The sequence below is a fragment of the Blautia sp. HCP3S3_C4 genome, from assembly GCF_052064095.1.
Lineage (GTDB): Bacteria > Bacillota > Clostridia > Lachnospirales > Lachnospiraceae > Blautia_A.
Genome location: NZ_JBQHWF010000020.1, coordinates 1 through 51,212 on the forward strand (window position 1 = coordinate 1; position 51,212 = coordinate 51,212).

The 51,212-nt window shown below is 42.1% G+C and carries 50 protein-coding genes, 8 tRNA genes, 1 rRNA gene and 2 pseudogenes; 6 read left to right on the forward strand and 55 right to left on the reverse strand.

All coding sequences use genetic code 11. The features are described 5' to 3' along the window. From ACTNC6_RS14710 to ACTNC6_RS14725, 4 genes and pseudogenes are all read right to left on the reverse strand, one after another. Window positions 1-97, reverse strand: a pseudogene (locus tag ACTNC6_RS14710) (AAA family ATPase); the annotation flags it as partial. Window positions 98-103: 6 nt separating this feature from the next. Further along, window positions 104-1,642 (reverse strand): IS21 family transposase, encoded by a 1,539-nt coding sequence (istA, locus tag ACTNC6_RS14715; RefSeq protein WP_441044454.1) that lies wholly within the window; start codon window positions 1,640-1,642, stop codon window positions 104-106. A gap of 333 nt (window positions 1,643-1,975) precedes the next feature. Beyond that, entirely contained in the window at window positions 1,976-2,629 is a 654-nt protein-coding gene (locus tag ACTNC6_RS14720; protein ID WP_117566684.1) for a pentapeptide repeat-containing protein, read from the reverse strand. A 319-nt stretch (window positions 2,630-2,948) separates the two neighbouring features. Continuing rightward, complete coding sequence (locus ACTNC6_RS14725) at window positions 2,949-3,314, reverse strand: hypothetical protein (RefSeq protein ID WP_441044455.1); 366 nt, start codon at window positions 3,312-3,314, stop codon at window positions 2,949-2,951. 168 nt (window positions 3,315-3,482) lie between these two features. Between ACTNC6_RS14725 and ACTNC6_RS14730 the strand changes: the two genes are divergently transcribed. Continuing rightward, window positions 3,483-3,689, forward strand: coding sequence for a helix-turn-helix domain-containing protein (locus ACTNC6_RS14730; protein WP_035779437.1), 207 nt, complete (start codon window positions 3,483-3,485; stop codon window positions 3,687-3,689). Between the two features lie 52 nt (window positions 3,690-3,741). On the opposite strand, the gene ACTNC6_RS14735 is transcribed toward ACTNC6_RS14730, so the two are convergent. The 26 genes from ACTNC6_RS14735 to ACTNC6_RS14860 form a co-directional block, all read right to left on the reverse strand. Then, the gene (locus ACTNC6_RS14735) at window positions 3,742-4,071 is read right to left on the reverse strand and encodes a DUF6050 family protein (RefSeq protein ID WP_441044456.1); all 330 of its coding nucleotides are present in this window, start codon (window positions 4,069-4,071) and stop codon (window positions 3,742-3,744) included. Further along, window positions 4,052-5,125 (reverse strand): DUF6017 domain-containing protein, encoded by a 1,074-nt coding sequence (locus tag ACTNC6_RS14740; protein ID WP_441044457.1) that lies wholly within the window; start codon window positions 5,123-5,125, stop codon window positions 4,052-4,054. The genes ACTNC6_RS14735 and ACTNC6_RS14740 overlap by 20 nt, the downstream gene beginning before the upstream one ends. Before the next feature lie 15 nt (window positions 5,126-5,140). Next, a complete protein-coding gene (locus ACTNC6_RS14745) occupies window positions 5,141-6,019 on the reverse strand; it encodes a ParB/RepB/Spo0J family partition protein (RefSeq protein WP_441044458.1) in 879 nt (292 codons plus the stop codon). Next, window positions 6,012-6,794, reverse strand: a complete 783-nt coding sequence (locus ACTNC6_RS14750) for a ParA family protein (protein ID WP_441044459.1) — start codon at window positions 6,792-6,794, stop codon at window positions 6,012-6,014. The genes ACTNC6_RS14745 and ACTNC6_RS14750 overlap by 8 nt, the downstream gene beginning before the upstream one ends. Window positions 6,795-6,817: 23 nt before the next feature. Then, window positions 6,818-6,994, reverse strand: a complete 177-nt coding sequence (locus tag ACTNC6_RS14755) for a hypothetical protein (protein WP_002582201.1) — start codon at window positions 6,992-6,994, stop codon at window positions 6,818-6,820. Further along, window positions 6,994-7,467, reverse strand: coding sequence for a DUF6075 family protein (locus ACTNC6_RS14760; RefSeq protein ID WP_441044460.1), 474 nt, complete (start codon window positions 7,465-7,467; stop codon window positions 6,994-6,996). Before ACTNC6_RS14760 ends, ACTNC6_RS14755 begins: the two co-directional genes overlap by 1 nt. Window positions 7,468-7,760: 293 nt before the next feature. Next, entirely contained in the window at window positions 7,761-9,362 is a 1,602-nt protein-coding gene (gene lysS, locus ACTNC6_RS14765) for a lysine--tRNA ligase (protein ID WP_441044461.1), read from the reverse strand. A 37-nt stretch (window positions 9,363-9,399) separates the two neighbouring features. Continuing rightward, complete coding sequence (gene greA, locus ACTNC6_RS14770) at window positions 9,400-9,882, reverse strand: transcription elongation factor GreA (RefSeq protein ID WP_019160344.1); 483 nt, start codon at window positions 9,880-9,882, stop codon at window positions 9,400-9,402. 244 nt (window positions 9,883-10,126) lie between these two features. Further along, window positions 10,127-11,083: a tRNA dihydrouridine synthase DusB gene (gene dusB / locus ACTNC6_RS14775; RefSeq protein WP_173743368.1), complete on the reverse strand. Its 957-nt coding sequence runs from the start codon at window positions 11,081-11,083 to the stop codon at window positions 10,127-10,129. Between the two features lie 65 nt (window positions 11,084-11,148). Beyond that, entirely contained in the window at window positions 11,149-11,514 is a 366-nt protein-coding gene (locus tag ACTNC6_RS14780; RefSeq protein WP_441036689.1) for a DUF6145 family protein, read from the reverse strand. 104 nt (window positions 11,515-11,618) lie between these two features. After that, window positions 11,619-12,428, reverse strand: coding sequence for a biotin--[acetyl-CoA-carboxylase] ligase (locus tag ACTNC6_RS14785; RefSeq protein ID WP_441044462.1), 810 nt, complete (start codon window positions 12,426-12,428; stop codon window positions 11,619-11,621). Between the two features lie 2 nt (window positions 12,429-12,430). Beyond that, window positions 12,431-13,432, reverse strand: coding sequence for an ornithine carbamoyltransferase (gene argF / locus ACTNC6_RS14790; RefSeq protein WP_173743356.1), 1,002 nt, complete (start codon window positions 13,430-13,432; stop codon window positions 12,431-12,433). A 46-nt stretch (window positions 13,433-13,478) separates the two neighbouring features. Beyond that, window positions 13,479-14,414: an SPFH domain-containing protein gene (locus ACTNC6_RS14795; RefSeq protein WP_173743355.1), complete on the reverse strand. Its 936-nt coding sequence runs from the start codon at window positions 14,412-14,414 to the stop codon at window positions 13,479-13,481. A 23-nt stretch (window positions 14,415-14,437) separates the two neighbouring features. Beyond that, window positions 14,438-14,875: an NfeD family protein gene (locus tag ACTNC6_RS14800; protein ID WP_303242693.1), complete on the reverse strand. Its 438-nt coding sequence runs from the start codon at window positions 14,873-14,875 to the stop codon at window positions 14,438-14,440. 21 nt (window positions 14,876-14,896) lie between these two features. After that, window positions 14,897-15,676 (reverse strand): TrmH family RNA methyltransferase, encoded by a 780-nt coding sequence (locus ACTNC6_RS14805; RefSeq protein ID WP_303242694.1) that lies wholly within the window; start codon window positions 15,674-15,676, stop codon window positions 14,897-14,899. 9 nt (window positions 15,677-15,685) lie between these two features. Further along, window positions 15,686-16,339, reverse strand: coding sequence for a potassium channel family protein (locus ACTNC6_RS14810; protein WP_441036692.1), 654 nt, complete (start codon window positions 16,337-16,339; stop codon window positions 15,686-15,688). A gap of 28 nt (window positions 16,340-16,367) precedes the next feature. Beyond that, a complete protein-coding gene (locus ACTNC6_RS14815; RefSeq protein ID WP_441044475.1) occupies window positions 16,368-17,684 on the reverse strand; it encodes a TrkH family potassium uptake protein in 1,317 nt (438 codons plus the stop codon). Window positions 17,685-17,765: 81 nt separating this feature from the next. Then, window positions 17,766-18,764, reverse strand: a complete 999-nt coding sequence (gene pfkA, locus ACTNC6_RS14820; RefSeq protein WP_186995094.1) for a 6-phosphofructokinase — start codon at window positions 18,762-18,764, stop codon at window positions 17,766-17,768. 75 nt (window positions 18,765-18,839) lie between these two features. Then, entirely contained in the window at window positions 18,840-22,307 is a 3,468-nt protein-coding gene (locus ACTNC6_RS14825) for a DNA polymerase III subunit alpha (RefSeq protein ID WP_441044463.1), read from the reverse strand. An 80-nt stretch (window positions 22,308-22,387) separates the two neighbouring features. Then, entirely contained in the window at window positions 22,388-23,227 is an 840-nt protein-coding gene (locus tag ACTNC6_RS14830; RefSeq protein ID WP_441044464.1) for a CvfB family protein, read from the reverse strand. Between the two features lie 235 nt (window positions 23,228-23,462). Beyond that, entirely contained in the window at window positions 23,463-24,281 is an 819-nt protein-coding gene (locus ACTNC6_RS14835) for an alpha/beta hydrolase (RefSeq protein WP_173683338.1), read from the reverse strand. Window positions 24,282-24,394: 113 nt separating this feature from the next. Beyond that, window positions 24,395-25,087: an L-ribulose-5-phosphate 4-epimerase gene (locus tag ACTNC6_RS14840; RefSeq protein WP_279325832.1), complete on the reverse strand. Its 693-nt coding sequence runs from the start codon at window positions 25,085-25,087 to the stop codon at window positions 24,395-24,397. 157 nt (window positions 25,088-25,244) lie between these two features. Continuing rightward, window positions 25,245-25,970, reverse strand: coding sequence for an acyl-[acyl-carrier-protein] thioesterase (locus ACTNC6_RS14845; protein WP_173743348.1), 726 nt, complete (start codon window positions 25,968-25,970; stop codon window positions 25,245-25,247). Window positions 25,971-26,031: 61 nt separating this feature from the next. After that, window positions 26,032-26,925 (reverse strand): ribokinase, encoded by an 894-nt coding sequence (locus ACTNC6_RS14850; protein WP_441044465.1) that lies wholly within the window; start codon window positions 26,923-26,925, stop codon window positions 26,032-26,034. A 155-nt stretch (window positions 26,926-27,080) separates the two neighbouring features. Further along, window positions 27,081-29,756, reverse strand: a complete 2,676-nt coding sequence (locus ACTNC6_RS14855) for a sensor histidine kinase (RefSeq protein WP_441044466.1) — start codon at window positions 29,754-29,756, stop codon at window positions 27,081-27,083. Window positions 29,757-29,840: 84 nt separating this feature from the next. Next, entirely contained in the window at window positions 29,841-30,536 is a 696-nt protein-coding gene (locus ACTNC6_RS14860; RefSeq protein WP_026649482.1) for a response regulator transcription factor, read from the reverse strand. A 450-nt stretch (window positions 30,537-30,986) separates the two neighbouring features. Here ACTNC6_RS14860 and ACTNC6_RS14865 point away from each other — a divergent pair, with 450 nt between their 5' ends. From ACTNC6_RS14865 to ACTNC6_RS14875, 3 genes are all read left to right on the forward strand, one after another. Further along, window positions 30,987-32,375 carry an alanine/glycine:cation symporter family protein gene (locus tag ACTNC6_RS14865; protein WP_441044467.1) on the forward strand — a complete coding sequence of 463 codons (1,389 nt, stop codon included), beginning with the start codon at window positions 30,987-30,989 and terminating at the stop codon, window positions 32,373-32,375. Window positions 32,376-32,510: 135 nt separating this feature from the next. Continuing rightward, complete coding sequence (locus ACTNC6_RS14870) at window positions 32,511-33,470, forward strand: bile acid:sodium symporter family protein (RefSeq protein WP_441044468.1); 960 nt, start codon at window positions 32,511-32,513, stop codon at window positions 33,468-33,470. A gap of 118 nt (window positions 33,471-33,588) precedes the next feature. Next, the gene (locus ACTNC6_RS14875) at window positions 33,589-34,038 is read left to right on the forward strand and encodes a DUF5684 domain-containing protein (protein WP_441044469.1); all 450 of its coding nucleotides are present in this window, start codon (window positions 33,589-33,591) and stop codon (window positions 34,036-34,038) included. A gap of 120 nt (window positions 34,039-34,158) precedes the next feature. On the opposite strand, the gene ptsP is transcribed toward ACTNC6_RS14875, so the two are convergent. The 7 genes from ptsP to ACTNC6_RS14910 all read right to left on the reverse strand — a co-directional run bounded on the left by ptsP (window position 34,159) and on the right by ACTNC6_RS14910 (window position 40,344). After that, the gene (gene ptsP / locus ACTNC6_RS14880; protein WP_441044470.1) at window positions 34,159-35,787 is read right to left on the reverse strand and encodes a phosphoenolpyruvate--protein phosphotransferase; all 1,629 of its coding nucleotides are present in this window, start codon (window positions 35,785-35,787) and stop codon (window positions 34,159-34,161) included. Between the two features lie 57 nt (window positions 35,788-35,844). Then, window positions 35,845-36,102: an HPr family phosphocarrier protein gene (locus ACTNC6_RS14885; protein WP_019160322.1), complete on the reverse strand. Its 258-nt coding sequence runs from the start codon at window positions 36,100-36,102 to the stop codon at window positions 35,845-35,847. A 21-nt stretch (window positions 36,103-36,123) separates the two neighbouring features. Beyond that, window positions 36,124-36,666 carry a BglG family transcription antiterminator gene (locus ACTNC6_RS14890; protein WP_441044476.1) on the reverse strand — a complete coding sequence of 181 codons (543 nt, stop codon included), beginning with the start codon at window positions 36,664-36,666 and terminating at the stop codon, window positions 36,124-36,126. After that, on the reverse strand, window positions 36,600-36,923 hold the full coding sequence (locus ACTNC6_RS14895) for a CAT RNA binding domain-containing protein (RefSeq protein WP_441036702.1): 324 nt from the start codon (window positions 36,921-36,923) through the stop codon (window positions 36,600-36,602). The genes ACTNC6_RS14890 and ACTNC6_RS14895 overlap by 67 nt, the downstream gene beginning before the upstream one ends. 11 nt (window positions 36,924-36,934) lie before the next feature. Further along, window positions 36,935-39,103, reverse strand: coding sequence for a glucose PTS transporter subunit IIA (locus ACTNC6_RS14900; protein ID WP_441044471.1), 2,169 nt, complete (start codon window positions 39,101-39,103; stop codon window positions 36,935-36,937). A 246-nt stretch (window positions 39,104-39,349) separates the two neighbouring features. Next, window positions 39,350-40,144, reverse strand: a complete 795-nt coding sequence (proC, locus tag ACTNC6_RS14905; protein ID WP_173743338.1) for a pyrroline-5-carboxylate reductase — start codon at window positions 40,142-40,144, stop codon at window positions 39,350-39,352. A gap of 128 nt (window positions 40,145-40,272) precedes the next feature. Continuing rightward, window positions 40,273-40,344 (reverse strand) — tRNA-Gln (locus ACTNC6_RS14910). A 322-nt stretch (window positions 40,345-40,666) separates the two neighbouring features. Here ACTNC6_RS14910 and ACTNC6_RS14915 point away from each other — a divergent pair. Continuing rightward, window positions 40,667-42,130 (forward strand): nicotinate phosphoribosyltransferase, encoded by a 1,464-nt coding sequence (locus tag ACTNC6_RS14915; protein ID WP_441036705.1) that lies wholly within the window; start codon window positions 40,667-40,669, stop codon window positions 42,128-42,130. Window positions 42,131-42,222: 92 nt separating this feature from the next. Here ACTNC6_RS14915 and ACTNC6_RS14920 read toward each other — a convergent pair whose 3' ends face one another. The 6 genes and pseudogenes from ACTNC6_RS14920 to ACTNC6_RS14945 form a co-directional block, all read right to left on the reverse strand. Continuing rightward, window positions 42,223-43,425: a metallophosphoesterase gene (locus tag ACTNC6_RS14920; RefSeq protein WP_441044472.1), complete on the reverse strand. Its 1,203-nt coding sequence runs from the start codon at window positions 43,423-43,425 to the stop codon at window positions 42,223-42,225. A 154-nt stretch (window positions 43,426-43,579) separates the two neighbouring features. After that, complete coding sequence (gene spoVT / locus ACTNC6_RS14925; protein WP_055060116.1) at window positions 43,580-44,128, reverse strand: stage V sporulation protein T; 549 nt, start codon at window positions 44,126-44,128, stop codon at window positions 43,580-43,582. A 166-nt stretch (window positions 44,129-44,294) separates the two neighbouring features. Continuing rightward, entirely contained in the window at window positions 44,295-44,498 is a 204-nt protein-coding gene (locus tag ACTNC6_RS14930; protein ID WP_441044473.1) for a Beta-galactosidase C-terminal domain, read from the reverse strand. Between the two features lie 43 nt (window positions 44,499-44,541). After that, window positions 44,542-44,709, reverse strand: a pseudogene (locus ACTNC6_RS14935) (LacI family DNA-binding transcriptional regulator); the annotation flags it as partial. After that, on the reverse strand, window positions 44,684-44,869 hold the full coding sequence (locus ACTNC6_RS14940; protein WP_019160308.1) for a hypothetical protein: 186 nt from the start codon (window positions 44,867-44,869) through the stop codon (window positions 44,684-44,686). The gene ACTNC6_RS14940 and the pseudogene ACTNC6_RS14935, both read right to left, overlap by 26 nt. Next, window positions 44,860-45,648 carry a ParA family protein gene (locus ACTNC6_RS14945; protein ID WP_433844718.1) on the reverse strand — a complete coding sequence of 263 codons (789 nt, stop codon included), beginning with the start codon at window positions 45,646-45,648 and terminating at the stop codon, window positions 44,860-44,862. Before ACTNC6_RS14945 ends, ACTNC6_RS14940 begins: the two co-directional genes overlap by 10 nt. A 258-nt stretch (window positions 45,649-45,906) precedes the next feature. Between ACTNC6_RS14945 and trhA the strand changes: the two genes are divergently transcribed. Next, window positions 45,907-46,569 carry a PAQR family membrane homeostasis protein TrhA gene (gene trhA, locus ACTNC6_RS14950; protein WP_019160306.1) on the forward strand — a complete coding sequence of 221 codons (663 nt, stop codon included), beginning with the start codon at window positions 45,907-45,909 and terminating at the stop codon, window positions 46,567-46,569. 54 nt (window positions 46,570-46,623) lie between these two features. Here trhA and ACTNC6_RS14955 read toward each other — a convergent pair whose 3' ends face one another. The 12 genes from ACTNC6_RS14955 to ACTNC6_RS15010 form a co-directional block, all read right to left on the reverse strand. Further along, a complete protein-coding gene (locus ACTNC6_RS14955) occupies window positions 46,624-47,607 on the reverse strand; it encodes a transglutaminase domain-containing protein (RefSeq protein WP_441036709.1) in 984 nt (327 codons plus the stop codon). Window positions 47,608-47,621: 14 nt separating this feature from the next. Further along, complete coding sequence (locus tag ACTNC6_RS14960; RefSeq protein ID WP_441036710.1) at window positions 47,622-47,864, reverse strand: GIY-YIG nuclease family protein; 243 nt, start codon at window positions 47,862-47,864, stop codon at window positions 47,622-47,624. Between the two features lie 435 nt (window positions 47,865-48,299). Further along, window positions 48,300-49,133, reverse strand: coding sequence for a peptidoglycan DD-metalloendopeptidase family protein (locus ACTNC6_RS14965; RefSeq protein ID WP_441036711.1), 834 nt, complete (start codon window positions 49,131-49,133; stop codon window positions 48,300-48,302). 86 nt (window positions 49,134-49,219) lie between these two features. Beyond that, window positions 49,220-50,050: a SpoIID/LytB domain-containing protein gene (locus tag ACTNC6_RS14970; protein WP_441044474.1), complete on the reverse strand. Its 831-nt coding sequence runs from the start codon at window positions 50,048-50,050 to the stop codon at window positions 49,220-49,222. Between the two features lie 291 nt (window positions 50,051-50,341). Next, a tRNA-Lys gene (locus tag ACTNC6_RS14975) sits at window positions 50,342-50,414 on the reverse strand. A gap of 29 nt (window positions 50,415-50,443) precedes the next feature. Then, window positions 50,444-50,516: transfer RNA gene (locus ACTNC6_RS14980), tRNA-Phe, on the reverse strand. A 4-nt stretch (window positions 50,517-50,520) separates the two neighbouring features. Continuing rightward, window positions 50,521-50,594, reverse strand: a tRNA-Met gene (locus ACTNC6_RS14985). Window positions 50,595-50,611: 17 nt separating this feature from the next. Further along, window positions 50,612-50,684: transfer RNA gene (locus ACTNC6_RS14990), tRNA-Thr, on the reverse strand. Window positions 50,685-50,701: 17 nt separating this feature from the next. Further along, window positions 50,702-50,783, reverse strand: a tRNA-Tyr gene (locus ACTNC6_RS14995). Between the two features lie 7 nt (window positions 50,784-50,790). Further along, window positions 50,791-50,863 (reverse strand) — tRNA-Val (locus tag ACTNC6_RS15000). A 39-nt stretch (window positions 50,864-50,902) separates the two neighbouring features. Continuing rightward, window positions 50,903-50,976, reverse strand: a tRNA-Asp gene (locus ACTNC6_RS15005). Window positions 50,977-51,045: 69 nt separating this feature from the next. Next, window positions 51,046-51,212 (reverse strand): 23S ribosomal RNA (locus ACTNC6_RS15010); the annotation flags it as partial.

Below are 51,212 nucleotides of genomic sequence, written 5' to 3' on the forward strand. Positions count from 1 at the left end.
CCTTGAATTTTGGGTCATTGAGTTGGTTGCGGAATGCATCTGCCATTGTGGTAAGGCGCATTTCTATTAACTTATCCATTGTACTCTGATTGGTCATATGTGTTTACCTCCGATAGTAATCGGCACCTCGTGTGATGCCATGTGCTTTATGTGTGGTCTTGGTATCGATTGCTTCCGATGCCAGTTTTTCTGAACCGGTTACAAGTAGGTTTTTAATACTCTTGTAACTGGGTGATGCTGTATAGGATAATGCCTTTTTACAGGCAGCTTCCAGTAACGCATCTGAGTACTTCTCAGTAAGCTTAAGAATCCCCATACAGCTTCGGTAGGTTTGTTGTTCCACACTTTTGGAGGTCAATATTGCATTGACTGCAGTGTACGTATTTATGCCAATCCGCTCAGCCCATTTACGGAAGCGGTCACCGTTCCATTCCAGATACTTCTGGTGGTCTGCCGGCATATGTTCAGTAATGGTGCTGTACTGCCCAGGGCGTCCTTTTAGACGACGATGGGAAGCAATGCGGTTATGGTTGTAGAAAATTTCAATCGTGGTGTCTGTTACCCTTATATCAACTTTCTTTTTAATGTATTCGTACGGAACGGAGTATAGCATTCCGTCCACAGATATGTGATAATTGAACTGGACAGTGGCTGCTTTCCAGTCACTCAGTTCAAAACGGGTAGCAGGTAATGGTGCCAGCAATGGTTTTTCTTCCCCAAGAAATAAGCTTCGCCGACTACCCTCTTTCTTCTGAAAGAGCCTTTGGTTGAACAGTTCCAGCTTATCTCTGATTGCCAGATTCAATTCGGCAAGGGAGAAGAACTGTTCATTCCGAAGAGCTGCTGTGATCCAAGTAGAAATATTTCCTACTGTCCCCTCAGCATTCGGCTTATCTTTTGGAGCCCTGACACGCGCCGGGATAATAGCGGTGCCGTAGTATTCGGCCATTTCCTGATAAGTTTCATTGACCTGCTGGTCTTTAAAGCCACCATTGTGGACAACTGCTGTTTTACAGTTATCCGGTACGAGAATTCTGGCAACACCACCAAAATATTCGTACATATGAACATGGGCATTAATCCATGATTTCTGCTTCATATCCAGAAATGCTTCCACATATGCGTACTGACTATAAGTCATCACGCCGACAAATATATAGGCTTTGGTGATCTCACCGGTATCCGGATCAATGATTGTTGCAGGATCTCCTGCCCAATCGACCTCAACCTGCTCACCAGGTTTCCGGTTGATATGCATGGTAGCACGTCGTTTCTGCTCATCCTTCTGGATGTGATAGCAGAACTGGGAATACATAAGTGGTTCTTCGCCATTTGCATGACAATCCTCCATGTATTCTGTCCACAAGAGTTTCTTACTGACTCCGTTACGGAGTAATTCTTTGTGGACATAATCGTAGTCAGGCATCCGTTTATTGGATCTGACCTGCTTTGCAGAAGGAAAAAACATTTCTGCAAGAACAGCATCGGTATCGCTTTTATCAAGCGGCCAGGAAATATTTAATTCCTTTGCACGCTTCAAAACGCGATTAACCGTTTTCTTGGAGACATTGCAGCTGTCGGCAATGCTCTGCTGACTGAGTCCCAGACTTTTTAGCCTGAGAATCTCTCGATACTTGGTCATGGTCATGACCTCCTTTGAATGAATTTACACCAGCTGGTGCATGATTACATTCTAAAGGATTTATGATAAAGGTTTCCACTACCGGAATGGTGGTTTCCTAAAAAACGGATTTGCGGTTTCCTGTCACCGGACAGCAGGGACACGGGCACCGGATTATTCAATATGCTCCAATTTTAACGGACAACTGCCCTTTGCAATTTCTCTTTCCATTATTCTGTTAATATCTCTCATAGACTCCATATTTCACATCCTCCTTCCACCTTTGGACACAATATCCAAAAGTAATAAAAAGACAGTTACAAATCTTTCGACTTATAACTGCCCTAACGCTGCCTACATATTTTTCTTTGCTCTCTCTAAATAAGGAACAAAATAACTCAAACTACTAAATTCTTTATCAATTCCCTTTATTGCCATTTGTAATGCATTTATAATAACCTTTTCCTCATACACATCTAACAGTCTTTTAATTGACAACTTGTTAATTTTTCCACCACTCGAAACAATTGTTTTTGATTTTACTATATACTCATTTTTTTCACATGCTTTTATGGTTTCTTGCAAATCTCTTTCTAGTTCTATCTCGATTTTTTTTTCATTCACAATATTTATATCATCTACATTCAAACCATATACTTGTTTTATGCCTGTATTCACAAAGTATACATTCTTAAATATTGCTCCCTTAAAATGGGTTTTACTTAAAGAGCAGTTATAAAATACCACATTTTCAAACGTTGCACCCATAAATCTGCATCCACGAAAATTTACGCTTTTAAATTCAACAAACTTGAAAATACAACCATTAAATCCACAATATTTTATATGTGCTCTATGAAAATCGTTCCCCATAAATCGTGAACGTGTAAACCTTGTATTGTAGGATTCACTATACGAAAAATCCTTATAACTGAAATTTCTATCACTTCTATCTTGACCAATATAGCTAAAAAACTTATTGTATTTCTTTTTCTTCTTATTTCTCATAACACACCCCGCACAGCAGAGGGGCTACCACTTTGGAACCAAGAATTTCAGACAATATCATTACCACAAAGCTAATAACAGTTGCACCATTCCCAATTTTACTCATGACAGCAATCACCTCGCTATACTGATAGAATTTTAGCCCTCACTCCGTCCGTAGACCTCTTATCAACCCAGCCTCTCAGCTGAGCGGGGTAGGGCATGATTATTATATCATAAACCATAGTTTTTATATATATTTTTTTATAGCATAGTCTTGAACTTATTAAAAAAAGACAGTTACAAATTTTTCAATCCATAACTGCCCTGACGCTGTTTCTCAATTATCTATTCCTGCCGTTTTTGCAAATCCGGCTTTTCTATTCATAAGTTCCTCTTGCTTCTCCTTTGGCAGACACCGGAATATCTCATTATATCCCATTCCTGCCATTGGTGTTCCTTTTGCCAGAAGGAAAAGCTGCGTGTCAAGCCATTCTTCCCACAAGTTTTCAAACATGCTCTGGCTATCTGTAAAGGTTATTGCATCTTCAAAACCTTGCGGTGGTCTATAATACTGTAACTTGACAAAACCGTATCTTCCAGCATCCACAACAAGTATATTTTCAATCTCATACAGCTCTGCAAAAGCATCTGCAACTTTTCTGCATTTCTCCCTTTCATCGTCTGTAATGTATTTTTCTTTCACAATTAACCATCCTCCTGTTTCAAAACCACACTACCTGCATCTATATCCTCATTCTTCAGAAAAAATCATTATCTCCTTTACCATTTGCATATTTTATGGTGCTTACACGCACCATATTATTATACGTTCCCTGCCATTAAAATACAAGGTAGGAAAGGAGTTGCCTGTATGATTAAATACGATCCCCTTTGGCAAACGCTCAAGGCTAAAAACATCAGTCAGTACCAGCTCATTAAAGATTATGGCATTGACAAAGCACAGCTTCAGCGACTCCGGCAAAATATGGTGGTAAAGACCATTATTCTGAACAGGCTATGTCAGATACTTGACTGCCGGATTGAAGATATTATGGAATATGTTCCAGATGACAAGTAGAGGTATTGTTTATGATTGATTGACAATGCCTTTTTTGTTGCCCTTTTTTCTTTTACACCTTTGGACATTGTGTCCTGAAGTGTCCTGCTATTACTTTTATTATCTCCATAATTATAACGATAATCCTCACAAGAACAATAATACCACCAATCAGACCTCCAACGATACAATTCAGTGCCAGTATTCCCATACTTCCTGCAATTCCAAAATTCTTCGGCACAAGAAACATACACATTTTTCTGATACCGTAGGGACATCCTACCAAAATCCAATAAAGGAAATAATCAAACCCATCTGCTTTATTGCAAACCGGATAACAGGTAATCATCCACGGAACAAGAACACATACCGGAATAATTATTTTAAACAATGCCTTTTTCATGCCAGCCACCTCCGTACATATCGTGCTGCACTTCCTGCTGATAATAATGGTTTATCGTTGAGGGTGCATTATAAAGAGCAGTAACCATATATGCCTTGATATTGGTTATTTTCGTATTTGTATCATGCATACAGCCAATCACATACTCCAGATGTCCACTGTTCAGCTTCAGGAATTTAGATTTTACAAGCTCATAAGGATAATCCTCTCCTGCAATCCGGATTGTTGTACGCTTTACGCATACAACCTCACAGATAACCTCAAAAAGCTCCTCATACAAAGCCTTGTTCTGCCAGTCATCGTACTTCATGTGATGCTCATATTCGATGTTATCCTTAATCAGTTCTATGTATGCATTGACATCATCCATCAAATCAATCCTTTTTTCCGACTTACTCTCATTACCAGATTGATTGATAGGATTGGTATAACTCATATCAGTATAACTCTGGTTAGTTTGATTATAGTTAGTATAAATAGGGTCTGCTTTATGAACTTCTGCAAGTTCACTTTCTGAACCTCTTGAAGTCTGCATTGTGAACTTCTGGTGTTCTAAATCCTGAACCTCTTGAAGTTCAATTTCTGAACTTCTGGAAGTATGCATATTAGACTTCTTGAGGTTCAGTTTTTGAACTTCTGTGGTTTTATCAGCATTATCGGACTTTTCTTCTGTCTGTGCATCAGTAATTGTAGAAAAATTCTTCACATAAATTATGTCCGGCTTTCCAAGTCCACGGCGTTTCTTTTCAATCAGACCGATTCCGTTTTCGGTATCAAGCTCTTTCATAATCTTAACGCAGGTTGCCTTTGCACATCCCAAATCTTCCATAATGGCATCCACTGTGTAGATGATGTATGCTCGGTTTTCATCATCCAGCCATCCGTTTTTCATGGATAATGACATTCTGTCAAGCATCAGCCCATAGAGGAGCTTAGCATCACTGCTAAGCCCCTTAAATCTCTCGTCTTTAATCAAAAGTCGGGGAACACGATAAAAAGAGAACTGCTCTGCTTCAATTCCGTAGTAATAATCAAAGTTTATTGTATCGCCCACTTTACCGTGCCTCCTTTACTGCTTATTCTGCCATTCTTCCAATAGCTGATAGATAATATTTTCTATATCTTCACTGGAATAATCCTCCGTAAAATATCTGCTGATTTTATCAGCTTTGATTGTAACTTTTCTTTCCTTTGGCTTTTCCTCCGTCAATATCAGTCTTACCATTGGCAGAGTCAGCTCGCCGTTTTTCCCATATTCCTTTAACTTTGATGATTGGGTAGTCGAGATAGCTGCACCCGTTTCTTCAAGAATGACCTTCACCCATTCCTGTGCCTGCTCTGTCAGAAAAGATATGTCAACACCCTGTACCAGACCGATTTTTTTCTTATCAACCATATCCAGCAATTCATCTGACAGACGTGCAAGCCATATATATCGCTGAACCGTCTTTCCACTCTCTCCGGCTGCTTCTCCCACTTCATCAAGGCTGCTTCCATTTCCTTTTTTGCCTTGATGCTTCATGGCTTCATACTTCATGGAATAGGCTTTTGCCTTTTCACTTGGGAGAATATCTTCCCTCTGGATATTAGTATCTACCATAATCACCGTAGCTTCATCATCATTGTAATCTCTGATAAACATAGGCATAGTGGAAAGACCTGCAAGCTCACAGCCATGTTTTCTGCGGTGTCCGGCGATTATCTCATAACCGCCCTCTGCCCTCGGTCTTGCAATACCGGGCATAAGCACACCATAATTTTTGATACTCTCCACTGTCTCCTGCATTTTCTCATCATCCAGCACCTTAAAAGGGTGTCCTCTGAACTCATAAAGCTCTGAAAGAGGTATCTCCTGCACCTGATTGGTGCCTGCTGTCATATCAGAAGCACCGAATAAATCATCAAAACTGTTTAGCTTTACCTTTGCCGCACTTCCTGCCTTATTCATTGCCAAGCACCTCCTCCGTCAAAGATTGATAGGCACTTGCTACTTTTCCCTTTGGGTCATACTGATAGATGCTGACGCCCTCTGCCGAAATCTCGGCAGCTCTTACGGAAATCGGAATACTATTCTCAAATATCCTCACTTTGTTTCCATAATTCTCAATCAGCAATGCACTGATGTCCTTTGCATAATTTGTTCTGCTGTCAACCATGGTCAGCAAAATACCCTCAATGGACAGCTTTGGGTTAATCTGACGCTTCACCTTACCAATGGTCTTGATAAGCTGTTCCAAACCTTTCACTGGCAGATATGCCGCCTGTACCGGGATTAAGATACTATCCGCACAGGCAAATGCATTTATGGTTATCATGCCAAGTGAAGGCATACAGTCAATCAGGATATAATCATATCTGTCTTTCACCTGCTCTATGTAGGAACGCATCACAAGCTCCCTGCTCATGACATTTACCAAGGATACCTCCAGACCGGATAATTCGATATTACCGGGCATAAGGTCAATTCCTTCCTCATGCCTTAAAATACCGTAATCATCTTCCATTTCCACATCATTGATGATATTTGCCATCACAGTCGCAAGTGTTTCCTCCAGCTTGTCCGGCTCTGTAAATCCCAAACTTGCAGTCAAACTGCCCTGTGCGTCCGCATCTATCAGCAGAACTCTCTTGCCCTGCTTTGCCAGTCCTATTCCCAAGTTGCTTGTTGTGGTAGTCTTTCCGACTCCGCCTTTTTGATTTGCGATTGCTATTATTTTACACATGATACATTCTCCTTTACTCTTTGCTAACTTTCTGCTACATTAGTCTTTTTCACTTCTACATACGCTCTGTAAAACTTCTTTGTCCCTTTATTCGGGTATAAATCTGAAAACTCTGTCACTTCGATTTTGGAATTTCTCTGCAAAATCTTCCCAAACCATTTAATATCATTCTTTGTTCCCATCAATCGAACTTTTAACATCAATCTGCTCCTCCAAACAGGGCATACAGTTTCCGGTTATAGGTTGCATACTCCGGATACCGGATTTGTATCGCCTGCCAAAAATATGGTGCATAGGCACAGCAGAATAATTCCTCCACTGTGTACTGCCTGCACTCGTTAATCCGCTCCTCTTCGTCCGTGTAATCATCCACGCTTGGTGTGGCATTGCAATATAGATTAAATGCCATTCTGACTACTTTCACGCTTCCGCTGGTCTGCCAGCCTTCATGCAAACATTCTGTTTTTACACAGCCTGTCTTAAAATCATAAATGCGATTCGCATTCCTTCTGGTATCATCGTTAATGCCGAGGCAATAGCAAAGTGCCTTGTGGTACACATCCTGATACCTTACTTCTTCTAATTTCTCGTAGTAGAATTTCTCATGTGCTTCACTGATAAAAATAATGCTCTCTTTCTTTGTGTTTTCTGCTCCTAACGCTGTACTATTCATGCTTTATTCCTCCAATTCTTTATTTTTGACCATAACCACACTCGCAGCATAGCTGCTCGTTGTCGCGGCATTCGCCAAATGCTCATGCAAGCATGGCACTTGGCTCATTGCAACACGCAAAAAGGACACTTCCAAATTCTCACTTGGAAAGTGTCCTTGAAGTACAAAATATAAAATTGAATGTCGCACAAAACGTATTATTAAGTATTATTCCGTATTATGCGTAGCAAATTTGTAGTAAATTTGTAGTAAATCACAACTTGTAATCGCTGAAACCCTTGATTTTACTGGATTTATTTATCTAAAGACTTCATCGTCGGGAACAGCAGTACGTCACGGATTGCCTGGCTGTCTGTAAGCAGCATAACCAGACGGTCGATTCCGTATCCGATACCACCTGTAGGCGGCATACCGATCTCCAGTGCATTCAGGAAGTCTTCATCTGTGTGGTTTGCTTCCTCATCTCCTGCGTCAGCAAGAGCATCCTGTGCTTTGAAACGCTCTCTCTGGTCAATCGGGTCATTGAGCTCGGAATATGCGTTACACATTTCCCATGTATTAATGAACAGCTCGAAACGCTCTACTTTATTCGGATCAGAAGGTTTCTTCTTTGTCAGCGGAGAAATCTCGATTGGATGATCCATGATAAAGGTTGGCTGGATCAGTTCTTTTTCACAGTATTCCTCGAAGAACAGGTTGATGATATCACCCTTCTTATGACGTTCTTCATATTCAATATGATGCTCATCTGCAAGCTTCTTAGCTGCTTCATCATCTGCAACTTCATCAAAGTCAATTCCTGCATATTTCTTGATCGCATCATTCATGGTCAGACGTTCAAAAGGTTTGCTAAGGTCGATCTCGATACCATTGTAGGAAATCTTCGCAGAACCACAAACCTTCTCTGCCAGATAACGGAACATAGACTCAGTCAGTTCCATCATGCCTTCATAATCTGTATATGCCTGATAAAGCTCCATCAGAGTAAACTCCGGATTATGACGGGTATCTACACCTTCATTACGAAATACACGTCCGATCTCATAAACTCTCTCAAGACCACCAACGATCAGTCTCTTCAGATAAAGTTCAAGAGAAATACGAAGCTTAACATCTTCGTTCAGTGCATTATAATGAGTTTCAAACGGTCTTGCCGCAGCACCGCCTGCATTTGCAACCAGCATCGGAGTTTCCACTTCCATGAAGTCACGGTCTGCAAGGAAGTTACGGATTTCTTTCAGAATCTGGGAACGTTTGATAAATACCTTCTTGCTGTCCTGATTCATGATAAGGTCTACATATCTCTGGCGATAACGAGTGTCCGTATCTGTCAGTCCGTGGAATTTCTCCGGAAGAATCTGTAAGCTCTTGGAAAGAAGAGTCATCTTCTCTGCATGAATAGAAATTTCACCGGTTCTGGTTCTGAATGCAAAGCCTTCCAGACCAAAAATATCACCGATATCAGATTTCTTGAAATCTGCATAGGAGTCTGCCCCAATGGCATCTCTTGCTACATATACCTGAATATTTCCCTGTAAATCCTGGATATTGCAGAAAGAAGCTTTTCCCATAACACGTTTAAACATCATACGGCCAGCAATAGATACATGGATTGGGCTGGCATCCATAATGCTTCTTCTTTCTTCGTAATCTTTCTTCAGGGCTTCCTTTGCCTGCTCTTCGTCAAGATCTGCTACGTCCGGCTCTGTACGATCCTTTAACAGTTCTTTCTCATGTGCTTCATAAAGCTCTTTTACTTCCAGTGAATGATGTGTCTGGTCAAATTTTGTGATCTGAAACGGATCCTTGCCGTTGGCCTGAAGCTCTGCCAGTTTATCCCGGCGAACCTTCAGTAACTGGTTTAAATCCTGTTCCTGCTGCTTCTGCTGTGCCACCTTGGTTCCTCCTTATATATTTGTGTCTCTCAGTGTCTTATATATTTCTCTGAATCTCCAGAACTTTGTATTTCATGATTCCGGACGGCATCTCTACCTCTACTACATCACCTGTATGTGCACCCATCAGTGCTTTTCCAACAGGAGATTCATTAGAGATCTTGCCTTCCAGGCTGTTTGCCTCTGTGGAACCTACAATCTTCAGCTCAATATCTTCTTCAAATTCATAATCGTGTACTTTTACCTTGCAGCCAACGTTGATTCTGTCAAGATCAACCTCATCTTCTACTACAACTTCTGCATTTTTTAAGATTTTCTCAATCTCTTCAATACGTGCTTCAATGTCTCTCTGTTCGTCTTTTGCTGCATCATACTCAGCATTCTCAGATAAATCGCCCTGTTCTCTGGCTTCCTTAATCTTTTCTGCTACTTCTTTTCTCTTTACTACCTTTAAATCATGCAGCTCTTCTTCCAGTTTTTTAAGTCCTGCATAAGTCAGTAAGTTCTTCTTTTCTTCCATTATAACCTTACTCCCTTTCAATATCCGGATTCTCTCATGCACTTATGGCAACCGGATCATTACATGGATTTATGTGTTCCCCGATACATCATACCTAAAAAAGGGCAGACTTATTCTAGGATATTCACAATTTCTGTATTATACAAAAAAGCCCCCGGATTGTCAAGCATTCCGGGCACTTTTCGTTACTGTTCACTCCGTTCACAGTAACGTATCCAAAATCAACAATACATAAATACTGACATTATAATTTCATCAGCAATTCCTGTAGTGCTTCATAACTTTCTATTGTATTGGATGCTCTTCTCAATCCTGCGCTGTGTCTCATACCGGCTGTATACCAGGCTACATGCTTACGCATTTCCCGGATTCCTGTAAACTCTCCCTTTAACGCAATCTGCGCTCTGGCATGGCGCAGGATCATTTCCCTGATCTCCTCTGAGGAAGGTCTGGGTAAAAGCTCTCCGGTTTGGAAATAATGGTTCATCTCCCGGAAAATCCAGGGATTTCCCCTGACAGCCCTTCCAATCATTACTCCATCACAGCCAGTCTGCTTCAGCAGTGCTTCCGCTTTCAACGGTGAATCTACATCTCCATTTCCAATCACAGGAATAGAAACTGCCTCTTTGACCTGACGAATTATATCCCAGTCTGCTGTGCCGGAATAGTACTGCTGTCTGGTCCTGCCGTGAACAGCAATGGCTGCTGCCCCGGCATCCTCTGCCCGCCTGGCAATTTCCACAATGTCCACCGGTGCATTTTCGAAACCAATACGCACTTTTACAGTCACAGGCTTTTGAATGGCAGAAGACACACTTTTTATAATCTGCACAATCAACTCCGGATTCTTCAGTAATGCTGAGCCCTCTCCATTGTTTACCACCTTGGGTACCGGGCAGCCCATATTAATATCCAAAATATCAAAATCCTTATCCTCAATGGATTTCGCAACCTCTGCCATCAATTCCGGTTCACTGCCAAAAAGCTGCATGGATACCGGATGTTCACAGGGATCAATTTTCATCAAGGCAATGGTGTTTTTATTATGGAAAGAAATGGCTTTGGCACTGATCATTTCCATACAGATTAATCCCGCTCCCTGTTCCTTACACAGTGTACGGAATGGCATATCCGTCACTCCTGCCATAGGTGCCAGTACAAACGGATTCTCAATTCGTACATTGCCAATTTTCCAGCTCATATCCCTTCCCCGGATCTCCTTCTGTCTGTGGTTACACTGTGCCTTTTTTAATCCTGCTTCCATATTTATTCCTCGCTATGCGGAACTTTTTTCAGATCATCCTCTGTAATATCTCCCAGGAAAAATACTCTATAATACATTTCCAGAGATTCCAGCAATTCTTTTTTCTCAGTCTGGATCTGCTTGATTTTCAGAGCACTGCCAATCTCATCATAACGGGCGTCTGCCTCTAATGCCTCTGTTTTGAATTCCAGAGTTCCATCCTGAGCAAACTCCAATGTAAGAATTCCTCCCACATCCTCTGTAAAAAGGACGCACATAATCTGCAATTCCTTTTTCACATGATCCGGAAGGGCATTAAAATCCTGGTTAAAATAAAATTTCTGTTCATAAGCGCTTGCACCACAGAGCACAATATTATCCTGATACATAAAAATATTTCCTCCTGTATGTGTGATACTATTAACCTTCTTAATCACAATATCGCTTTCTGATTATACGAAAATCAATATATTCTGCATAATACATTTCTCAATCATACATAACTGTATAATCCCCGCACAGATACCTCCCCTGCGCTGATCTTTGTCACTGTTCCATCCGCTTTTTCTACCAGAAGCTCCCCCTTTGTATCAATTCCTCTGGAAACTCCTTCAAAACTGTCTGCACCGTTAAGAACTCTTACCGGCTGGTTAAGATTAGCCAGGATCCTGTGGTATTCTTCCAGAAGATTTTCAAAATCACAGGTCTGAATGAAGCGCTCATAATCCTCTTCAAAATGTTTCATCACAAGCCCGATGATCTGATTACGGTCGTACTCCTGTCCACTTTCCATAGCAAGAGAAGTTGCTTTATCCTGCATTTCCTCCGGAAATTCCCAAAGATTCACATTAATTCCCACTCCGATAAGTACATAACCGATCTTTGTACCGTTAGTTCCCATCTCAGTCAGAATCCCACAGATTTTCTTTCTGGAAAGCACCACATCATTGGGCCACTTAATACTTACTTTAAATCCTAACTCATCCACTGCCTGCGCAACAGCAAGTCCCATGACCAGGGTCAGCATAGATGCATACTGAGGTTCAAATTCCGGACGGAGGAGAATCGTCATCATAACAGAACTGCCCTCCGGCGCTTCCCATTTTCTGTCAAAACGTCCCCGGCCTGCAGACTGGAACTCTGCTACTGCCAGAGTTCCGTGCTCTGCCCCTTCCTTTGACAGTCTCTTGATCCAGGAATTGGTAGAATCCACCTTTTCAGCAAAATAGACGGTTTTGCCCGCCCATTTTGTCTTGATTGCCTGTAATATTGTTTTCTCATTATATTCTGCTGATTTTAACACGATTATTCCTTCTCCGGTTCTCCCAAAGTAGCAACCATCACAGCTTTGATAGTATGCATACGGTTCTCAGCTTCATCAAATACCTTGGACTGTGCAGATTCAAATACTTCGTCTGTCACTTCCATATCTGTCAGATTGAATCTTTCACCCATCTCTTTGCCGATCTTTGTCTTCAGATCGTGAAAAGCAGGAAGACAATGAAGGAAGATTGCTTTCTCACCGGCATTTTTCATAACCTGTGCTGTTACCTTATAAGGTGTAAGGTCACGGATTCTCTCTTCCCAGATTTCATCCGGCTCTCCCATAGAAACCCATACATCTGTATAGATCACATCTGCATCCTTTGTTCCTACCTCCACATCTTCTGTCAGAGTAACACTTCCGCCGGAAGCCTGGGCATATTTTTCACACAGTGCTACCAGCTCTGCATTTGGAAAATATCTCTCTGTAGTGCAGGCTACAAAATGCATGCCCAGTTTTGTGCAGGCAATCATCAGGGAATTTCCCATATTGTATCGGGCATCTCCCATATATACCAACTTACGTCCCTTCAGATCTCCAAAATGCTCACGGATCGTAAGCATATCTGCCAGCATCTGTGTAGGATGATATTCATTTGTCAGACCATTCCATACAGGAATTCCGGCATATTTTGCAAGTTCCTCTACAATATCCTGTCCATAACCGCGATATTCAATACCATCATACATTCTTCCCAGAACTCTGGCTGTATCTGCAATGCTCTCTTTCTTTCCTATCTGAGATCCTGAAGGATCCAGATAGGTACTTCCCATTCCCAGATCATGGGCAGCTACCTCAAAGGAGCAACGGGTTCTTGTACTTGTTTTTTCAAAAATAAGTGCAATATTTTTTCCTCTGTAATATTCATGAAGCTCTCCGGCTTTTTTCTTTGCCTTCAGCTCTGCGGCCAGATCAATCAGATAGGTAATTTCTTCCGGTGTAAAATCTTTTAATGTCAGAAAATTTCTTCCTTTTAAGTTCATAATAATCTTCTCCTCGATGTCAATTGCTTACTACTGTTCGTTAATATTATTTATTCTCCGGCTCAGTGATGATCTCCTTCAGAGAGCTTGCCAGACCGGCGATTCCCTGAATATCTGAAGGGATAATGATCTTGGTTGATTTTCCGTCTGCAGCCTTGGCAAAGGCTTCCAGACTCTTCAGTGTAAGCACTGCCTGGTCAGCGCCTGCCTCACGGATCATGCGGATACCTTCCGCATTGGCATTCTGTACTTTCAGTACTGCCTCTGCCTGACCTTCAGCCTCTTTGATCATACGTTCTTTCTGAGCCTCTGCCCGAAGGATAGCTGCCTGTTTTTCAGCCTCTGCATCCAGAATCGCAGACTGTTTCTTACCCTCTGCCACAAGGATTGTTGATTTCTTCTGGCCTTCTGCGATCAGAATAGCTTCTCGACGCTCACGCTCTGCTTTCATCTGCTTCTCCATAGCATCCTGAATGGCAGCCGGCGGAATAATGTTTTTCAGCTCCACACGATTTACCTTAATTCCCCATGGATCAGTAGCCTCATCCAGAGAAGCTCTCATTTTGGTATTGATAGTTTCACGGGAAGTGAGGGTCTCATCCAGTTCCATGTCACCAATAATATTTCTCAATGTTGTAGCAGACAGATTCTCAATAGCCATAATTGGATTCTCTACACCGTAAGTATAAAGCTTGGGATCTGTAATCTGGAAAAACACAACGGTATCAATCTGCATAGTTACATTATCTTTGGTAATAACCGGCTGCGGTGGAAAATCTACAACCTGCTCTTTCAGATTCACCTTTCTTGCCACGCGCTCAATAAAAGGTACCTTGAAATGAATACCTGTACTCCAGGTAGCCTGATAAGCTCCCAGTCTCTCCAGGATCACCGCATATGCCTGCGGCACAATGCGAATACAGGATGCAAGCACCCATGCTACAATCACAATAATTACAATCAGAAATATTGCTCCTCCCATAACTTTATCCTCCTTATTCTCAATTACGGTTGGTCTGTCTTTTTTACGATAAGCTTCACACCCTGGATCTCCCGGATCTCTACTATGGTATCTTTTTCAATTTTTGCTTCGTCATCCACAGACCGGGCAGTCCATTCAATGTCATTGATCCGCACCTGACCGGTTTGTGCCAGATTGTCAATCTCCTGGATCACGACTGCTTTTTTCCCTATCAGACTGTTTGCATTTGTCTGTACGGTTTCTTTATTAAAATACCTCATAGCTACCGGTCTGGTAAAAATCAGAAGTACCACAGAAACACAGAGAAAAAGTAAAATCTGTATTGTCAGATTTGCCCCGGCATAAGACGCAATCGCTGCGATCAATGCCCCTCCGGCAAACCAGATGGTGGTGAGTCCTGCGGTAATCGCTTCTATAAAAAGCAATGCCGCCAGAATACCCAGCCAGATCAAAGGTTGCATGAAACTCCCCCTTTCCAAGGCTTACTGCTGCCGTCTCTGACGCGCAGCCTCGTACATCAGAATCCCCGAAGCCATAGCAGCATTCAAAGATTCCACTTTTCCACACATAGGAATACGGATCAGACAGTCTGCACTGTTTGCTGCTTCCTCTGTCAGTCCTTTTCCTTCATTACCAATGAGAAAGGCCGTTCCTCCTGTATAAGATTCCTGGTCATAGGAATTGCGCCCTTTCAAATGTGCGGCAAAGGTACGGATATTATGTTTTTTCAGTTCCTGAGTCAATGATACCACACTTTCTACATATAGAAAAGGCATTCTGTAGACAGATCCCATGGTAGATCTTATTACTTTGGGATTTGTAATATCCACGCAGGTTCTGGTAAGAAGAACCCCGCTTACCCCGGCGCCTTCCCCTGTTCTGAGAATAGTCCCTGCATTTCCAGGATCCTGCAGATCCTCCAAAACCATAACCAAAGGATTCTTACCTCCCAGAATGTCTTCCAGAGTATAGGAAGGTCTTCTTAACACGGTAAGGATTCCCTGGGGTGTCTGGGTATCACTCATCTGCCGAAAAACAGAGTCTGCCACAATATCATAGGGAAGCTTTTCTACCTGCTCCATCAATGCCGGATCAGAAGTCAGTGTCTCTGACACGTACACCTTCTCGATCCAGTCTGCCGGAGCTTCTCCAAACATCTTTCGTCCCTCTGCAACAAAAAGCCCTTGTTCTCTCCGGGCTTTTGTCTTCTGGTTTAACTGTATAATATTTTTTACCTGTCCGTTATTTACACTGGTAATCATATTTTATCCTCAATTTCCGGAAACCTTATTCAGGTCCTCGTTTTTTCCTATTGCCATCACTGTGCAGTCTGCCGGCAGCGGTTCAGCAGGATTGGGATTAATATCTACATCATTTCCCTGCTTCAGCCCTACCAAATTGATTTTATTTTTCTCTCTGATTTTCAGGTCACGTAAAGTTTTACCAACCCAACTGTCAGGAATTTTAAATTCCGCCATACTAAACTCCGGTGACAATTCAAAGGTATCCAAAAATCCACTGGACAGAAGGTTTCTGGCAACCCGGACTCCCATGGACTGCTCCGGATATATCACCTTATCTGCACCGATCTTCTCCAGGATTCTGCCGTGAAGTGCATTCATGGCTTTCGCCATTACAAAAGGTACTCCCAGCTCCTTCACCTGCATGGCGGCTATAATACTTGCTTCCATATTCTCTGCCACTGCGATCACGGCCACATCCACATTCTGGACTCCCACAGACTGCAGGATTCCCGGCTCCTTCACATCTGCTTTCACAGCATAGGAAACCTTCTCCGCAATGTCCTGTACATTTTCCTCTCTGTCATCAATAGCTAATACATCACAGCCGGCATCCGCCAATGTAAGTGCTACCGTCATCCCGAACTGCCCCAGCCCGATCACCGCATAGGATCTACTATTCATATCCTGCCGTCCTCCTTATATTCATAACCTAACCGATCATAATATCTTCCTCAGCCAGATGTGCATTGGGAGATCTCTTCTGAGCACGTACTGTCACCGCTGTTCCCAGTGTCAGAGGACCAATCCTTCCCAGATACATGGTAATGATCACAATCCATTTACCTGCTGTACTCAACTGGGGAGTCAGTCCCCGGCTCAGACCAACGGTAGCTGCTGCAGAAGTAATTTCATAAATCACATCTGCCACAGGCGCTTCAGGCATAGCAGCACAGAGCAGGATACTCATTACAAATACTGTAAAAAGCCCCATACCTGCCACTACAATCGCAGAGCGCAAATAACTCTCCCTGATTCTCCTGTTATGGGCCTCCACATCGTTTTTCCCCCGCAGATTTGCAAGAAGACTCATTGCAAGGACTGCAATAGTAGTCGTTTTGATTCCACCGGCAGTACCCATAGGTGAGCCACCTATAATCATCAGCAGCAGACACAGTAAATAGGTTGCATTGGAAAACCGCTCCTGACTTATGGTAAAAAATCCTGCTGTCCTGGTTGTCACAGCCTGGAACATGGATGCCATAAGCTTTGTTCCTGTGGAATACCCGCCCATACTGTCCGGATTATGAAAATCAAACAGAAAGATCAGCACCGTACCACCTATAACCAGAATCGCAGTCATTGTAACAACGATTTTGCTGTGAAGCCGCAGAGAACGATATATCCTGCCAACAGAAAGCTTTCTGCGAAATACTTTTTTTATCTTATCCCAAAGATCCCACCAAACCACAAATCCAAGTCCGGACATAATGATCAGTCCCATAGTTGTAAAATTTACAACAGGGTCGGACACATAAGGTGCCAGACTCTCCTCACCCAACAGATCAATTCCTGCATTACAGAAGGCTGATACTGCTGTAAAAACAGACTGTCCAACTCCTCTTACCACACCAAGCTGCGGTACAAACCGAAAAGCATAGCATACTGTCCCGATTCCCTCTGCTCCAAGAATACAGAGCAGTACTCTCTTCACCACAACCACCATCCCGCTCATTCTGTCCAGGTTATAGGATTCCTGTATAATACGGCGGTTTCTTAATGATATTTTTTTCCGCAGACTTATAAAAATAATACTGCCCAAGGAGATCAGTCCCACACCTCCAATCTGGATCAGCAGCAGAATGATCACTCTGCCTGCCATGGACCAGTGTGATGCTGTTACCACTGTGACCAGTCCGGTCACACAGACACAGGTAGTCGCTGTGAACATTGCATCAGAAAAAGAAGTATGATTCCCGGGCACCGCACAAAACGGCAGCCACAGGAGCAATCCCCCCAAGATAATCACTCCTGCAAAACCAAAAGTAATTATCTGAGCAGTATTTAATTTATGCAGTCTGTCATTTAACTGCATTTTATTATTCATTTGTTATTTATTATTTTTATCATAATTATGAGAAAGTGACTGGCATACTTCCCACTGGTAATCAGAAATACCCTTCTGCATAGCCAGTGCTTCATTGATGTCAAAGTCTACGAACTCGCCATGACGATATCCAACAACTCGGCATGTCTTGCCTGCAATCAGAAGATCTACAGCCAGAGCTCCCATCATTGACGCATATACACGGTCTTTACATGTAGGGCTTCCACCACGCTGCATGTGTCCCAGGATAGTAGCACGAGTCTCAATACCTGTAGCAGCTTCAATACGCTTTGCCATAGCCTCAGAATGTCCGATACCCTCTGCATTGATGATAATATGGTGCTTCTTGCCTTTCTTACGGCTTTCAATAATATTGTTGATCAGCTTCTGCTCATCATAGTCATATTTCTCAGGAATCAAAACATCCTCAGCACCATTTGCAATACCACACCACAGAGCCAGATAACCTGCTCCACGGCCCATAACCTCGATAATACTGCATCTCTCATGAGAAGTAGAAGTATCACGAACCTTATCAATTGCTTCCATTGCTGTATTAACAGCTGTATCGAAACCTATTGTATATTCCGTACATGCAATATCAAGGTCAATGGTTCCCGGTAATCCAATGGTATTTACACCCAGGTTTGCAAGCTTCTGTGCACCTGCAAAGGATCCGTCACCACCGATAACTACAAGTCCGTCAATACCATGCTTCTTACAGATCTCAGCACCTCGTTTCTGTCCCTCTTCTGTACGGAACTCTGCACAACGTGCTGTATAAAGGACTGTACCTCCACGTTCAATCGTATCTGAAACGTCCTTGGCGCTCATGTCGATAATCTCTTCGTTCAGCAGACCATTGTATCCTTTAAGAATACCCTTTACATTAAGTCCATTGCTTAAACCTCTTCTGACTACTGCACGGATTGCAGCGTTCATTCCAGGTGCGTCACCACCGCTGGTGAGGACACCAATGGTTTTAATCTTTTTTTCTGCCATCTTTTCTTCCTCCATCTTCTGAATCTATTATCTCAATTTACTATACACATATTCGCGTATTAGTTTAGCGCATTTCTAAAATTTTTTCAATCCTCTTTCTACAACTTTAACATTGGTTTTACCATATTTTTTGCTCATCTGACTCAGCCAGGGCTCCTGTATCTGTACCTGCCAGTTCATAGGAAGCTTTTTCATGGCTTTTACATCCTTCAGATAGATCACCACACCGGAATTTCCCGGAGACAGCTGCAGATCCCGGAGCAGCTGTGTTTCCTTTTCGCCATAGTCACTGCGGCTGTCGAACTGTATCCATAGCTCTCTCGGAACATCATCAAAAGATCTGATTTTCTCCAGAATCAGCTTACTGGCCTTGTCATCTTCAGCAGAGACTCTTCCCTGGATAAAAACTTTACCGTCTTCATTCAAAAGACTCTGGCTTTTCTCATAATCTCTGGGAAACACTACAACCTCTACTGTTCCCACCAGATCCTCCACTGTCAGGAATGCCATCACTTTATTATTTTTTGTATACTTTATAGTTTTATCGGTAATCATTCCACCAATAATAACCTTCTGACTGTCCATTACCTTTGGCAGGTTTGTTTCCTCATCTGGCTGAAAATCCGAGGTTCTGGCTGTGATGGTTTTCTCCATTATTCCTCTGCAGCTCTCCAGAGGATGTCCGCTCAGATAAATGCCCAGCACATCTTTTTCAAAAGCAAGAATTTCTTCTTTATTATATTCCTCTACATTGGGCATCCTAATTTCAAATACTTTTTTTTCTTCATCGCTCACCAGATCAAACAAACTCATCTGACCTGCCAGGGAGTTCTTTTTTTCCAGACTGATACTGTCAGAAATCTGCTGGTAGACCATCATTTTCTGACGACGGTTACCCTCCAGACAATCCAGCGCTCCCGCTTTGATAAAATTCTCTATTGCTCTCTTATTTATCTGTGAAGAATTACGCTCCATAAAATCCTTCAGGGATTGATACTGACCATTATCTTCCCTCTCCTTTACCAGAGCTTCGATCACCGGTCGTCCCACACTTTTGATCGCGGACAGGCCATATCGGATCGCACCGTTATCTACAGAGAATCCATACATTCCACAGTTCACATCCGGCGGCAGGATCTTAATCCCCATCTGTCTGCAGACCAGAATATATTCAGCAACCTTATTTGGGAAATCAATAACCGATGTCATAAGTGCAGCCATAAATTCTACAGGATAATAGTACTTCAGATATGCTGTCTGGTAGGAAACAACTGCATAGGCTGCTGCATGGGACTTATTAAAGGCATACTTTGCAAAATCAATCATATCATCATAGATCTTATTTGCAGTTTTCTCATCAATTCCATTTGCAATACATCCGGGAACTCCCTCTGCTTCATTTCCATAAACAAAGTTCTGGCGCTCCTTTTCCATGACAGAGGCCTTCTTTTTGGACATTGCACGGCGCACCAGGTCGCTTCGGCCCAGAGTATAACCTGCCAGATTACGGACGATCTGCATAACCTGCTCCTGATAGACAATACACCCATACGTAGGCTTCAGGATTGACTCCAGCTGAGGGCAGTCGTAGCGGATGGTATCCGGACGGTTTTTACCACGGATGTACTGAGGGATGAAATCCATAGGACCCGGACGGTAAAGAGAAATTCCCGCGATCACATCTTCCAGGCTCTGAGGCTTCAGTTCCTTCATGAAGTTCTTCATTCCCGCACTTTCAAGCTGAAATACACCGTCAGAACGGCCGGTACCAAGGGAATCCAGAACCTTTTTATCATCATAATCGATCTTCTGCATGTCCAGAGTGACACCTGCATCCTTCTGGATCAGCTTTACTGCATTCTGGATCACAGTCAGGGTACGAAGTCCCAGGAAGTCCATTTTCAGAAGTCCCAGTTCTTCCAGTGTTGTCATGGTAAACTGAGTGACAATAGAACCGTCTGATGCTCTGGAAAGCGGTACATATTCTGATACATCCTTCTGGCTGATGACCACACCTGCCGCATGCATGGAGGTATGACGCGGAAGTCCCTCCAGACATCTTGCCATATCGATCAGATAATGAATTTCATCCTGCTCCTGGTATGCTTTTTTCAGCTCAGGGTTCATAGTAAGGGCCTTATCTATCGTGATATTTAATTCCTGCGGGATCATTTTCGCAATGGAATCCACCTGTGCATAAGGCATATCCAACACACGGCCCACATCCCGGATCACCCCACGGGCTGCCAGAGTACCAAAGGTAACGATCTGAACCACACAGTCATCCCCATATTTACGGCGGACATATTCAATAACCTCCTGCCTTCTTTCGAAGCAGAAGTCAACGTCAATATCAGGCATAGATACTCGTTCCGGATTCAGAAATCGCTCAAAGAGCAGATCATAGCGAATAGGATCAAGCTGTGTGATGCCCAAGGTATAAGCAACCAGACTTCCCGCTGCAGAGCCACGTCCCGGTCCTACCATAATGTCATGATCGCGGGCATATTTAATAAAATCCCATACTATAAGGAAGTAATCCACGTAGCCCATATTTTTTATAGTAGATAATTCGTAATTCAGACGAGCTTTTAATTCCTCTGTAACCGGCTGATAGCGTTCCTCCAGTCCCTCGAAGCATAATTTATTAAGATATTCCCAGGATGTAAGACCATCCGGCACATCGAATCTTGGAAGCTTGGTCACGCCAAATTCAATCTCAACATGACATCTCTGTGCAATCTTATGGGTATTCTCCAATGCTTCCAGAGCATATGGGAAAAGTTCTGCCATTTCCTCAGGAGATTTCACATAATACTGGCCACCCTCATAACGCATTCTGTCCTCGTCTGCCAGTTTCTTGTTTGTCTGCAGGCAGAGAAGAATATCATGAGGATCAGCATCCTCCGCCCTTGTATAATGCACATCATTAGTTGCCACAAGGTCAATCCCTGTTTCTTCGTGCATACGGAGAAGTTCCTGATTTACCAGTCTCTGCGCAGGGATTCCATGATCCTGTAATTCCAGGAAGAAATTGCCTTTGCCAAAAATATCCTGATAACGAAGAGCTGCTGCCTTTGCATCTTCGTACATTCCTCTCTGAAGATATCTGGCCACTTCACCTGCCAGGCAGGCACTTAATGCGATAATCCCCTCATGGTATTCTTTTAATACCGCAAGGTCTACTCGAGGTTTATAATAAAAACCTTCTGTGAAACCCTTTGATACTATCTTCATCAGGTTTGCATACCCCTGATTATTTTCTGCCAGAAGAACCAGGTGGTAGTATCTGTCCTCGCCGCTTCCTGCTTCACGGTCAAATCTGGATCCGGGAGCTACATAAACCTCACATCCCAGAATCGGATTGATTCCCTCGGCCCTTGCTGCGCGATAAAAATCAATCACACCGTACATAACTCCATGATCTGTGATCGCCGCACTGTCCATGCCAAGCTCCTTGACACGGGCTACATATTCTTTTATTTTATTGGAACCATCCAGCAGACTGTATTCTGTATGGACATGAAGATGTGTAAACTCCAACTCTATTTCTCTCCTGTTCTGATATCTGCAATTTTATGGCAGCATATTTTTATAAATTTAACTCTCTTAGAGTTCTGTTATTATTTTGCGTAGATCCTCTTATCTTTAATCTCTACTTTGCCTTCCTTCATCAAATGACCAATGGCACGTTTAAATGCTCCCTTGCTCAAACCAAATTCTCTCTGGATTACTTCCGGTGATGCCTTGTCATCAAACGGAAGAACACCTGCAAATTCATTGATCACTTCAAGGACATTCTCCGCATCCTCATTAATCTGCAGATATGCCTTCTGACGGTCTGTGACGTTCATTTTTCCGTCTTCTTTTACTTCGCTGACACGCAGCTCAAGGATCTTGCCCGGACGGTATTTTCCCTTGGCTTCTCTTGCAGGGATCAGTGCAGAATATTTATCATCAACTGCCACAAATACACCGAATCTGTCGCTGATCTCATAGACACGACCCTTCACCATATCTCCCACTACATAAGGAGTTCTGGTGGAAAGATAATGATAAACTTTCATAGTTGCACAGAGACGGCTGCTCTTGTCAATATAGAGTGCTACCAGTACATCTTCTCCCTCTCTTACCTTCAGAGTCTGCTCATGATATGGAAGCAGAAGGTCTTTCTCCAGTCCCCAGTCAAGGAATGCACCAATCCTTGTTACCTGAGAGACTTTCAGAACTGCTGTCTGACCTATCTGAAGCTTTGGTTCTTTTGTTGTTGCAATAAGACGGTCTTGAGAATCCTTGTAGATAAATGCTTCAATGCTGTCGCCTTCCTTTGTTCCTTCCGGAACCTGTCTGGACGGAAGAAGGACACGATTCTTTGCATCTGCCTGCATATCCTCACCCAGATATACACCGAAATCTACGGACTTCACTACTGTTAATTTCTGTTTTTTTCCTAACTCAATCATATAATCTCCATTTCTGTTGTGATAGTATCTTTTTAAAGGAAATTAAAAATATACTATACTTTCATCATCCTCTGACATTAGCTTTATATTTCAGTATAACATAAATAATAAAGGCGGCACAATGCCGCCTTATTATTTTTTATTATCTTATTTTACGTTACTGTTCACTATAGATCAGGATGTATTTTATTCCAACTCGATTTCACATACACTCAGACAGATTCTTTATCGTGTATTATATATTCTGCATCCACTTGCACGCCAGTTCCATCCAGGACTGGCACTCTTTCTGCACGCAGCCTCCGTCTTCATAGCTTGTCTCTTCATTTGCAAGACTCAGTCCATGTCCGCCAACCGGATAAAGATGCATCTCTACAGGTATTTCCAATTTACGCAGTGCGTTAAAAAACAACAGAGAATTCTCTACAGGAACACAGTCATCCGTCACTGTATGCCACAGGAATGTTGGCGGTGTATCTCTGGATACCTGGAATTCCAGGGACTGTTCTTTTCGTTTATCCAGATCATTATAATCCTCTCCAAGCAGACATTCAAAAGATCCTGTATGTGCAAATTCACCGGAAGTAATTACCGGATAACTTAAGATCATACCGTTTGGCTTCACCATTTCTGAATCTATTCCAAGTGTTTCTGCAATGAAATTTTTCTTCCAGAAAACACCCAGACTTGCTGCCAGGTGTCCTCCTGCTGAGAAACCCTGAATTACAATCTTATTCGTATCAATATGAAATTCTGCTGCATTCTCTCTTAAGAAAGCTACGGATTTCGCAAGCTGCAAGAGTGCCAGCGGATATCTGGCAGGTTCTACACTGTAGCGCAGAATCACCGCATGATATCCTTTTGCCAGATACTGCATTGCAATCGGTTCTGCCTCTCTGTCAGAAGTCATTGTATAACCGCCACCCGGACAGATTACAACTACCGGACGCTTTCTGTTAATGTTCATTTCAATTGAATTATCCAGGAAATAAGTATATAAATCTGCGGTTTCTTTATATCCGTCTACTTTAATTTCAATCTTTTTATAAATCATAAGTTCCTCCCGTATATACCAAAAATCTCCCGGCTGTTCAAAAAAGCACACTCTTATCCGGGAGATTTTTTATACCTATTACAGGTTCATATCTTTTATTTTCAGATCAGCAATTATTTATTTCCCTGTCCATAATATGCATTTGCACCATGTTTTCTAAAGTAGTGCTTATCCTGCAGATCCTGTGGAGCAGGTTTTACCTGTGGATTGATCAGCTCACAGCGGGATGCCATCTTGGCAACTTCTTCAAGAACAACTGCGTTATGTACTGCTTCATGAGCATCCTTACCCCATGCAAATGGTCCATGGTTTTTGCAAAGTACTGCAGGCACTGCTTCATAATCTTTATCCTTGAACAGGTCAACGATCAGAAGTCCTGTGTTTTTCTCGTATTCTTCAAATTCTTTGCCTTCCAGACAGCGTGCACATGGAACTTCACCATAAATGTAATCTGCATGTGTGGTTCCATAACATGGAATTGCTCTTCCGGCCTGTGCCCAGCTTGTTGCCCATGAAGAATGTGTATGTACAACTCCTCCAATGTTCGGGAATGCTTTATACAGTTCTACATGAGTTGCTGTATCAGAAGATGGATTGTATTTTCCTTCTATTTTGTTTCCGTTCAGGTCTACAACAACCATATCATCCGGTGTCAGCAGGTCATAGTCAACTCCACTTGGTTTGATAACAAAAAGTCCTGATTCTCTGTCAATTCCGCTTACATTTCCCCATGTAAATGTAACAAGTCCGTATTTGGGAAGATCCATATTTGCTTTGTAAACTTCCTCTTTTAATTTCTCCAGCATGATTCGTACCTCTCCTTTTGCTTTTCAGATATTCTTTTACAATAGCTTTCAGATGTTCCGGTTTTTCTGCATATCCCACCCGGAAAATCTCCTGGTATCTGTATTATAGCACTTGTATGGTACATGTACCAACTTGTATGTTTATTATTTTAGAAAATTACAATAGCTCCTGCTTCTTATGCTGAAATTCTACAATCGCATATGGATTTCCTTCTCTGTCATCCAGTGATACAACTATCTTTTCAGCTTCTGTTTTCACTTTCGGACAGATAGCATCTCCCAGCTTTGCCTGCATTTTATATTCTGCACGCATCTGATATATTTCAAAATCTGTGGGCAAAAAATCTTCTGCCATACAAATGTACTGACAGTTATTCACATGATGGTTCGTATCCAGATGATGTTTCTGCACAACAAAAGCTTCCTGCGATATCATGTCTTCCGGCAATTTGATTTTTCTCGGAGCATAATCCATTTCCAGCTTTTCACTGAGCACATAGCTATCTGTATCTGCCGGAGTCAGCCTTGTGGGAATTCCTGTGCTGATCGTCAGATATGTCCAGTTGGTGTTTGCCCAGGCAAGCTTTTTCCCATCAGTTGTTTCCATGACAAAATTACGCATACCCATAAATCCCTTAAATGCATATGGCGCAGTCCTGATCCTGATTTCAGTTCCCAGTACCGGATATTCCTCAACAACCACCTGCCAGGAAGAAAGAACCCATGCCCTGTCTCTGTTTTTCAGTACATTGCCGCCAAGCCCGATCGACTCCGCATGAAATGTACTGCAATCCTGAAAATAATTCAAAACTCCCGGCAATGTCAACCTGCCATCCTCACCTGTTTCACTGTATCTGACTCTGCTGTTAAAACTGTAGTCCATCTTCTGTGTCCTTTCTACTTTTCATCAACACCTTTGAAAATAACAAACTTGTGATGCACAGTTATTCAACCATCCCCAGTTCTATCTTCACTTCATCCATTGCCGGAATGGAAGGAGTTGCCCCAGGTCTGGAAACTGCAATGGAAGAAGCCTTGGCTGCCATCCTCAGAGCCTCCTGAACACTTCTGCCCTCAACAACTGCAGCAATGAAATATCCGGTAAACGTATCACCTGCAGCTGTAGTATCCACGGCTTTTACCTTGAAAATATCCTGGAAGACTTTTTCCTTTCCGTCATAATAAACAGCTCCATCGCTGCCCAGTGTCAATACAAAACGGGCATTCGGAAATTTCTCTGCCATGGCATCCAGAATCTGGTCCTTATCCCTGTATCCTGTAATCTGTTCACCCTCAATTTCATTCAATAAAAACAGATAAATCTTGCCCAGATCACAGGTATTCAGCTTATCATCAAATGGAGATGGATTCATAACAATCTTCATTTTTTTCTCATACGCCTGGTCAATAATATAATCCAGCATATTAATTTCATTTTGGAGAAGCAGATAATCTCCCTCACCAAAATCTGCAAGCACCTCGTCTACAAATTCTCTGGTCTGCATCTGATTTGTTCCGCCATAGAGAATAATGCAGTTCTGTGCATTCTTATCCACCTGGATCATAGTATGTCCACCCTTAACCGGCAGCCTGCGGATATATTTGGTATTTACTCCCGCTTCCTTACATGCATCCAGAAGAATATCCCCATCTGATCCTACAATTCCCGCATGATAAACCGGCACACCTGCCTTCGCCAGAGCTATGGACTGATTCAGTCCCTTTCCCCCACTGAAAACCTCCAGCTTGGAAGAATGCTGTGTTTCTCCTCCTACAATAATGTGATCCACAGAATATACATAATCCACGTTCAATGAACCATAATTTAATACCTTCATGTAAAAACCTCCTTGTTATAAATATGCCGATACTATAACCTACATCTACAAACTATTCTGTATCTTTGCCCACACTTTAAATCTGCTATTATATTTATTTTATCAGACATATCCCATACTTACCAGAGAATTTTTCCAATCTATTTCCCTTACTTTTATTTTTTCGCCACAAATGTGATCATTACCTTAAACAGATCCCCATCCAGATACAGCTTAAACTCACCGCCCTGCAGCTCTGTCAGGCTCTTTGCAATAGATAATCCCAGTCCGCTTCCTTCTGTATTTCTCGCCACATCTCCTCTGATAAACCGTTCTGTCAGTTCATCCGCAGAGATATTCAAAGGCTGTGCTGAAATATTTTTCAGGGAAAAGGTTACTTTTTTATTTCTGTTGCTGATCTCTGCGTAAACTCTGGTGCCCTCCATTGCGTACTTCACAACATTACCGAATACGTTTTCCAGAACACGCCACATTCTCTGACCATCTGCGTAAATAATGGAGGGTTCATCTGTGAAATGTACCATCATAGTCAGATTCTTTTCCTGGAATTTCTCTTCAAATTCTCCGATCACCTGCTGCACTATTTCCACAAAATCAATATCATTCATCTCCAGCTTGATGTTTCCTGTGCTTGCCTTGGATGCCTCTACCACATCCTCTGTGAGCACCTTCAGTCTCTGGGATTTCTCATCCAGGATGCGAAGATATTCCTGTATTTTCGGATCTGTCGGATTCTCACGTTTCATCAGATCCACATAATTGATAATGGAAGTCAGAGGTGTTTTCAGATCATGAGAAACATTTGTGATCAGCTCTGTCTGCATTCTTTCTTTTTTCAGGCTGTTCTCCACAGCTGCATCCAGACCACCACCAATATTGTTGATATATTCTGCTATCACCTTCTGTTTTCCGGTAAGTGTATCTGTTTTAATCTTATACTGCAGTTCTCCATCGCTTATTTTCTTCAGACCATCCATAATAAGATCCAGTCCGTCCGCTTTTCTGATGGCAAAAATCATAGCAGCCACATCTACAGCCATCAATGCCAGCAGGAATACTCCTGCACCACTGAATATGCAACCGATGATCAGAAACTGCAAGAATAAAAATGCACCTCCCACAAGCAGAACTTTTATTTTTTCTGCTGTATTTCTGGAAAAAGCTCTGGCAAAATCGGCAAGCTTCCCACTGCATTTTCCAATCCATTTCAGAACTGTTCTAATCAGACTGTTTTTCCATAAGGTTCCTGCTTTTATTCTTCTTACCAGGCTGAGATATCCGATCAAAAACCATGCCATTGTATAAGTTCCACATATGAGACAGGTAACAATCACTGTCACTACTGCATGACTGTAACCCAATGATGAGTTGGCGATCAAAGTTCCCGATATGATCATTCCTGCCAGCCATATACCGATCACTGCTCCTGCCGCGATTTCTGTATACCATCTGTCAAATCCATTCAGATAGATTTCTTCATCCTCCGGTTTCCTTCCTGCTGTCACAGTCAGCCACACCATACCCACCAGCCAGAGCACACTTCCGAAGATTGCTCCTGCCAGCATCGGAAACATAAGCTTTGAATATGTCTCATAGTTCTCTGCCTCATCAGCCATGGAATCTGCCACAGAAAATTTCGTATCAACAGAAACTGCAAATATAAAATCCTTTGTGTCAAAGCTCTGAGCAATGGTATGATTCCACACCTGCAGGTCTGCATCCGGAATATTTGTAACACACTCACTTAATTCCGGGTAAACAACTGCATATGCTTTTTCTTTAAATATTGTCTCAAGGTTCTGCTCCAGCTGTGAATAGCTGCTGTATGCTTTTCTGTTTGTATAGATTGTCTTTTTCTCTTTATCTGCGAAAAGATATGTGAGATTGGTACTCCCTTCCTCATAGTCTCCGGACGTATGGTATACAGACGTAAGTGATATGGCACAGTCACTGACATTTATATCATCCTGAACAGCTCTGATACAGTCCAGAACCTTGGCCAGTTCACTATAGGCATCCTCAAGTTTTCCATTCCATTCCGTACTGGAATTGACTGCATCCGGAAGACTTTCCGCACCCTGAGGTTTAAATTCCTCTGTAAAACTCCATATCTCCTGCAAATAAAATTCCGGATATTCTGTATTATGTTCTTTGTCTGTAATACTACCCAGACTTCGGCTATCCGAATCGCTCCAGTAGCCCAGTTCAATGGCAGCATCTATTTTCTGTTTCTCTGTTTTTTCTGCAAATTTTGTCTCATAGGAATCATCATACTCTTCCATGATATCCTGATCATAATTAACCTTTAACAACCCATCTGTCACCAGTTTTTTAAAATCATTTAAATTAAAATAATGACTGCTTCCATCCGAGGTCTTACACTGGATAAACTGTCCTATATCGCCAAAGCTTCCTCCATCATCATATCTCTCTCCAACTCCTGCCCAGTCCTGCGCCCACTCCAGCAGATCTTTTACCGAATATGCCACGCCAGATGTATTCTTAAAAGAAAGCTCCCTCAACGAATCACGGTTGATTTCCTTTTCTTCAAATTCTGCCAGATCAATCACTGCCGATGAACCTGCGTTTGTAAGGTAATTTATATCCTCTTTTGCTGACAGACTTTCCAGAATATCCATACCTCTGGAATTCAGACGCTCCCTGAATCCCTCTGACTGAATGTAACTTTTCCCTCTGTCATCCAGACGGATCCCCGTCTGATAAAACATTACAAAAAATGCTGCACATATCACAGCCGCCACAGCTGCCAGATGTACGATCACGATCCAGACCGCCTTGGCAACATTGCTCCTGTATCCTTTTCCCTTCATAAATTTGTCCCTTTCCTTTGCATTCGCTCCGTTACTTGATTTAGGTCAAGCGGATAAAATCATCCGCTTCGCTACTTGATTCGGTTAAATTTTTTCAATTTTATACCCAAGTCCCCACACAACCTTCAGGTATCTTGGCTCCCTTGGATTAATTTCAATTTTTTCTCTGATATGCCGGATATGCACTGCCACCGTATTATCTGCAGCAACTGCTTCCTCATTCCAGATGTTTTCGTAAATCTGATTAATGGAAAATACCCTTCCCTGATTCTTCATCAGCAGAAGCAGGATATTGTACTCAATGGGTGTCAGCTTCACCACATCACCGTCCACCCTGACTTCCTTCAGGTCATCGTTTATGCTCAGACCTCCTGTCTCGTAGATATGAGCATTCTCCACAGGTATTGCTGCTCCCAGCCTTGTATATCTTCGAAGCTGTGATTTCACCCTTGCCACCAGTTCCAGGGGATTAAAGGGCTTGGTTACATAATCATCTGCCCCTACATTTAATCCAAGGATCTTATCTGCATCCTCTGATTTCGCAGAAAGAATAATGATCGGAAGAGGATTCTCTTCCCTTATCTTCAAAGTAGCCCGGATGCCATCTAACTTCGGCATCATAATATCTATGATCAGCAGATCCACCGACTGACTGCGCAATGCGTTAATCGCCTCCACACCGTCGTATGCCTTCAGGACCGTATAGCCTTCCTGCTCCAGATAAATACTGATTGCCTCTACAATGTCTTTATCATCATCACAGACCAGAATATTCGCCACTTTACACACCTCCCTCATCATCCGAAATGCCTGTCTGAAATCTCTCATGTACAGACATCCCGGCTTCTTATTTTATGGAATTGCTATAATATTAGAATAATCAAAGCATCTTAATATGAAAGGGACAAATTCTTAAGATTTTCTTATGATTATTCTGTATACATTTTTTATCTCACCTTTTTCCCCTTGTCTTCCACCCACATAAAAATAATGCCTTTTTATTATATCATTTCACACATACTATTTTCCAGAGAAATTGTATTGACAATCCCTATAAAACAAGCTTATAATACAGTAAATTAATACTTACCTAAGAAGAGCGATGTTGTTCACAACATGGCTCTTTTTGCTTTTCAGAGGGAAAATAGCTTCCCTGACCGGAATAAGTAATGTCTTCATATGTTCTGAAAGAAAGGTAAAGTATAAAAATTATGAGGGAGGGAACGATTTATGGATTCTTTAAACGAAATTGTTACCAAAATTGATGACTTTGTCTGGGGACCGGTGATGTTGATCCTGTTGGTCGGAACCGGTATCTTCCTGACTGTGCGCACCAGATTTCTCACATGGCGTAATCTTGGTTATGCGCTGAAAAGCACACTCAGCAAAGAAGCCCGCACCAAGAACCGCGGACAGGGAGATGTATCACCTTTTTCCGCACTGACAACTGCACTTGCAGCCACCATCGGTACCGGAAATATCGTCGGTGTTGCCACAGCTATGGTTTCCGGCGGTCCCGGAGCTCTGGTATGGATGTGGATTTCCGCAGCCTTCGGTCTGACTTCCAAATTCAGTGAATGTATGCTGGCCATCAAATATCGTGAAGTCAATGCAAAAGGCGAAATGAGCGGCGGTCCTATGTACACCATGAAAAAAGGACTGAAAAACAAAACCTTTGGTGCCATTCTTGCATGGCTGTTTGCACTTTTTGCTGTTATCGCTTCCTTTGGTATCGGAAACATGACACAGGGCAACTCCATTGCCAGCGCACTTCACTCCACATTTAATGTGCCGACACAGATTTCCGGAGTTGTGATCACCGTTTTATCCCTGGTCATCATTGTAGGCGGAATCAAATCCATCTCCAAAGTTTCCGCTGTTGTTGTTCCTACCATGGCAATTTTTTACGTTATCTGCGGTCTGATCGTAATCATTGGAAATATTTCCAACCTGCCTTCCGGTCTGGCCATGATCTTCAAAATGGCTTTCTCCGTAAAAGCAGTGGGCGGCGGACTTTGCGGTTCCATCGTTGCTTCCATGATGAATGCCATGAGATTCGGTGTTGCACGTGGTGTCTTCTCCAATGAAGCTGGTATGGGTTCCGCTGCAATCACAGCAGCCGCAGCAACCACTGATAATCCTGTACGTCAGGGCTACATAAACATGACCGGAACCTTCTGGGATACTATCGTTGTATGTACCATCACCGGACTGGCAATTGCCTCCTCCGGAGTACTTGGAACAACAAATGCAGCCGGAGAACTTCTCACAGGCTCTGACGTTACTATCGCAGCTTTCGAAACTATCCTGGGTTCTGCAGGCGGCTGGCTGGTAACCATCGGCATCACATTATTCGCTTTTTCCACCATCCTTGGCTGGGAGTATCATGGTGAAAAAGCTTTCGAGTACCTGTTTAGAACGCACAAATATAATATGGTCTACAGAATCATATTTTCACTGGTAGTCTATATCGGATGTACCCAGACTCTCAGCCTGGTATGGAACTTCTCCGATATCGCCAACGCACTGATGGCTATCCCGAACCTGATCTGCATGCTCCTGTTAAGCGGCGAGATTGCCAAAGATGTAAAAGAATTCCAGCCGGAGATTAAAAAATAATATCCTACGCAAAAGAGAGATCAATCCGCACAAGATGGTCTCTCTTTTTACTGCAATTTTTTTCATTTCACCATTGCTCTTACACTTTTTTGTGGTAAACTGTAAAAAAATCATACGTAAAAGCCGAGGTGTAATATGCTCAATAAATTTAACAGCTTTATGGAAAAATGGATGCCCTTTGTAACGCCGGTCTGCCTTATGGTGGGCGTACTTTTTCCGGATATTGCAAGGCATGGTGTACCTTATGTCACCTATGTTTTTGCTTTTATGACCTTTATCGGAGCACTGAAATCCAGGTTCCGGGATATAGCAAATGTATTTAAACGTCCACTTCCTCTGATCCTGATGTTTCTGGTTTTACATATTCTGATTCCGGTGACCGCCTATGGTGTGGGACTTCTGTTTTTTCCGGAAAATATTAATTATATTACCGGAATTGTACTGGAGTTTTCGGTTCCTGTTGCAGTGATCAGCCTGATGTGGGTATCCATTTATAATGGAAACAATCCCCTTTCCCTTTCACTGGTCATTTTGGATACCATCCTTTCTCCCTTTCTGATTCCTGCCACATTGAAAATCCTGGTTGGATCCAATATTAAAATGGATACTGCTGGAATGATGAAAGAACTGGTATTTATGATTGCTCTTCCGGCAGTGATTGCCATGTGCCTTAATGAATTCAGTCATGGAAAAGTAATGGAAACCTGGCCAAAAAAACTTGCACCTTTTTCAAAAATGTGTCTGATTTTTGTGGTGACTTCCAATTCCTCCAAGGTTTCTCCCTATATAAAGCATCTGAATGGAGAACGTCTGGCTGTAACAGCTATAATTCTGGTACTGTCTGCCAGCGGATATGCCATTGGCTGGCTGATTGCCATAGTTACAAAACAGAATAAGGAATCTACCGTTTCTATGATCTATGGCTCCGGCATGCGTAACATCAGCGCCGGTGCAGTGATCGCCGGTGCATATTTTCCTGCAGAATGTCTGTTTCCGGTTATGATCGGAACCCTGTTCCAGCAGATTCTGGCTGCATTTTACGGAAGCCTTGTGCGCCGGGTACAAATGTCACAATGTAAAAAAGAGGATATTTGATCCATAATAATTGACGAAAAAATACGAATGTGCTTTAATTAATTTAACTACTTGACTATGTCAATACTATATTTTTTCACATGCATCATATTCTTAAGAAGAACAGGAGGAAACTCAAATGGGACTTATAGCAATCAGCAGTCTGATGCTCTTGGGCGGTATGTATCTGATGATCGCATTCACATGGTGGCTTCTGCAGATCATTGCCAACTGGAGAATCTTTACCAAAGCAGGGGAAGCCGGATGGAAAAGTATTATTCCAATATATGGCGATTATATTTCTTATAAAATCGCATGGCAGCCTGCATATTTCTGGCTGACTCTCATCCTGGGAATCGTATCCTCTTACCTGCAGGGAACCCTGGAAACAAGGGAAAGCTTAACAGTCTACATGCTCGTCATACTGATCAAAATCATACTTGTCATCATCAGTATTATGTACAGCATTAAGCTTGCAAGAGCCTTCGGCAGAGGCACAGGATTCGCCATTGGCCTTATCTTCTTACCGCCAATCTTCATGCTGATCCTTGGCTTCGGCGATGACAGATATTATGGGGCAGATAAATAGACATCCGCTAAATAAAAAAATCCTCATTGATTCTGGTAAAAACATTTCAGGGGGCTGACCGTACTCCCGGTCAGCCCCCTGCATATATTTTACATTTTACAGTTGCAATTTTTTTTACAATTATCCTTCTACCTTCATCTCCCGAACAATCTTACGCAGCTTCAATACCATAGACGGTGCCACAGACAGTTCATCCAGTCCCATGCGTACAAACTCCTCAGTCAGGGTAGTATCTGCACCCAGTTCTCCACAGATGCCGGCCCATTTTCCACATTTATGTGCATTGTCCACTACCATCTGGATCATGCGAAGCAGTGCTTCATGGTGTGGATTATAGAACTCATCCAGTTTCTCATTCTGACGGTCAATAGCCAGTGTATACTGTGTCAGGTCGTTGGTACCGATACTGAAGAAATCTACCATTTCCGCAAGTCTGTCACTGATGATCGCTGCTGCCGGAGTTTCAATCATAATTCCCTGCTCAGGAATCTTGTACTGAATCTCCTGTGCTTTCAGCTCCTCTTCAACCTCTGCCACGATCTCATAGATTTTCTTTACTTCCTCAGTGGAAGTGATCATGGGATACATAATAGACAGATTTCCATATACTGCTGCTCTCAGGAGAGCACGAAGCTGTGTCTTGAAGATTTCCGGCTGCTTCAGGCAGATACGGATTGCACGATAACCCATAGCCGGATTATCTTCATTTCCCAGATTAAAGTAATCTACCTGCTTGTCTGCTCCGATATCCAGTGTACGGATGATCACCTTCTTGCCTGCCATCATCTGTACCGCCTGCTTATAGGCCTGGAACTGTTCCTCCTCTGTAGGGAAATCATTTCTGCCCAGATACAGGAATTCACTTCTGAAAAGGCCGATTCCTCCTGCATCATTTTCCATAACATAGCCGATATCTCCAACACTTCCGATATTGGCATAGATATTGATCTTATGGCCATCCAGAGTCACGTTTTCCTTACCCTTAAGTTCCTGGAGCAGTCTGAGTTTCTCTGCTTCTTCCGCCATTTTCTCTGTTGTCTGTGCTTTCACAGTCTCATCTGGCTCAAAGATCACAACGCCCTGGAATCCATCTACAACTGCCTCCATTCCTGTGTGAAGCTCTTCCAGATTCATATCCACACCGATCAGCGCCGGAATATTCATCATACGTGCAAGGATTGCTGTATGGGAATTGGTGGAACCGTGAACTGTCACAAATGCCAGGATCTTGTCTTTATCCATCTGTACCGTTTCACTTGGGCTCAGATCATCTGCCACGATGATTGATGGTTCGATAGAACTTAAATCTGCATCATCCTGTCCGCTGAGATTACGGACCAGGCGCTCTGAAATATCCTTGATATCTGCTGAACGTGCTTTCATATAATCATCATCCATGGAGGCAAACATTTCAGCAAAATTATCGCCTGTAGCAGCTACTGCATACTCTGCATTAATCTGCTCTGTACGGATCGTATTCTGGATTGCTTCCAGATAATCATCATCCTCCAGCATCATCTGATGTACTTCAAAAATAGCAGCACTTGCTTCTCCAACCTCTTGAACAGCTTTATCATAAAGCTTCTGGAGCTGCTCCTTGGATTTTTCCAGGGCTTCATCTACTCGTTTGATTTCCGCCTCCGGATCCTCAATCCGTGTACGTTTTACCTGATAATCATTTTTCTTCAGAACCACAACCGGTCCCATTGCAATTCCCTTATACACAGATTTTCCCTGATAACTCTGCATTGTTTTTTCCTCCTTCTTATTTATGATGAATTTTAATATGTATATCCCTGGCTGAAATTATAAGTTATTCTCAAAAAATGCCTTTAACTCAGCAATTGCGGTATCCTCATCAGCACCCTCTGCACTTACGGTAACTGTATCGCCCTGCTTTACGCCCAAAGACATAAGCATCATAAGCTGTGTCAGTTTTTTTGTTTTGTCACCCTTTGTGATCGTACATTCGGACTGGAACTTCTTTGCCTCTTTTACCAGAAGTCCTGCCGGTCTTGCATGGATTCCAAGTTCGTCTTTAACAGTATATTCAAATGATTTCATCCTTTTATTCTCCTCTGATTTTTATTCTTCTTCTCTGTCCATCATTCTCTCCAGATGCATTGCCAGATAACCGATCTCTATATCCGGTATGGGAAGCTTCAGGCTTTTTTCCATTTTACGACAGATTTTCTCAGCTGTCATATAGGGACCGGGAAATTTCACAGACATGTAGTCATTCAGACTCATTTTCAGCTTTTCCCCATGAATGGCTCTGGCAACCATATATCGTACATGGTTCATCAGACGGTTATAGCTCAGAGACATTACATCAATAGATTTTCCGGTCTCTTCCTCAACCATACAGATACATTCCCTGACTGTTCTGGCGATTTCCATTGCCTGGGAAACATTCTCATCCACAATGGCAGCATGAACATGGAGGGCAATATATCCGATCTCATGTTCATCGATCCTGATTCCCAGTTTTTCTTTCAGAAGGTCACGGATACATCCCGCAACCTTATATTCTTTATAAAACATAATACGGATGTCATCTGTCAGTGGATTACTGATCTGTTCACCGTTCTGTATACGGCGGACAGCGAAATCAAGATGGTCTGCCATGGTAAAAAGAATGGAACGGTCAACCTTTCCAAATTTCTCTTCTGCCTGATCCAGCACCTCATTGGCAAGCTCCAGACACAGTGGCGAAACAGACTTGATAATTTCCTTTGTCTCTCCACGGTCTGTCCCACTTTTTTGCCAAAAGCAACTCCCTTTCCCATAATCAGACATTCCTGATCATTTTTACTCTCAATTCCCATAAAGGAATTATGATTTAATATTTTCGTTATCCTGTATGACATCCGTATTTTCCCCATCCGGGCAGATATTACTGAAGAACCTCTACCTCAAAAAGAGGTTCCCCTGCCTTTATCTGACCCTCCTTCAAAAGATGGATCCTCTGGTTATCCTCCAGTTCTGTACAGAGAACAGGGGATACGATAGAGGGCGCATTCTGGCTCAGATAATCCAGATCCAGTTTCAGCATAGGATCTCCCTTCTTTACCTCCTGGCCGCTTTCTACCAGCGCCTCAAATCCTTTTCCATTTAATTTTACTGTATCAATTCCCACATGGATCAGCAGACTGATTCCTGACTCTGTGATAAATCCAATGGCATGCTTTGTATCAAAAACAAAGGCTACCTCGCCGTCTTCCGGTGCATATACATAAGGATCTTCCGGTGTGACTACCGCACCGTCTCCCATCATTTTCTGGGCAAAAGCCTCATCCGGTGCAGTGACAAGCTCTGCCGCTGTACCACTGATCGGACTGGAAATCACAATTCTGTCCACAACCTTCTGTCCTGCTTCCTCTTTTGGAGTTTCTTTTTCCTGTACCTGTGGTTCTGCTGCAGGTGTTTCCAGTATATCCGGTGCTGTTTCCAGATAATCTTCCAGATTAGACTTGATCACAGTAACGTTGGGACCGTAAATAACCTGTACACCTTGTCCCTTGTGTATCACTCCGGATGCACCTGTTGCTTTCAGAACTCCGTCATTTACCAGAGCTGCATCCTTTACTGTACAACGAAGTCTTGTGGCACAGCAATCCACATCGCTGATGTTTTTCTTTCCGCCCAGACCTCTGGTGATTGCTTCACTGACAGGATCTGCTCCGGCCTCTGTATTCTCACCCTTCTGTGCTTCTTTACGGGCATTTACATCAGCCTTTGTATAAAGCTTAGTTTCTGTATCATCATCCTCACGGCCAGGTGTCTTGAAATCAAACTTTTTAATCATAAATTTGAAAATAAAGTAATATAAGAAGAAATAAATAATACCTACCGGGATAACCCTCATCCAGCTTGTTTTCTCATTTCCCTGGAGAATACCAAACAGGAAGAAATCCAGGAAACCACCGGAGAAGGTAAGTCCTACTGCAATATTCAGCATATGCGCGATCATGTAGGCACTTCCTGCCAGCACTACCTGAACTGCAAATAGTGCCGGAGCAACAAACAAGAATGAAAATTCCAGTGGTTCTGTGATGCCGGTTGCCATACATGCCAGTGCTGCAGACAGCAAAAGACCGCCTGCTGCTTTTTTCTTCTCAGGCTTTGCACACTGATACATTGCCAGTGCCGCACCCGGAAGACCAAAGATCATGAAAATAAATTCTCCGGAGAAATATCTGGTTGCGTCTGCGCTGAAATGTGCAATATTAGCAGAGTCAGCAAGCTGGGCAAAGAAAATATTCTGTCCACCCTGAACCATTTTTCCGGCAACCTCCATGGTGCCACCCACAGCAGTCTGCCAGAAAGGCATATAAAATACATGATGCAGGCCAAAAGGAATCAGTGCACGCTTGATCAGACCAAAGATCAGTGTTCCCACATAACCGGTTCCTGTTACCAGTCCGCCCAGTGCATAAATACCATTCTGGACTACCGGCCATACAAAATACAGAAGGATTCCCACAAACATATATACAATCGTGGAAATGATCGGTACAAAACGGGTTCCTCCAAAAAAGGAAAGAGCATTTGGAATCTGTATCCTGTAGAATCTGTTATGCAGGGCAGCTACTCCCAGTCCTACAATAATACCTCCAAACACACCCATCTGAAGTGACTGGATACCGCATACAGAGGTAATGGTTCCCTCTAGGACAGTCTCTGCCACCTGTCCGTTGTCAAGAATCTGTCCTGTAACAGTAAGCATGGCATTGATTGCTGTATTCATTACAAAAAATGCAATAACTGCTGATAAAGCTGCAACCTCTTTTTCCTTCTTTGCCATACCGATGGCTACACCTACGGCAAAAATCAATGGCAGGTTATCAAATACCGCACTTCCCACACTGTTCATGATTACCAGCAGGGAGTGAAGTAAAGTCCCTTCACCAAGAATCTTTGTCAGACCATAGGTTTCAATTGTGGTTGCATTTGTAAAAGAACTTCCGATACCGAGAAGCAGTCCCGCTACCGGCAGAATTGCGATGGGAAGCATAAAGCTTCGTCCCACTCGCTGCAAAACGCTGAAAATCTTGTCTTTCATGTGACTCTTATCTACCTTTCCTATTTAATAGTTTCTGCGTAAGCAGACATATCTATTTACGGAAATAGCTTCTGCATAAAAGACACTTTTCAACCGGTTTTTGTACAAAAAAAGGCATTAATATACATAAACTCTCTCCGTTATGTATAGTTAATGCCTCCAAAAATCGAGTTACACACTACAACTATTGAAAATATATCATGCAAAATTCTCTTTGTCAACCCAAAAATGCTTGCAGGCTGCCGCTTAGATACCCTTAGCTTTTTTTACACATGCTGTCTGTGCTTCAATCACTGCACTGCGCAAACCTTTTTCTTCCAGAACACGGACTGCCTGAATGGTGGTTCCTGCCGGGGAGCAGACCATATCTTTCAGTTCTCCCGGATGTTTGCCTGTCTCAAGCATCAGCTTTGCACTTCCAAGTACAGACTGTGCAGCAAATTTATAAGCCTGTGCCCTTGGCATTCCGTCTGCAACTGCTGCATCTGCCATTGCCTCAAGAAACATAAATACATATGCCGGTGAACTTCCGGAAACTCCTACCACTACATCCATAAGATGCTCCGGAACCACTTCTGTCTTTCCAAAGGTATTGCACAGCTCCACTGCCATCTGTGTTTCTTCCTCTGTTACCAGATTGTTTACGCAGAGTGCGGTCATGCCTTCACCTACCATAGCAGGTGTATTTGGCATAGTACGGATAACTTTTGTTTTTTCTCCCAGATGTTCCCCAAGCCACTGCAAAGTTTTACCAGGTGCAATAGAGATAAAAATCTGATTTTCCTTTACGCTATCCTTAATCTCATCCAGAACTCCTTCAAGAAACTGAGGTTTCACAGCCAGAAAAACAATATCAGCAAAATCCACTACCTGAGCATTGGTGTCTGCCTTGCAGATACCAAGTTCCTTTTCGATTTTTTCACGGGTTTTGTCTGATTTTGCAGAAGCGATCATATCTGCTGCCTTTACTTCTCCACTTTTCAGAATTCCTTTTAACATGGCTGTTGCCATATTTCCACAACCGATAAAACCAATTTTCATAATAATCCACTCCTTTGCGAAAATATTACTGTTCTGATTTCTATCATACCCGTTTCCATGCCAAAAGTAAAATACTATCTTTTTATCCGGGCATAAAAAAACCACTTCCTCAGAAGTGGTTTCTTCAGCAGGGCTACAAGGATTCGAACCTTGAACTGACGGAGTCAGAGTCCGTTGCCTTACCGTTTGGCGATAGCCCTTTATCTAATTTGTGTCACTCGCTTGCGACAATTGATATTATATTATAGGTCAACAAAAAATGCAAGCCCTTTTTTGAAATTTTTTTAATTTTTTTTATTTTCTTTATTTCATCACATTTTTAAGAAAATAATCACATTTCAGACTTCCTGTCAAAGGGATATTCCCACTTTGGTCAAATTGCACTTTTTAGATTTACATTGGTTAAAAATATGCTATAATCATAGGAAAGATTTTATATTATCTGAACCAATTTATAACTGTTCAGCAGCTTTGCCTGCCAGAAGACTACTGACAGCTGCATTATATAAAAAGGAGAAAAAAATGCGAGCAAATAATCTGACCCTGCTTACGGACCTCTATGAGCTTACCATGATGCAGGGCTATTTCAAAAATCCAACTAACCAGACTGTTATCTTCGATATGTTCTACCGCACTAATCCTTGCGGCGGTGCTTTTGCTATCACAGCAGGACTGGAGCAGATGATCGAATATATTGAAAATCTCCATTTTACAGAAGAAGACATCACCTATCTGCGAAGCCTGAATATTTTTGAAGAAGATTTTCTGGAATATTTAAGCAACTTCCAATTTACAGGTGACATTTATGCGATTCCGGAAGGAACTGTTGTTTTCCCAAGAGAACCACTGGTAAAAGTCGTTGCTCCGATCATGGAAGCTCAGCTGGTAGAGACAGCGATTTTAAACATTATCAATCACCAGAGTCTGATTGCAACCAAAGCAGCACGTGTATGCTACGCAGCCAAGGGTGATCCGATTATGGAATTCGGTCTGCGCCGTGCCCAGGGTCCGGATGCGGGTATTTTCGGTGCCCGTGCCGCAGTGATCGCCGGATGCGCCGGAACCTCCTGCGTACTTACAGGTAAAATGTTTGATATACCGGTTCTGGGAACCCATGCCCATAGCTGGATCATGAGTTTCCCGGACGAATACACAGCATTCAAAACCTATGCAAAGCTTTATCCTAATGCATGCACCCTTCTGGTAGATACCTATGATGTATTGAAATCCGGTGTACCGAATGCGATCCGTGTATTTGAAGAAATGCGCGAAGAAGGTATTCCACTTACCAAATACGGCATCCGTATTGACAGTGGTGACCTGGCTTATCTTTCCAAAGAAGCTTATAAGATGCTGGCTGCTGCCGGTTTTGACGATGCTGTAATCTCTGCTTCCAGTGATCTGGATGAATACCTCATTGAAAGCCTGAAAGCCCAGGATGCCAAGATCAATTCCTGGGGTGTAGGCACCAAGCTGATCACTGCTGATGACAATCCTGCTTTCGGCGGTGTATATAAGCTTGCCGCTGTAAAGGACGCAGACAGCACTGAATTTACTCCAAAAATCAAGCTTTCCGAAAACACAGAGAAAGTAACCAACCCTGGAAATAAAACCGTATATCGTCTCTACGGTAAATCTACCGGCAAGATCAAAGCAGATCTTATCTGTCTTGCTGATGAAAAGCTTGATGCAGACCAGAATATGGTTCTCTTTGATCCAATCGATACATGGAAAAAGACAAAAGTTCTCGGCGGAACCTATGAAGTACGTGAGCTTCTCATTCCGGTTATCAAAGAGGGTAAACGGGTCTATAATTCTCCATCTGTAATGGAGCTTCGCGATTACTGTCAGAAAGAACAGAATACTCTCTGGGATGAATCCAGACGTTTCGTAAATCCTCAGAAAGTATATGTAGACCTTTCTCAGAAGCTCTGGGATCTGAAAAAGAATCTTCTTGAAGAAATGAGTGAGAAATCCCTCAACTGATCCTAAAATTAAATCAGACATAATAAAAAAGACAAGTCCCCGTTTTCAACTGCTTATTGATTTTTGCAGTTGAAGCCGGGGACTTACTTGATTCAGTAAAAACCTATGCTGACATCGCAGATTTCACTTTTAGTCCCAACTCTCATATTGGGTCCAAAAAGCCCTACACCAGATGTAACAATATTATGCATATTTCCTTTCTTCAGATAACCACAAGGATTTTCCCAGAAAAACCGGATCACAATATTTCCCGGAAATACCTGTCCGTCATGAGTATGCCCGCAAAGATCCACATCCACGCCCGCCTCCACCAGTTCCTGCAGCTCTCTCGGCTCATGATCGATAACCAGTACAGGCAGTGACAGATCCATACCCTCTGTGATTTCCTGTGGAGTCTTTCGTTTATCAATCCCCCGTCCGGGACGCTCATAATCCGGTCTGCCATACAGATAAAAGGAATCATCGATGAGCACATACTCATCTCTCAGAAGCGTAATCCCCGCTTTCTCCAGAAACTCATCCATCTCCGGAATACTCTCTTTCTTTTCCTTACTGCCAAAGGTAAATCCTGCCAGGATCTTTTCCTGGATATCGTGATTTCCGTAACATGCATACACACCATACTTCGACCGAATCCCTCTCAATATCTCTGCCAGTTTTTCCGGATCATCCAGTGCCTCATATTCATTGTCAAAAATATCTCCTGCCACCACTACCAGATCCGGTTTCTGCTCATTGATCTTCTCTGTCATCTGCTCCATCTGCTTACAGCCAATATTGTATCCCAGATGAAGATCTGCAACCAGAACCACATTTAACTCCTTTATACTTCCTGCCTTTTTATCAACAGAAATATTGTATTTCGTTGTATGTATATTTCCTGCACTGATCACTCCGTAAATACTGACTGTTGAAATAATCACCGCACAGACAGCACCCACAACAGCAGTTCCCATATTGCTGAAAAGCAGCTCTCTTCCAGGAAAACCAAGATTTCTAAGAGGGTATTTCAGTAACAGTCTCAGTCCATCCGCGATTCCCAAAGTCATAAGTGTATACATTAAGACACCAAGCCAGTAATTACTCAGAAGCTTCATAAACCTCCTAAATCCAGACGCAGGTGCCATAAATGCAATCAGTATACTAAACACTACAAATAAATATACAAGTCCAATCCCTCTGCACACCCACACATTTTGAAAAACCGTATGTAATACCTGAAACCAGTGCAGGCTGCGAAGCAGGATATATACACACACCAACAGATAAAACGGTGCCAGATATATTGCAACCATATAATATGTCTCCTTTCCAACGCTCATTGCCGTAACAATTTCATTATTATAATAATTTTATTTCTATAACAATTCCAGAAAATCATAACTGCTTCTTATTATACAAAAAAGAATCCTCAGCCGCTACTATAAGCTGCTGAAGATTCTATGAATTTTACTGTTCCATCTGTCTTCCCAGAAATCCGCTTGCTGTTCTGATGAGCATCTTCTCTGATTCACCCATCACATCCCTTTCATTCTTTCCCAGTAAAAGCACAGATCCTACTGTATCTCCTGCACTGATAATAGGCTGCATGATCTGGGAATACAAAGGTTCTCTCTGTTCCTGAGTCACAGGTATCCTGCTTCTGTCATTTCCGTTGGCAAACACAGAGCTTCTCTCCGTAATTGCATCCTCCAGAGCTTTGCTGATAGGTTTTCCCACATATTCCCTGCTTCCCTGACCTGCAGCAGCCACTACCTGATCGTGATCCGTAATACACGCCACCATCCCGCTTGACTGTGCCAGCGCTTCTGCATATTCCTTTGCAAAAACATTCAGTTCTCCGATAGGGGAATACTTTTTCAAAATAATCTCCCCCTCCCGGTCAGTAAAAATCTCCAATGGTGTCCCCTCTTTTATCCGCAGCGTTTTTCTGATCTCCTTAGGAATGACCACACGCCCCAGATCATCTATTCTTCTTACGATTCCTGTCGCCTTCATTTTTTTCCTCCTGTACTTTCATAGGTTTCCATATTTTTCAGTGTATGGATAGTATATGAATATATGGAGGAATTATGCTTAATTTTTTAGCTTTCGGCCAAATCCGAGTAAAAAAGAATCCCTTCACCAAGCAGTCTCAATCTCTGCTTAAAGTGAAGGGATTTCCTCATCCATTGCTATTTATTTTATACGATAACCCTGGCAACTGCAAGACCATAAACCTCAAGTTTGTCACTGCCATTACCATAAACCCAGCTGATCGTCCTTCCGGTACAGGAATATTTACAGCCTCTGTTCCGAAATTCTGATAAATATAATATTTCTCATTTTCATTCTCTCTCACTGTAATCTCCAGTGCGTCCGGAATCATCTGCAATTCCGGACCAGTAACTTGTGATCAATGTACCACCGTTTTCTACAAACGCAAGAACCCTGTCCCTGGTTGCCTGTCCGATTCGTCCCTTTCCTGAAATTGCCCTGGATACCGTTGTTTTACTGACTCCCAGTTCCCGGGCAATATCATCAATTGTATATATTTTCTTCTGTCTCCATAATTTAAAGAAGATATACCGGAAGTTCATCCTTAATATGAACAGGTCCATCTATTGATTCTTTCCTGTCCTCTGTAACAAATACCGCCTCCAGTTTTTCTGCATCCTGTGTGGAAATCACAGATCTTTTTACGGTTTTCTTTGCCCCTGCATTTGCAGCCCGCTTAATACTTTCTTTTCCTACTGGCATAGCTTCATTACCTCCTCTGCTAACTTTGTATATTCTTTGGCACTTCTGCTTGATCTTTTATATTCAACAACCGGAATACTGTTATCCTGGGACCATTCTACAGAACTGTCCACTCTGATGATCTGTTCAAATACATGGATATCCTCCAGTTCATGCAAAGTTTCCATAGTCTGCTTATAGTAATTCTTTCTTGTATCCACCTTCGTCACTGCAATTCCGGCTATTTCCAGATCCGGAGAAATCTGTCTGACTTCGTTAAGAAATTCAAACATATTTGCAAGTCCAAACATCCCCCATGGGCTTGCCTCAACAGGAATGATCACTTTGTCTGAAGCGCACAAAATATTCATAACCCAACCTCCAAGTGTAGGCGGCGCATCGATCAGAATATAATCGTACATTCCTGACTCTTTAATCTTCTGAAGACATTTCCGCAGAATAAACTCTCTCTGCCATTTTGTAAACAATTCATATTCTATGGAACTCATTAAGGTAGAGGATGGAATCAAATCCAGATTTTCATAAGGAGTATGTACCACATAATCTGTCAGATCTTCCTGCTTTTTAATCCCATAATACAGATTCTTTTCTCCTGCTGCATGCTCCAATACCCAGTCCTCTGAAAAAAAAGCCAACGACAAATTCAGCTGCATATCCCCATCAACCAAAAGAACCTTTTTTCCGGTCTGCGCAATTGCTGCACCCAGGTTGGAACAGGTTGTGGATTTTCCACTTCCGCCTTTATTATTTGTAAAACATATGGTTATGGTTTTTCCCATGTTTTCACACCTCAATTTTCTTCAACTATCTTCATTATATGAGTTTTATTCCTCGTTTTCAACTGTTTTCGTAAGTATTAGCTCTATTCTGCTATTAATCAGATTTTTTCTATTTCCTGTTCTTTTCCTGTTCCATAAAACTTTTGATTTTCAAAATAAAAGTCTTGCATTTTAGAATAATTGTGTTATAGTATTCATATACTTGATATGTAGTTTTAATTACTATGTTAAATAGTTTTGAAATTGGAGGCGATAATTATGAAATTTAAACTTAAAGATCCCGGAAGTGCCATCACTCATGGAATTGCTCTTTTATTGGCTGTAACCGGGGCAATTCCCCTTATTATCAAAGCTGCTCGTTCCTATGATGTGATTCACATTGTTGCATTGAGCATTTTTATACTGACTATGATCCTGCTTTATGCAGCCAGTACCATCTATCACTCCATAGATTCTACTAAAAAAGTAAACCGGCGTCTCCGCAAAATAGATCATATGATGATTTTCATTATGATTGCAGGCAGCTATACTCCGGTATGTCTCATAGTTCTTCATAATCGCATTGGATATATTCTGTGTGCACTGGTATGGACAATTGCCATATTGGGAATGATTTTGAAATGCTGTTGGATCACCTGCCCCAAATGGTTTTCTTCTGTGCTGTACATCGCCATGGGCTGGCTGTGTGTCCTGGCATTCGTACCTATTTTCCATGCTCTCCCACGAGCTGGCTTTGACTGGCTTCTGGCCGGCGGAATCATTTACACCATCGGCGGCGTGATCTATGCTTTAAAAGTTCCTCTCTTTGATGCCAGACACAAAAATTTTGGCTCACATGAAATCTTTCATGTCTTTATCATGCTTGGAAGCGCCTGCCACTTTGTAGTTATGTATTTCTTTGTTGCACCACTTCCCGTATAAAAAGTAAAGCAGTTATTCAATTATAAATATATAGCTGAATAACTGCTTTTTTATTTATATTGCTACTTTTCGCATTGGATATAATCCATAAGACCGGTAGGAAGCTCCAAAATATTTATAATACCCTTTTGCTTCTGAAAATAACGGATCATATACCAGACCATCGACTTCTGCCCAACAGTGGCCACTTCCATTTGTCTGTGATGTATCTACACAGGCATATACATTCTTGTATCCTAATGCCTTTGCCAGATATGCAAAAGAGCATGCATCTGAGAAGCAATTTCCTCTTTTTCCATTATTAATAAAATAATCATTTGCATACAGCGCCGGCCATGATGTCTGATTCACATATTTCCTTGTGGTACCATAATAATGGCTGATCACCCATTTATAGCAGGTTTCAAATTTCTGGTTTTTTGACATTTGAGGTGTTGTAATCTGAGAAACTATCTGTTTTGCTCTCTGCAGAGTTTCATAATCATAAGCCTGCGCGGCAGTCATTCTTTTACCTTTGGAATTATAATATACATTTCCCTTTTTCCAGGCTTCCATTACTCCCTTGGCAGTACAATAATAAATATTGTTTCCGGATTTCACAGTTTTTGTTTTCATGACACCATTTTCAGCAAAATAGTAATATTTTCCTTTTATCTTTTTAATACCACTGCAGCGTTTTCCGTTTGTATTAAAATAAAATTTATGCTTATTATGTGTAACCCATCCGGTTTTCATAAATCCCTTTGCATCAAAATAATAAACATTCCCTTCTACTCTCTTCATTCCTACAAGAAATTTATTATTTTTATAATACTGTTTTTTCTTCCCTACAGTTATCCAACCATTTTTCACTTCCGGAATGGGAGTAGGTGTAACCTCCGGGGTTATTACAGGTTCATTCTGTTCCGGAGCAGGTGTTATGATTTCCTGCGGAGTCATAGTGATTTCCGGTGGGATATTCATATCTGCTCCAGCTGTCGGTACACTTCCCAAAACACATACCGCACATGCCACAATCCATTTTGTCATCTTTTTCATTTCCTTGGTCCTCCTTAAAAATTTGTAAGCTCCAGTTTTCTTTCTCTGGTAAGCTGCTTAATCTGATATTCCCTCTTCATAGCCTCTTCTTTCGTAAAAAAACCCTCATAATACACAAGAGACACTGGACGCTTTGTTTTTGTATATTTGGCACCGTTTCTGCCACCATTATGAGCCTTCAGACGTTTCTCCAGACAGTTTGTCCATCCTGTATAAAGAGTCCCGTCTGCACACTTTACCATATATGTATAATTCATGCTTCATCTGTACCTCATCTATGTAAAGGACAACCATCTGTCATAAAACAATCTCAGCCTCAAATCATGGTCATCCTCTTTTTTATGATAAACAGCCGGTATCATACTTGTATCTTAATCAGCACAAACATTCATCGTTTACTTTTCTTATCTGCATCCAAATACAAAATCTTTCTGACTCTGCATTTTCTAAGCAGGACGGGAAACCGACTGCAATTTTATTTTCCCATCTAGTAACGGTTCTGTTTTTTCATAACAGCTTTATCTATTTTATTATACGATAATTTCACTATTATGTGAATAACTTCCCCTCAATTTATTTAACCAAATCAAGTAAGTCCCCTGCTTCAATTGCGAATATTCGCTTAACTAAAAAATAGAACCAGTTTTTTCTGGCTCTATCTTTACAAAATAAATCTTCTTATTTTCTTAACTTTATTTACGAAGATAAGTGATCGGGTCTATAGGCTCTCCGTCTTTTTTCATTGCAAAATACAGATTTGCCCCCTCTGCACTGTAATATTTCGTAGGTTCTGCCACATATCCAATCGTAGTTCCTTTTTTCACAATATCACCCTGAGAAACAGTCAAGTCTTCCAGCTGTCCATAAATCGCCTGATATCCATTTCCCAGTTCCATTGTCAATGTAGTTCCTGTCTGTGCATTTTTCTCAACAGAATAAACCGTTCCGTTTACTGCCGAAACTACAGGGGCTCCTTCTACTGCCCCTACTGAAATAGCCGGACTCAGTCTGTACTGATCCAATGTAGGATAATAAGTGGTCTGATCCATGCTGTAATCCAGCAGAACATTTCCATTTACCGGCCATTCCATTACTGTATCCTCTGAAAAATTTATTTCCGGAAGATTGACTGCTGAAGCAGAAACATCTGTAGTTTCCTCTGACATATCACTCATTGTCTGTGTTGTATCATCTTCACTCATTTCATCTTCCATATTTGCATTCACAACACTTTTTTCTGCTCCTGTCTCATTACCTGTTTCTTCTTTTACAGCATTGATCTGAGCATTTGTTTCTTCTTCGGGAAACTCACTTTCCGCCATTCCTGCAGCTTCCTGATTATCCTCTTCAATATTTACCTCTTCATTTGTGTTCTCAGTACCGTCCTCCTGAATCAGGGGCTGATTTTTCGGTTCTTTCTCTTTCACAGGAGTAGTTCCAAGCTGGTACACTGTAATTCCTAAAGCTGCCACAGCAGCAAGGCCAACAGTATTTGCAATCATACGGGTAATTCTGTTATTCATCATATTCCTTTCACCTCTGTTTTCATCTTCATATCTATAGGGTGTCCAGAATTTCTCCTGTTATTCAATATTTTGCATTGAATTCAAATTCATTTTATCTCTCTGACATTTACAATCTGCATATCTGCAAAATATGTTGTTAAAATTTCCTCTGCCGTTTTTTTATTTTTTGCCAGCTGATCTCCACCGTATTGAGAAAATCCCAAACCATGTCCTTTCCCTTTACAAAGAAAACAGATATTATTTTTGCTTCTTTTTATACTAAAATTGGAAGAAGCCAGCCCCAGTTCTCTGCTGAATGTTTCTCCCTCCAGTACCATATCATCAGCCCGGATCTCCGTCACATATCCGACACTATCCCTTTTCTTCACAATAAGGTTTTTCGGAAGATCCACCTGACTTATATAAAAACTGCTCAGATAATCATCTGCCTCTTTGTCACCGTCACATTTTACTGATTTCAGATATTTATATTTGTCACTATGTAGAACTTCTTTTCCGTTCCTTGTTCTACCCGCACTGAGCTGATGATATGGCAAAAGCTCCAATTTATAATTCCGCACAAGAACCTCTCCCCTGGTTTCTTCCGCTGCTCTTTCATATTTTTCGTCTAGAATCCATTCTGAAAAGCTTTTTTTCTCCAAATCCCGTCGCAGTCCCTTCAATATATCTAAAAGACTCTCCTTTTCTTCTAAGCGCCGGTAATAATCAGATCTTGCAATAATTGTCTGGGCTTTTATTGTTTCCAGCTTCATATTTTTGTCAATCTGGGTTGCCGTTACTACAGGCAAGATTCTTTCCACATTAAACTTCTGATTTATCGTTAACGTATCTATTCCATTTAATGGGATAATAAAAAAATAGGGAATAAAAAAGAAACTTAGAATTCCTAGTGTACAGGAAATGAAATGATTCTTCATAGACAGGATCCTTTTCGATCGATTGCTGTTATTCTATATTAAAACAGCATTTCTTCTTTTAAGTATATGTATCTTCTCAAATTCATACCCTTAAATAGATTAAAATATTTATACAACAAGAAAGAATCCTGCTTGCAGGATTCTCCGCCTGCGGCGGGTCGCTTCAGCGACATAGTTCCTCTCCGTTGCAGTGCGATCCTGCCCGGAGGGCTTTTTTATGTTATAGGAAATTACTCCGTAATGTTCCTATAACATAAAAAAACTTCTGCGAAAATTCACAGAAGTTAAAAGTGAAGCATCGGGGATTCGAACCCCGGACAACTTGATTAAAAGTCAAGTGCTCTACCGACTGAGCTAATGCTCCATATTTATTGCCTAATTCTCCAAGCAAAATGCCCAGAGCCGGAATCGAACCAGCGACACGAGGATTTTCAGTCCTCTGCTCTACCAACTGAGCTATCTGGGCAAAGTAGCGGGGACAGGATTTGAACCTATGACCTTCGGGTTATGAGCCCGACGAGCTTCCAGACTGCTCCACCCCGCGTTAATAATTTAATTAAAAGCCGATGATCGGACTCGAACCGATAACCTGCTGATTACAAATCAGCTGCTCTGCCAATTGAGCCACATCGGCTTAGGTTAATACCTAAGTGGATGGAGAAGGATTCGAACCTTCGAAAGCGTTGCTAACAGATTTACAGTCTGCCCCCTTTGGCCACTCGGGAATCCATCCAAATATATGGAACCTATAGGGCTCGAACCTATGACCCTCTGCTTGTAAGGCAGATGCTCTCCCAGCTGAGCTAAGATTCCATATTCCTTATGCAATTAACTTCATCAGCAAATTGCTAACGACCCAGAAGAGACTCGAACTCTCGACCTTCGCCGTGACAGGGCGACGCTCTAACCAACTGAGCCACTGGGCCATTTAAAGGTTTTGCACCTTCAAAACTACATACATGTTGACATTTCCTTGAGAATTAACTTCCTGCGTTTTGGTCAAGCCCTCACCCGATTAGTAACAGTCAGCTCCATGTGTTGCCACACTTCCACCTCTGCCCTATCTACCTGGTCGTCTTCAAGGGGGTTTACTTCTTTCGAATGGGATATCTCATCTTAAGGGGGGCTTCACGCTTAGATGCCTTCAGCGTTTATCCCTTCC

Bases quoted from the DNA above. Each gene is read 5' to 3' on its own strand.
- istA (WP_441044454.1), bottom strand. From the start codon at position 1,642: ATGACCAAGTATCGAGAGATTCTCAGGCTAAAAAGTCTGGGACTCAGT.
- ACTNC6_RS14720 (WP_117566684.1), bottom strand. From the start codon at position 2,629: ATGAGAAATAAGAAGAAAAAGAAATACAATAAGTTTTTTAGCTATATT.
- ACTNC6_RS14730 (WP_035779437.1), top strand. From the start codon at position 3,483: ATGATTAAATACGATCCCCTTTGGCAAACGCTCAAGGCTAAAAACATC.
- ACTNC6_RS14735 (WP_441044456.1), bottom strand. From the start codon at position 4,071: ATGAAAAAGGCATTGTTTAAAATAATTATTCCGGTATGTGTTCTTGTT.
- ACTNC6_RS14745 (WP_441044458.1), bottom strand. From the start codon at position 6,019: ATGAATAAGGCAGGAAGTGCGGCAAAGGTAAAGCTAAACAGTTTTGAT.
- ACTNC6_RS14750 (WP_441044459.1), bottom strand. From the start codon at position 6,794: ATGTGTAAAATAATAGCAATCGCAAATCAAAAAGGCGGAGTCGGAAAG.
- ACTNC6_RS14755 (WP_002582201.1), bottom strand. From the start codon at position 6,994: ATGTTAAAAGTTCGATTGATGGGAACAAAGAATGATATTAAATGGTTT.
- ACTNC6_RS14760 (WP_441044460.1), bottom strand. From the start codon at position 7,467: ATGAATAGTACAGCGTTAGGAGCAGAAAACACAAAGAAAGAGAGCATT.
- greA (WP_019160344.1), bottom strand. From the start codon at position 9,882: ATGGAAGAAAAGAAGAACTTACTGACTTATGCAGGACTTAAAAAACTG.
- dusB (WP_173743368.1), bottom strand. From the start codon at position 11,083: ATGAGCTGGAAAATTGGCAATGTACGAATTGAGAATCCGTTTGTACTG.
- ACTNC6_RS14780 (WP_441036689.1), bottom strand. From the start codon at position 11,514: ATGTATCAGGATAATATTGTGCTCTGTGGTGCAAGCGCTTATGAACAG.
- argF (WP_173743356.1), bottom strand. From the start codon at position 13,432: ATGAACTTAAAAGGAAGAAATTTTCTGACATTAAAAGATTTTACACCG.
- ACTNC6_RS14795 (WP_173743355.1), bottom strand. From the start codon at position 14,414: ATGGGAGGAGCAATATTTCTGATTGTAATTATTGTGATTGTAGCATGG.
- ACTNC6_RS14800 (WP_303242693.1), bottom strand. From the start codon at position 14,875: ATGCAACCTTTGATCTGGCTGGGTATTCTGGCGGCATTGCTTTTTATA.
- ACTNC6_RS14805 (WP_303242694.1), bottom strand. From the start codon at position 15,676: ATGATTACCAGTGTAAATAACGGACAGGTAAAAAATATTATACAGTTA.
- ACTNC6_RS14810 (WP_441036692.1), bottom strand. From the start codon at position 16,339: ATGAATAGTAGATCCTATGCGGTGATCGGGCTGGGGCAGTTCGGGATG.
- pfkA (WP_186995094.1), bottom strand. From the start codon at position 18,764: ATGGCAGAAAAAAAGATTAAAACCATTGGTGTCCTCACCAGCGGTGGT.
- ACTNC6_RS14830 (WP_441044464.1), bottom strand. From the start codon at position 23,227: ATGATTGAGTTAGGAAAAAAACAGAAATTAACAGTAGTGAAGTCCGTA.
- ACTNC6_RS14835 (WP_173683338.1), bottom strand. From the start codon at position 24,281: ATGATTTATAAAAAGATTGAAATTAAAGTAGACGGATATAAAGAAACC.
- ACTNC6_RS14840 (WP_279325832.1), bottom strand. From the start codon at position 25,087: ATGCTGGAGAAATTAAAAGAGGAAGTTTACAAAGCAAATATGGATCTT.
- ACTNC6_RS14845 (WP_173743348.1), bottom strand. From the start codon at position 25,970: ATGGACTACAGTTTTAACAGCAGAGTCAGATACAGTGAAACAGGTGAG.
- ACTNC6_RS14850 (WP_441044465.1), bottom strand. From the start codon at position 26,925: ATGAAGGTATTAAATTATGGTTCATTGAACGTGGATTATGTATATTCT.
- ACTNC6_RS14855 (WP_441044466.1), bottom strand. From the start codon at position 29,756: ATGAAGGGAAAAGGATACAGGAGCAATGTTGCCAAGGCGGTCTGGATC.
- ACTNC6_RS14865 (WP_441044467.1), top strand. From the start codon at position 30,987: ATGGATTCTTTAAACGAAATTGTTACCAAAATTGATGACTTTGTCTGG.
- ACTNC6_RS14870 (WP_441044468.1), top strand. From the start codon at position 32,511: ATGCTCAATAAATTTAACAGCTTTATGGAAAAATGGATGCCCTTTGTA.
- ACTNC6_RS14875 (WP_441044469.1), top strand. From the start codon at position 33,589: ATGGGACTTATAGCAATCAGCAGTCTGATGCTCTTGGGCGGTATGTAT.
- ptsP (WP_441044470.1), bottom strand. From the start codon at position 35,787: ATGCAGAGTTATCAGGGAAAATCTGTGTATAAGGGAATTGCAATGGGA.
- ACTNC6_RS14885 (WP_019160322.1), bottom strand. From the start codon at position 36,102: ATGAAATCATTTGAATATACTGTTAAAGACGAACTTGGAATCCATGCA.
- ACTNC6_RS14890 (WP_441044476.1), bottom strand. From the start codon at position 36,666: ATGGCAGACCATCTTGATTTCGCTGTCCGCCGTATACAGAACGGTGAA.
- ACTNC6_RS14895 (WP_441036702.1), bottom strand. From the start codon at position 36,923: ATGGGGAAAATACGGATGTCATACAGGATAACGAAAATATTAAATCAT.
- ACTNC6_RS14900 (WP_441044471.1), bottom strand. From the start codon at position 39,103: ATGAAAGACAAGATTTTCAGCGTTTTGCAGCGAGTGGGACGAAGCTTT.
- proC (WP_173743338.1), bottom strand. From the start codon at position 40,144: ATGAAAATTGGTTTTATCGGTTGTGGAAATATGGCAACAGCCATGTTA.
- ACTNC6_RS14915 (WP_441036705.1), top strand. From the start codon at position 40,667: ATGCGAGCAAATAATCTGACCCTGCTTACGGACCTCTATGAGCTTACC.
- ACTNC6_RS14920 (WP_441044472.1), bottom strand. From the start codon at position 43,425: ATGGTTGCAATATATCTGGCACCGTTTTATCTGTTGGTGTGTGTATAT.
- spoVT (WP_055060116.1), bottom strand. From the start codon at position 44,128: ATGAAGGCGACAGGAATCGTAAGAAGAATAGATGATCTGGGGCGTGTG.
- ACTNC6_RS14930 (WP_441044473.1), bottom strand. From the start codon at position 44,498: ATGATTCCGGACGCACTGGAGATTACAGTGAGAGAGAATGAAAATGAG.
- ACTNC6_RS14940 (WP_019160308.1), bottom strand. From the start codon at position 44,869: ATGCCAGTAGGAAAAGAAAGTATTAAGCGGGCTGCAAATGCAGGGGCA.
- ACTNC6_RS14945 (WP_433844718.1), bottom strand. From the start codon at position 45,648: ATGGGAAAAACCATAACCATATGTTTTACAAATAATAAAGGCGGAAGT.
- trhA (WP_019160306.1), top strand. From the start codon at position 45,907: ATGAAATTTAAACTTAAAGATCCCGGAAGTGCCATCACTCATGGAATT.
- ACTNC6_RS14955 (WP_441036709.1), bottom strand. From the start codon at position 47,607: ATGAAAAAGATGACAAAATGGATTGTGGCATGTGCGGTATGTGTTTTG.
- ACTNC6_RS14960 (WP_441036710.1), bottom strand. From the start codon at position 47,864: ATGAATTATACATATATGGTAAAGTGTGCAGACGGGACTCTTTATACA.
- ACTNC6_RS14965 (WP_441036711.1), bottom strand. From the start codon at position 49,133: ATGATGAATAACAGAATTACCCGTATGATTGCAAATACTGTTGGCCTT.
- ACTNC6_RS14970 (WP_441044474.1), bottom strand. From the start codon at position 50,050: ATGAAGAATCATTTCATTTCCTGTACACTAGGAATTCTAAGTTTCTTT.